The sequence below is a fragment of the Arcicella sp. GW458-12-2-14-TSB2 genome, from assembly GCF_059423785.1.
Window position 1 is genome coordinate 1 of record NZ_JBWKYN010000020.1, and the last position, 44,564, is coordinate 44,564.

The window sequence follows — 44,564 nt, forward strand, 5'->3', positions numbered from 1 at the left end:
ATTAAATTTAGCCAACCTTTACAATAATATATTATAAAACACCTATTTAAACTTTACTAGCATCGTTACAATGTTTGATGTCATCCCTGTTGTACGAGTATAATGCCCATAACGTAGTTCAAGACTGTTCCACTCTTTGATTCCCAATATACCATTGGCAGGGACAAACCTTACTCCAGAGCCAATAAATGTACTATTGAAGCCAGAAATGTCGTAGTCGCTTGTATAATAAGCACTGTTAATATCATTTTTTCCATAAGGATTAAAATATTTAACGGCTGTTTGCGTGTTATATCGATAAAAAGGACTCAGCGAAACATAAGGGTTCAATTTGACAGTGGCTTCCAGATTCATCGTATTAGCCTTCATACCCCAGTCGTCCATATAGTATCTATAGAATGCCCTCAAGATAGTACGGTCTCCTAAGAAATAACTTAATCGCATACCTACAGGCAATTTCATACGACTACCCGGCAGCCTTTCTACACTTTCAGAACCATCTTTGAAATAAATTCTATGAAAAGGGGTACTCAATAAACCTTCTTGGTAAGCTGGTTCGGCAGTCACCAATACTTGTAATCGCTTATTAATAATCTGTGAAAGCGAAAAGGCAAGATTATAAGAATTTCGCGGTCGGTAGTCAATTGGGTCACGGTCTCCGTGTGCGCCAGAACCATAATTGTTTGGACGAAGTTCTGGAGGTAAAATAATAGACCAAGTATCGAAAAATGCACCACCTTTCACACTAAACTCACGGTTGTTATCTTTTGAAGCTTTCGCAAAGCTTAGGTTAAAACCATAAGATTTATAATCATATTCAGTTGAATAAGATACACTCAGTCCTTTTGTTGTCCTGTTTACATCGTTCTTCATGCTCCAACTGATGGTAGGATAGAAGTGAGTATCTTTTCGTGATGCCGACGAAACCGTTAACGGGTCTATATTATCAGAAGACGCTGACGTATAAAAGTCTACATTTAAATCAATATTAACAGTATGCAGACGGTTTTTTGAATCATATTTTGTCAATTTTAAATCAATTGAATTGGCAAAATCTCGTAGCTTTTCTGTCCCAATTCCTCCAGTTACAGCGGAATTATTACCTTCTTGTCCATAATAGCTAGATACAAAATTTACTTCTTCAACTTTAAGTTTTCTTTTTTCATAAGAGGAGGTTTCCTCTGTGGTTTTGTCTTGTCCAAATGTATTATTCAACATTGCTGTCATTAAAACAGCAACTGAGAGAATTATTTTTTTCATCTAATAAAGGATTAAGTGGTTGTTTGTTGCGATACTGTAGGATTTAATGATTTGAGGAGTTAAAGGAGTTTTAGCAATTACGTTAACATCTAAAGTCTCCAATCAAAATTTTCAAGTCATCAAATCTTTTAGTCTTCAAGTCCTGAAGTCTCCAAGTCTATAAATTAAATCCCTTCAATTAGTTACATCCACATCCACCACCACTTTTCCCACCATTGGCACCAGAAGCACCTTCACGATACATGTAGAAACTCTGTTCAAATTTTTCAGATTTTCTTGAAGCCAATTCCATTTCAGAATCATTAATCCTACTTTTTTGATATTCCTTTACTGAAACACACGATTGACTTGATAGCCCTACTAACATCAAAAAGGCTATGATATATAACTGTTTTCTAGTTCTCATTTTATTGATAAAAGTTTAAAAAGCTTCTTTATTTGATATTAATATTTTTGGATGTAAATATTTTATTTTGGTCATCCACAATGATACAAGCGATACCCTGCATTTGATTGATTAGGTTTAGTCCAACTTTTACACCCATAACCATTACAGGAGTAGCCATTGCATCTGCAATTTCTGCATTAGGGCTTAGTATCGTAACACTCTTGATACCTGCTACTGGCAAGCCTGTTTTAGGGTCTATGGTATGCGAATACTTTTTGCCATCAATTACCACAAATTTCTCATAATTACCAGAGGTCGCCACGGCTACATTACTGATGTTTAAGGCAGAAAAGCTATGTTGTTGGGCATTTGGGTCAGCTATGCCAATAGTCCATGATTTACCATTTGGCTGTGTACCCCAAGTGGTTAAATCACCCGCCGCATTAACAATACCACTTTTTACCCCCTTTGCTATCATCAACATTTTGGCTTTTTCTGCGGCATAGCCTTTCCCGATGCCCCCAAAACCAATCCGCATACCTTGCTCTTTTAAAAAAACGCTTGAATCATGAGCATTCAGGATTACGTTTTTGTAATTGATTAATCGAACAGACTGTCGGGCTATTGCAATATCAGGCAAAGCTGTCATCGTTAAATCAAAATTCCAAAGGCTTTTATCAATAGACCCATAAGTGATATCAAAAGCCCCTTGGGTTAGTTCCGAAATTTTGAGCGAACGTTGAATCAACCCAAAAACCTCTTTATCAACTTTTACAGGCTGAATCCCTGCGTGCTGGTTAATCAAATTGGTTTGGCTATCATCTGAAAATGTAGTTAACAATTTTTCAATCCTTCTGATTTCATCAATTGCTTCATCTATTCTTTCATTCGCCCAATCAGGATCCTGATGCACAACGCTAATTTCAAAGGCGTTGCCCATTAGTCGGAGCTTTTTTTGATGAACTAAAAGAGGAGAATCACTAATGAGCATGGGTAAGTTCTTGAATTTCATGAATAAAGTTTTCAGAAGTCAACGTGTTTGGATAGCCCTCCCATTCTTTGATTTTTTTGCCATTACTGTCTATTAGAACCGTCAGTGGGAATTTACCTTGATTGTTGTATTTATCGGCTAATAATTCATTCTGAGTGGTCTGTTTAGCATCTAACTGATTTTTCTTTAATCTCGGAAAGTCAGCTTTTACTAAAACCAAATTTTCGTTAGCATATTTTTGAAAAGCTTCAGACTCGAAAATTTCTTTTTTTAATTTAATACAAGGAATGCACCAGTCAGAACCTGAAAAATTCAAAAGGATATATTTTTTAGATTGGGTTGCTTCTGACTTAGCTTTTTCAAAATCTAATGTCCAATCTGGATTTGAAAAAAACATTAAAAAGCAAAGTGATACAATGATAGATTTCATAATAATTTGATTGAGTTTAACTATAAACCACTACGGTTTTGCCGTCTGTGGCGGTTTTATATATTGTGAGCCCTCTACTTCCAAAACTGTTTTTACCCGACCCTGTTAACGAAAACCTTGCACCATGTGCCGTACAATAATATTCGTTTACATTAAAAATTACTTGTCTTTTGGGTTCGTGTGTACAAGTTTGAGTAGCAGCTACAAACACACCAGAAGAAGATTGAGCTACCACAATGCCACTTTGTGTAATGTATCCGCCTACTTTATTAAGGTTTGCTGATGAACTAGCAGATAAATCAATGGTTAATAATCGATTGGTGATAGTACTAAGGTCTGTTCCAGTAGTGGGGGTAGTAGTTCCCGTTCCTGTCCCTGTTCCTGAACCAGTACTCGAGCTTGCGGGAGAAATTGTTAGCGCAGGCAGAACAGAATCCTCAGCTTTGGTACAGGCGCTAAGAACAGCCATAAGAGCAGCACCTCTGAAACCGATTGACTTTAAAAATTCATGACGTTTCATAAGTATATTAAATAATTTATAATGGTTATTGAATCGCTTAAAATTGGCTTTGTCCCAATCTTATATAGAATACAATATTTTTTACTTAAATATTGCTTGATAGAAAGAATAAGTTTAAAAAATAATTCAGACGATTTGATGAATAGACTATTGTAGATTTGATTAAAAATTATTTCATTCAGCTATATTTGTTAAACACTAAGTATAATCCTGTAGTATCTATAATTTTTTAAATCATACAATGAAGAATAACCCTAAAACTTTAACCGCCTGGACAATGTACGACTGGGCAAATTCTGTACACTCTCTTACCATTACTTCAGCTATTTTCCCGATTTATTATCCTATTGCAGCAGTAATGTTGCCTTCAAAAAGCAGGACCTTAGATTTTTTTGGATTTCAACTCGAAAACACCGTTTTATATTCATACGCAGTTTCTGTAGGTTTTTTATTATTGGCTTTTTCTGTACCATTAGTATCTGCTATATCAGATTATACGGGCAACAAAAAAGCATTTATGCGCCTATACTGCTACCTTGGTGCTATTAGTTGTATGTTGATGTATTTTTTTGTGGAAGGCAGCTATTATTTAGGCACTTTTGCTTTCTTATTTTCAATCGTCGGTTGGGGGGGAAGTATCGTCTTCTATAATTCTTATCTGCCCGAAATCGCTACGGAAGACCAATACGATAGGCTATCGGCCAGAGGTTTTACCATGGGATACATCGGTAGTGTGATATTATTGATTCAAAACCTGACGATGGTGCTAAAACCAGAATGGTATGGTGGCATTACTGGGGGAGAGGCTTCAAGAATCTCATTCTTGACGGTGGGTATTTGGTGGATAGTCTTTGCTCAATATTCATTTCATTATTTGCCTGATAACGCTGTCGCTCAAAAACATGGAGGAAACTGGATTTTTAACGGGTTTAAGGAGTTAAAAAAAGTATTTCATGAATTAGAGAATTTAAAAAATACCAAGCGTTTCTTGAGTTCTTTCTTCTTTTATAACATGGGAGCGCAAACTGTTATGTATCTGGGGGCATTGTTTGGTAGTGAAGAGTTAAAATTGCCTTCTGATGCTTTGATTGTAACGGTGCTATTAATACAACTTGTAGCTATTGTTGGAGCATATCTTTTTGCTAAAATTTCCGAGAACATCGGTAATACTAAATCGTTATCTATCATTGTGGTTTGCTGGGTAGTTATTTGTATTGCGGCCTATTTTGTTACTACTCGCAATCAGTTTTATATTTTAGCGACAGGCATTGGTTTTGTGATGGGAGGGATTCAATCGCTTTCACGTTCAACTTATGCTAAACTAATTCCAGAAGAAACGCCAGACACGGCTTCTTACTTTAGCTTTTATGACGTTTGCGACCGTCTTTCAACTGTCATCGGTACGTTTATGTTTGGCTTGGTCAATCAGCTAACAGGAAGTATGCGTATGAGTGTCCTTTTCCTTACCGTTTTCTTTATCATTGGTTTAGTGATTTTATCAAGAGTACCATCTCAGAAGGTTTATAGGTAGCTATTAGCCTTGAGCCATAAGCTTTGAGCTATGAGTTTTTAGTATTTAACTTTGAACTTATATCTCAAGGCTCACAGCTCATCGCTCAAAGCTTAAAATGTCATTCTCCCGACAATTTGAGACAATTAATTCTTAATTATACGTTACTACGTAAACTATAATCCTCCTTTTTTCGTACTTTAAGTAAATACATTTAAACACAAAAAGGAAATGAAAATCGTCATCATAACATTAATTACTTGCATGGCAATATTAACGAATTGTACCGCACAGGAAGAGTCATCAGGAGTTACTCACCACAAATTTACTGTTGTGAAGACAGATGCTGAATGGATGAAAATTTTAACGCCAGAGCAATTTAAAGTAACCAGAAGAAAAAGCACTGAATTGGCATGTTCTGGGGCTTATTGGAAAAACCATGAAAAAGGAATTTACAAGTGTGTATGCTGTAAACTTCCTCTTTTCGACTCACAAACAAAATTTGAATCGGGTACAGGTTGGCCATCTTTTTATAAGGCTATCCACAAAGATGCAATTTTGGAAGTAGCCGATAATAGTTTTGGTATGGAAAGAGTAGAAATACTTTGTAGCCGTTGTGGCGCTCACTTAGGTCACGTTTTTGAAGATGGTCCTAAACCAACAGGGTTACGTTATTGCTTGAATTCTGTCGCGTTAGATTTTGAAAAAGATGAGAAAGTGAGTAAGAAGTAGCTTTGAGCTTTCAGTTGTGAGCTTTGAGCTTTTTTATATGAAACGAGGATAGTCTGATAAATCAAACTATCCTCGTTTTGTTTTATTATGCCATGCAACAACATCAAACAATCTTTTCCAAAAACACACTTAAACTTTCTTCATGGGGAACTTGTAATTTCTTGCGAATTTTCAACCTAGCCGTTTCCACACCGCGTGCTGAAATATTCAAAAGTGGAGATATTTGTTTATTGCTAAAATCCATTTTTACAAAGGCACAAAGCCTAAGTTCTCGCTGAGTTAATTCTGGATAAATGCTTTTTAGTTTTTTAAAAAAATCATGGTTAATCTTTTCAAAATTAACATCAAAAATTTCTATGAAATCACTTCCAATTTTCTCCGAGTTTAACTTTTTATAAATATCCAATAACTTTTTCTTCGATTCATCACTTTTTAGCAAAGTCTTGAGCTCTTGTAAATCTGTCTTTATATCTTGGAAAACTTCCGTTTTTTGACTGAGCATTAATGTATAATTGGCTAGTTCTTTGCTCTTTATAATAATGTCTCTATCCAACTCCTCCGTATATTTATCAATCTGTGCTTTATCTTCTTTTAGTTTTAGTTGTTCAAGCTCTAGTTCTATTAATTTTTTAGATTTTTCTATTTCATTTCTGGTTTTAAGATGCTCCATTTCAAGCCTTTTTTTAATGAGTGAATAAGCGTATCTCAATGCAAAAATGACTAAAAAAACATACACTAAATAAGCAAAAGTAGTTTGATACCACTTTGGTTTTATCGTAAAAATCATTTTCGCTTCTGTTGCCTCAACACCGAGGAGGTTTCGCGCTTTCAAGGTAAATACATATGTGCCGGGACTCAAATTTGTGTATTCTTTGAAAGAATTGTTTGTCCAGTTAGACCAATTTTTGTCTGTAGGATTCAATTTATAACTATACTGAACACCAATATTTGAAATTAATTGTGGCACAGCAAATTCAATTCTTACTACTTCAGCACCATTAGGAATGTCTATTTCATGGTTAGCGTGATTAATAGGCAAATCATTATCTGTTTGATCTATCAAATAACACATTCTACTAATCTGGGTAACAGGCTGTTTTTTCTGCTTGGGAATTTTTGTGTCATATAAAAAAAGCCCATTGTGTGTCCCAACAAATACTTTGTCATTATCCAAAGGCACTACTACCTCCATCCCTTTATTAAATGTTCCTTTCAAATTAAGAAAAGTGTTTTTTTCGAACACTGGATTTTTTTCTGTAAAATAGCCCAACTCATCGTCTTCGATAGCCCACGTTTTGTGTTTGGATTTGAATATTTTTCGAGTGTTCTTTTGGGGATTTAGAATCGTATTCAAGGTAGGATGTAGCACAAAAGAATTCGTATTTTCATCAAATTGATAAATTCCTGTATTAGTTGTAAAAATGGCTCTTCCTTCATAATTATGTACATTGATATTGAAAGGAGAAATAAAGCCATTGGTATTGGTGTAGTTTTCAACGGATTCTACCTGCTGATAATCGTTATCTATTCTGATTCTGAATACCCCTTTATATCCATGACAAACCCAATAAGTATTGGGGCTAGTGTCTGGAGAAATATCACGGGTAGATTCATTAAACCCTTCAATTTTGTTAGTAATAGACCATTCCTTCCCATTCTTTTTTACTAAATACAGCCCATTATAATTTGAGCCTAAATACCAATTAGGTTTATTGGCAATTGGCGTAATTTTCCAAAACCCCGTTGGCGTAGAAATTTTTTTAAAAGTATTATCCGTGATTTTTAAAATACCATTATTGTGCGAAGCAATGATGTCGTCACCAAAGTTTTGGATAGTCCATGTTTGTCCTTTTAATTGATTGATGGCTTTAAAATCATAATTATTACTCATAATATTTTCTGGAATAGTCGAGTAAAATATGCCTTGGTTGGTCGCTAAATAGATTTTCTTGTTTTTAATCAGGATATCATAAATGGAGGCTTTGTCAAAAATATTCTGATAAGATGAATTGTAGATTAAAAAATTTAAGCCGTTATTTTTTAATACCCAAATGTCACCTTTTGAAGTTACAAAGAAATTAATAATAGGATTATTTTTGGTAATGTTCTGAAATTCAGCATTGTACGACAACGTATTGTTTTTATAGTTATACCACAACAATTTTGACCCTAGCGTACCTATTAAATACAAATCATCACTTTTCCGAATCCCACAGTTGAGTTGGTCATTATCGTTTACTGAAAATATTTCTTTAATAATGGCTATCTTTTTGGTTTGTATATTTCCTAAAAAAATCTTTCCGCTGCGCGTCATTATTAATATCTCATGGGTCACTTTTGTAGGTAAAATGGCTGTAGTAACTTCATCTTTAAAATAGCTTGCAGGGAAAATGGGTTCTAATTTCTTACTTGAAAGATTTAGCGACAAAATCCCTTTTTCATAGTCTTGAATGAAATAGTTATCTTCTATTTGGCTACCATACACAAATGTTTTTGGTGCACGGATAATCGTTGCTACATTTTTATTAATGACAATCAGTTCGTTGTACGACATTAAAATAATGTAATCTCCTATACTATTGGCCCTCCATATATTCTCAAAATTTCGATTAGATAATTTCAATTGATTGACCATCGAATGGAATACATATTTTCCATAAATGTCTTTTTTTAGGATACCAAAGTCGTTGTAACCTCCTGCATAAATTTCTCCCTTTTTTGTTTTTACTAAACTATATATAGACGAATTGTTAGGTAAAAATATCTTTTTCCAATTGTTCCCATCATAACTGAGAGATCCTTCATAATTGCCAAAAAACATGGTGCCATCGTTGGCCTCACATCCGATACTGAAGTGTGAATCACTTTTGAAATCACTTTTAACAAAACTTAAAATAGCAGGCTGGGCTTTGGCAGAGTTATCTTGACTTACCTCTTGCGTGGCTTGTGCAAAAAGTGAATTACAACTAACAATTTGAAGATGGAATATTATTAAGCTCCTAATAAGGTTAGAAAGGTTTTTCATATTTTTTACTGATAAATTAAAGCAATCATCTTAAGTGTCTACAAAGATACAATTTTATATGCAAATATTTATATTAATTACACTTATTAAAGTATTGAAAATTAGATAGATATAAATATTAAAGTAGTAATAGCGTAGTAGTTTTTAAAATCAAACGTAATTGAAGTGTATACGTTTTTTTTAGTTATGCCTATGTGCGTCTTTAATATTGCTCTCGGTTTTTGAATAGCCCAAGCGTTAGCATTGAATGATTCAGCCTCTTGGGTTTCTTCAAATCAGGTATTTTATTCCAAATTTTTAATCTTAAAAAGTTTATGAAATTTAAAAACTACTTATGTTTATTATTGCTGAGTATGTGTACTCTTTCTGTCTTTGGGCAGTCTGTAGAGATACGAGGAAAAGTAATTGATGGTAATTCAAATGTGCCTATATCAGGTGTTTCTATTAAGGTAAAGAACTCTACAAAAGGTACAACTACTAATGCAACAGGAGAGTACCAAATCAACGCAACGCCCAATGATATTTTAATTTTCAGCTTTATTGGGTACAAGCCTCTTGAAAAAGCAGTGGGTAATACTACTTTGGTGAATGTAAAGTTAGAGGAAGACATCAAAGATTTGAATGAGGTGGTTGTGATTGGTTATGGTACACAAAAGAAAAGTGTTGTGACGGGTGCCATTTCTAGCGTAAAAGCAAAAGACCTTGAAAATGTTCCAAGTGGACGTATAGAAACAGCCCTTCAGGGACGAGTATCTGGGGTGACGATTGCTGCTAATGCTGGTCAGCCAGGTTCTGCTTCTACAGTTCGTGTGCGTGGACTTACTACTTTTGATACTTACGGAGGTAACAACCCTCTTTGGGTAATTGATGGCGTAATTATCGATAATGGAGGTATTGGTTTTATCAATCAATCAGACATTGAATCAATTGAAGTATTGAAAGATGCGGCTTCATTAGCAATTTATGGTGCAAGAGCGGCCTCTGGAGTAATCTTGGTTTCAACCAAGAGAGGGAAATCTGGAAAACTAAGTGTGAATTATACAGGGTTTGTAGGTTCTTCAGAGCCAGCTAAGCAGTTAAAATTATTGAATGCCTCAGAATACGGACTGATTATGAATGAAAAATCTGTCGCTGCTGGTGGAAGTGTGCTTTTCCCTAATCCCTCATCATTAGGAACTGGAACAGATTGGCAAGCTGCTATTTTTAACAACAGCGCTAAGCGTTCAAACCATGAGTTGAGTATTAGCGGTGGAAATGATGTATCAAGCTTTTTCCTTTCAGTGGGTACGCAAAGCCAAGAAGGAATTGTGTTAAAAGATATTTCTTCATACAGAAGAGATAACATTCGTCTGAATTCAAACCATAAGCTATCTAAATATATTTCGATAGGTCAAACATTGGCATACTCTCACCAAAAAACTGTTGGGTTAGGTAATACCAACAGTGAATTTGGTGGCCCTTTGAGTTCGGCAATCAATTTGGACCCTATCACTCCTTTGGTAGTAACAGACCCAACAGCGGCTGCTTCAACAATCTATACGACGAACCCAGTATTGAGAGATAGCGAAGGAAGACCTTACGGTATATCCTCAATCGTTGGACAGGAAATGACAAACCCTATTGCTTATCAGCAAGTAAGACTAGGCAATTTTGATTCATCTGATGATTTTGTAGGAAATGCTTTTCTTGAAGTTACGCCAGTTTCAAACTTGAAATTCAAAAGTACGATTGGGGCAAAACTTTCGTATTGGGGTGGTGACTTTTTTACACCAAAATATTATTTAAGTGCTACTACGAGTGCCATAAAGAATACTTTTAGCAGAGGAACGAATAATGGCTTAGGTTGGAATGTTGAAAATACAGTAATGTATAATAAAAAAGTTAGCAATCACAACATTGGAGTTTTGTTGGGTCAAGGGCTTTATATAGATAATATTACTACAGGAACAAGCATCACTTATTCTGATTTGCCAGTGAATACTTATCCTGATGCATCATTCAACTTTTCATTGCCAGCAGCCCAAAGAACGGGGAGTGCGTATACTGGAACCGAACACCGTGTAACGTCTTTATTTGGTCGTTTAACGTATGACTTCAACGAAAAATATTTGTTTACAGGTATTATTCGTAGAGACGGTTCATCAAGATTTGGAGGTAATAACAAATACGGTATATTCCCATCATTCTCGGCAGGTTGGGTAGTTTCAAACGAAAATTTCTGGAAAGAAAATGGTATCGTTAAAACGTTTAAAATCAGAAGTGGATACGGTGTAACAGGTAATGATGCCATTCTAAACTTTGGTTATTTATCTACTATTGTTGGTGGTAGAAACTATACTTATGGAACAGGCGGAGTAGATATTATCACAGGGTTTAGCCCGAGTGCTCCTTCAAACCCAGATTTAAAATGGGAAGAAACAGCCCAAACTAACATTGGTATCGATGCTACATTGTTGAATAACCTTACGTTGACATTAGAAGTTTACCGCAAAAAGACTTCTGGAATTCTACAAACGATTACTTTGCCAGGTTATGTAGGTGCGACAAGTAGCCCAGTAGGTAATGTGGCTGATATGGAAAACAAAGGTATTGAACTTGAACTTGGTTACAGAAAACGCTTTGGTGATTTCAATTTCTCTGCCAATGGTAATGTTTCTTACTTGAAAAATGAAGTGACTTTCTTAGGAAATGGTATTTCATTTATTACGTCGGGTGCTGCTGGTTTTCAATCGATGGGGTCAATTACCCGTACACAAGTTGGTCAACCATATAATTCATTTTTCGGATTCCAAACGGCTGGCATATTCCAGAACGTAGCTGAAGTGAGTGCCTACAAAAATGCAGAAGGCAACGTAATTCAGCCAAATGCAAAACCGGGTGATTTCAGATGGGTTGATACGGATGGAAACGGGACGATTAATGATGATGATAAGAAATTTCTTGGAAGTGGATTACCTAAATATACCATCGGCTTAACCGTCAATATGGATTATAAAGGCTTTGATTGTATGATTTTCGCGCAAGCTTCAGGTGGCAACAAAGTTTTCCAAGGACTTCGTCGCTTAGATATTCTTAACGCTAACTATCAAACCCAAGTTTTAAACCGCTGGACAGGAGAGGGGACATCTAATAGTTACCCAAGATTAACCAATAATGATACAAACGGAAACTTTGGAAAGCCTTCTGATTTCTATTTAGAAGATGGCGATTTTGTAAGATTCAAGATTATTCAATTGGGTTATACCCTTCCTAGCAGCATTACTAATAAAATTGGAGCACAAAAATTAAGATTGTTCTTAACAGCAGAAAACCTCCTGACAATAACAAAATATACTGGTTATGACCCAGAAATTGGAGGTAATGTTTTTGGTATCGACAGAGGGTATTATCCTCAGGCTCGCTCAATCCAATTTGGTCTTAATTTAAAATTTTAATGTAAAAATTATAAAAGATGAAAAGTAATAAATTCAAATATTCTCTTATCGCAATAGCAACATCTGTACTTGCTTCTTGTAGCTCAAGCTATCTTGAAGTACTTCCGAAAGGGAGTAGCTTGGAGGCAAGTTATTATACCAATCAATCTGAAGCATTTGCAGGCTTGGTAGCAGTATATGATGTCATGAGAAAAAACTCTGGTGGTTTTGAAAACATGATTACCATGATGAATGCTGGTTCTGATGACCACGTTGCAGGGGGTGGTAGTGCTACAGACGGACTTGGCTTACAAACATTTTCAAACTATACGCTAAGCCCAACAACTATCCCTGCTAGTTTTTGGAGTGACCATTATCAAGGTGTTTTCAGAGCTAACTTTTTGCTGTCAAAATTACCTGCCATTCCAATGGACGCCTCGTTAAAGGCTCGCTATGTAGGCGAAGCACAAGCATTGAGAGCGCTGTATTATTTCAATTTAGTGAGAATGTTTAAGAATATTCCACTTATTACAACGCCGCTCCCATCTTCTGAAATCTATAATGTTGTTCAGGCTGACCGTGCTGCTGTTTATACGCAAATTGAAAAAGATTTGAATGATGCCATTGCCGTATTGCCTAATACTGTTCCTGCAGCCGATGCTGGACGATTGACAAAAGGCGCTGCTCAAGCATTACTTGGTAAAGTGTATTTGTACGATAATAAATTGACGGAAGCCGCCGCACAGCTTGCTATCGTTAATGGAACCCCTGGAGGAGCAAATCCTTATGGATACAAGTTGCTTAGTAATTTTGCTGATTTGTGGGTTTTCGCGAATAAGTTCAATACCGAATCTATCTTAGAGGTAGCGCATACTAGTGCAAGTAATGCAGGTTGGGGAAACTGGGGCTCTGGTACTGACGAGGGAAATAGCGTAGTACAAATGGTTGGACCAAGAACCCTTACTCGTCCAGCAGGTTCTACAGCACCAGCCTATTATTCAGGTGGTTGGGCATTCAATCCTATTACCCAAGATTTATATGATGCTTTGAAAGATGACCCAAGATTTGCTGCTACTATTTTGGATGCTAAAGCCTTGAAAGCCGCTAAACAAATCAGTTATATCTCTGCTTATCAGGATACTGGCTATTTTATCAATAAGTTTATGCCGAAGCAATCTGATGTTTCGACAGGTTTGGGAAATGTTGAATTGAACTTTAGACAAAATTCATATATTATCAGGCTTGCAGATAGTTATTTAATGGAAGCGGAGGCTTTAGGCGGAACAGGTGCAAGAGCTCAAGCGTTATTAGATGCCGTTCGTTCAAGAGTTGGATTGCCTTCTATTCCAGTTTCGTTAAACGCTATTGCCAATGAACGTCGCTTAGAACTTGCTTGCGAAGGACACCGTTGGTTTGATTTAGTAAGAACTGGAAAAGCAGCAACTGTTTTAGCGAGCAGAGGTTTCAAAGCTGGTAAAAACGAAGTATTCCCCATTCCTTTTAAAGAATTAGAAAATACTAAAATCAAGCAAAATCCTAATTACTAATAATTAAGAGGTTGTCTCAAAAAAGATAAACCAAATATTCTTTATTTTAAAACCTCACCCCCAGCCCGACTACGCATCCCGCTCTTTTCAGAGAGGGGAGCTTTAAGTCCCATGGTTTGCTCCCCTTCTCTGAAGGAGAAGGGGCTGGGGGATGAGGTTTTGGGAAGACTATTATTGGGCGAACTTCCATTTGAAACATCATCAACTATCATCACTGCCAAGTCGATTCGCTTTTACAGAATCGATTTGGCAGTATATCTCTTCACTTGTCTTGTCTCAGACAATTATCCCATAAATATGCGCGCTGTTATTCAATCTATTATTTTATTCATGATTTGGGCATGCAATGGCAAATCGCTCAATCCTACTATTACGCCACAACAACCTGTGGTTACTACGCCAGTAACACAAAATAACCCAGTACTGAGTTATTGGCTTACTACCTCTGACCAATCTGTTTTGTTACAAAAACAAGACGATGTACAATTTTTAAAAAGTGTTAGCACTAACCCAACAATTGAGCTAGATACTACGCAGACGTTCCAAAGCATTGACGGGTTTGGCTTTACTTTAACAGGCGGAAGTGCAAAATTAATCGGACTTTTGAATGCCACTGATAGAAATAATTTATTAAACGAATTGTTTGGCAAGGATACTAAATCAATCGGTATTAGTTATTTAAGAATTAGCGTGGGTGCTTCAGATTTAGATGAAAAAGTATTTAGCTATAACGATTTAGCAAGCGGCGAAAAAGACGAAAGCCTTGCTAAATTCAGCTTAGCCCCTGACCAAGAATACCTTATTCCTATCTTAAAAGAGATTATCAAAATTAATCCTTCAATTAAAATTATGGGAAGTCCGTGGTCGGCACCCGTTTGGATGAAGACCAACGGGAAATCAATCGGAGGGAATTTGTCACCAGAATATTATCAAGTCTATGCAAAATATTTAGCAAAATATATTGTAGAAATGAAGAAAGAAGGCATAACGATTGATGCCTTAACGCTTCAAAATGAACCACAGCATGGAGGCAATAACCCTAGTATGGTAATGAGTTCTTCAGACCAAGCTAATTTCGTAAAGAATAATTTAGGACCCATTTTTCGTCAAGAAAATATCAAAACTAAAATTGTTGTTTGGGACCATAATTGTGATAATCCAGATTATCCAATAAATGTATTAAACGATATAGACGCTAATCAATACATCGATGGTTCGGCATTTCACCTCTATGCAGGAGACATCAGTGCACTATCAAAAGTACAGGCACTTCATCCCAATAAAAATCTGTATTTTACGGAACAATGGACATCATCAAAAGGAGCTTTTGCAGGAGATTTACAATGGCATATTAAAAATGTAATTATTGGTTCAGTAAAAAACTGGAGTAAGGTTGCCTTGGAATGGAATTTGGCGAATGATGCTAGTTTTCAGCCACATACGCCTGGAGGATGTACGGAGTGCAAAGGTGCATTAACGATTGCTGGTTCAGGCATTACCCGTAATGTAAGTTATTACATCGTAGGACACGCTTCAAAATTTGTACCTACTGGTTCAAAAAGAATTCAGAGTACTACTAATAGTAATTTACCAAATGCTGCTTTTATGACGCCTGCTGGAAAGAAAGTTGTGATTATCGAAAACGATAAAACAGTAGCTGTGGATATCAATGTTAAGCAATCAGATAAATTGGCAACGGTTTCTTTACCTGCTGGAGCCGTTGCAACGATTGTTTGGTAAGACTATCCAAAGAGTAACTAAATATATTGGTTTTAAACGAAGACAATAAATGAGGAAAATATTCATAATTGCGTTCTTTCAATTAATAAGTTTTTATACATTCTCTCAAAAGTATTTGTCTGAAATACAGGCATTTGAGAAAAAAGATTCGATTGATATGCCTCCAATAGGCAAAATCGTTTTAGCAGGAAGTTCAACGTTTCGACTTTGGACTACCTACAAAGAGGATTTAAAAGAATTTCCTGTGATTAACAGGGGTTTTGGTGGGTCGCAGATGAGTGATTTAAACTTTTTCTTTGAGAGAATCGTGACCAAATACAAACCGAAAATAGTGTTGGTTTATGAAGGAGATAATGATTTGAGTGCGGGCGAAAGTCCAGATTCTATTTTCAGGGAATTTAAGGAGTTTGTCCAGAAAGTAAAAACACAATTGCCTACTACTAAAATCGGTTTTTGCTCTGCTCGCCCTAGTTTGGCAAGGACACATCTATTAGACAAGCAGAAAGCCTTGAATGAATCAGTAAAACAATTCTGTAAGAAAAACAAGAATGTTTATTTCTTAGATATTCAAAAAGCATTTTATTTGCCCAATGGCGAACTGATGACTGATATTTTTGTAGCAGACAAACTGCACATGAATGCGAAAGGGTATGAAATTTGGGCGGAGGAAACCCGAAAGTTTTTGCGAAAGCAGTATAAGTAGAGCAGTATCCGATGCTTGTTAAACATAACTCTAGCAAGAACAGAAACCCCCTCATCAATAGCGACGGACTTAAGTCCGCCACTATTGATGAGGGGGTTAAATTATTTTGTTAAAAAAAGTTAATTCTCTCTAACATTTCTTTTCAATACATATTTAAAAGCTGTACCAGTTAAAATATAACCAGATGTAGTAGCTGTTGAAAATACTTTATAGTTTACATTCATCAGTCCGCTAGCGCCTAAGTCTTGGGCTTGTGCCACCATCCTAGCTAAGATTGCTTCTTTTTCTTGTTGATCATTTCCTCTTTTCAGCATTCTCCCTTTGTACTCCTGATTGGCTGTCAATGGAAATTCCTCCGAAATGGTCAATTTATCCATTTCTTCGTAGTTTTCTTTAGGCTTTTCATCACCCTGCAAAACGTCAATAGCGTATTTATCAGGTATTTTGAAGCCTAAACCTGTATGTTGGTCATAACCACCACTTTGGTAGTTGGGACTATAGTAAGAAGTAGGCTGAAAGGTTTTGGTTGGCTGACAATTAGTCAATAAAAATGTCAAACAAACAAAACCTAGCGTTAACTTAGTCCACTTAGATACTTTCTGAATCATAAATTAATACCTTTTCCCAAAGATGTTTACAATCATCTATAAACTTTAGATGGAGGGGATGTACTTGATATTCGTCGTGGCCAGCTGCATCATCAAAAACCGTTAGTTCGCAGAAATCATAACTACGGTCAATTACTGGACGGTCTGTAGCAGCAGGAGGCCCTACACTAAACGTTTTAATACTTTCGATATTGCCAAGCGACTTTACGCCCTCTACGAATTTTTGACGGTCAGCTTCTGACAAGTCTTTCTTTAACCAAAAATTTACTACGTGAACAAACATAAGTGATTTTAATTTTGAGTAAAAATAAGATTTAGTAACCCTAACAATGAATAAATTATAAATTATCTTTTTCAATAACGGCAATCATTCTTTCGCCTAGTTCATCAGATGCCTTCATTAATGGCAAACGAACATCTGGACCACTGATTCCTTTCAATTCAAGGATTTTTTTAACACCTACTGGATTCCCTTCTTCATATAAAAGAGGGTCAATCGCTAAGAAATGTCCTAATAGCTTACGAGCCGTCGCAAAATCGCCATCCAAAGCCGCATGAATCATCGTAGTGAATTGAGCAGGAATAGCATTTGCGATTACCGACATAACACCTACGCCTCCGCAAGCAATAATAGGTACAGCCTGTACGTCGTCACCAGAGATTAATAAAAAGTCTTCAGGTTTATCTTTATAAATTTCCATACATTGCTCGATGATACAAGATGCCTCTTTAACACCGATAATGTTTGGATGTTCGGCTAATTTCAGCGTAGTAGTCGCCGACATATTGATGCCCGAACGCCCAGGGATATTATACATAATTACTGGCACCGGCGAAGCATCAGCAATCGCTGAATAATGAGCAATTACTCCACGAGCTCCCGGTTTATTATAATATGGGCATACCGAAAGGATGGCATCAATACCAGTAAAGTCCGTAGCTTGAATCGCCTTGATTACCTCTGGCGTATTATTTCCACCAAGCCCATACACGATTGGCAAATTCTTTGAATTATGCTCCTTGATAAATTCTAATATCGCTATCTTCTCTTTTGTGCTTGTTGTAGCAGACTCTCCTGTGGTTCCTTGAACTACTAAGTAATCTACACCACCGTCGCTTACGTGTTGTACTAATCTTTTTAACCCTTCATAATCAATACTTCCATCTTCAAACATTGGGGTTACTAAAGCTGGAGCTACGCCGTGGAATTTTGGTCTCATTTTTGGATTTTTTACGATTATACCATCGTCTATATTTGAAAAATTATTGGTCTGTGTGGTAATTTGAAAATTTGAAAGTGTGTTAATTTGAAAATGAGAAAGCTTTATTAATAAATAGTCAATGGATTAATTAATAAAAAATCTCAAATCTCAAGGCTCATCGCTCAAATCTCACAGCTTGATTCTCACCATCTCTAAAAACTCATCTTCTGAAATAACTTGAACACCCAATTTCTGGGCTTTTTGCAATTTTGATGGACCAGCGTCATTACCAGCTACCAGAAAATTCAATTTTCCCGAAACGCCGCTTAATACTTTTCCACCATTTGCTTCAATTTTTACCTTCAAATCATCACGTTCGAAATTTTGAAAAGTTCCCGAAATTACAAAAGTTTTTCCTTCTAAACTGTTCCCTTCCACAACAATTTCGGTAGTTTCATGGATAAATTGTAGCTTAGCCTCTTTCAAACGAGCAATATACCGTTGATTATCCTCGTCTTGGAAGAATGCCACAACGCTTTGTGCGATTCTGTCACCAATCTCAGGAACCTGCAAAAGCTCTTCGTAACTAGCCTTAGCAATGGCATCTATGTTATTAAAATACGAAGCTAATTTTTCCGCTACTGTTGCACCTACAAAGCGGATACCGATACCAAACAATACTTGTTTGAAAGGAATCACTTTTGATTTTTCAACCCCCGAAAGAATATTATTAATAGATTTTTCCTTGAAACCCTCTAAATTGGCTAAATCCTCTTTTGTTAAATCATACAAATCGGCTGGACTTTTGATGATGCCTTTCTGATAAAACAAATCGATAGATTCTGTTCCTAAGTTTTCAATATTCAAGGCCTTCCGTTGAATAAAATGCTCTATTTTACCTTTAATCTGAGGAGGACAACCTTTTTCATTCGGACAATAATGATTAGCTTCTCCATCTTTTCTGACCAAAGGCGTATCGCATTCTGGACAAGTAGTTGGGAATTGTACTTTCTCAAAATCTAAAGCTCTTTTACTAACATCAACACCCGTGATTTTAGGAATAATTTCTCCTCCTTTTTCCACAAAAAGGGTATCTCCAATGTGTAAATCCAGTCGCTCTATTTCATTGGCATTATGAATACTCGCACGTTTTACTACTGTCCCAGCCAATAATACAGGCTTTAAATTGGCAACAGGCGTAACATTCCCTGTTCTTCCTACTTGATAACTTACTGTTTCTAAAGTAGTGGTAGCCGATTCTGATTTGTATTTATAAGCAATAGCCCAACGCGGAGATTTAGCCGTGTAGCCTAATATTTCTCGTTGAGCAAAAGAGTTTATTTTAATAACAATACCATCAGTATTGAGGGGTAAATCAAAGCGTGCTTTATCCCAACGTTCAATAAAGGCAAATACTTCTTGAATATTACTGCATTTTTTCCATGTAGGTGAAACATTGAACCCTGCACTTTTCATCCAATGCAAACTTTCTTCATGACTTTTGAAAACCTCATCATACGCCAAAAATTGATAAAGATAGCAATCCATTTTTCTTTTGGCTACTACCGAAGAATCTTGCATTTTAAATGTGCCTGAGGCCGCATTTCTTGGGTTAGCCAACAATGCCTCGCCAATATCCTCTCGTTCTTTGTTCAACGATTCAAAAGATGATAAAGGCATAAAACCTTCGCCTCGTACCTCAAAAACAGCAGGCATATTTTCAGCCTTTACGCTAAGGGGTAAAGTACGAATGGTTTTGATATTTGAAGTAATATCGTCGCCTCTTACACCGTCTCCACGGGTAACACCTCTCACTAATTTGCCATTTTCATACCAAACAGAAAGCGCTACACCATCGAATTTCAACTCACAAATATATTCATAAGGCTCATTGTCGAGTCCTTTTCTTACTCTTTCATCAAAATCAAGTAGTTCTCCTTCATTATAGGTATTTCCCAATGAAAGCATCGGGAAACGGTGAGTTACTGCTTCAAATTCTTTAGAAATAGCGCCACCCACACGGTGCGTAGGAGAGTCGTTACGAACCAAATCAGGAAAGGCTTTTTCTAAAGACTGTAATTGTTCAAGAAGTTTATCAAATTCAAAATCAGATACTTCTGAATCAGCAGTGACGTAATATCGATAGTTCAGTTCATTCAACCTGTCTGTCAATTGGTTGATTTCTTCCTGTGGGTTCATTCAAATAAGCTTTTAAAAATTTACCGAATTTACCGCCAAAATATAAGTTATTTTAAATTTTCGAACTAAAATTATCTTTTTTGTTCATCAATGTTTACAAGGCTTTTTGCTTTTGTCTTTGTGTCTGAGTAGAATAAGTGGTAATTTTACCACGAAGATTTCAAGAAATTAATAAATTTACTCTTCTGATGACAAATACTTCTAAATCGTTCTCTATTGTTCAACTATTTATTCTTATTAGTATTCTTTCGGCTGCATTAGTTTTACGAGTAATAAATCTTGATAAACACGGAATATTTTTTGATGAAAAAGCATCGCTATTAGTCAGTCAGGGAATAGCGATAGAAGGAAGCACACAAAAAAACTGTTTTGCAACACCCGGAAAAACAACTTTTACACCCAAAGAATTTTGGGCAGAAAAATCAATACAAGATTACTTTGAAGCCAACAGACGAAGTGATATTGGCAATAGCCCTGCCTATTATGTCGTGTTGCATCAGTGGACAAAGTTGTTTGGATTGAGCGATTTCTCAATTCGCTTTCTTTCCGTAGTGTGGGGACTAGCCACCATATTATTATTAGCCTTTTTTGTAAAGGAGCATTTTAAGCAAACTACCTTAGCATTGATTTGTGCCGCTTTGATGGCAATAGAACCGTTTTTTATTGCTACTAGCCAACAAGCCCGAAACTACTCAATGAGTTTTTTCTTTACCTTATTGGCTACACACATTTTTTTGAAGATTATTCAACGGGAAGAAAAAGGAGCGAGCCCTGTTAAGTTATACTTGTTTTATGGTTTACTATCAGGCATTTGCTTATTGTCCCATTTCCTCACAGCTACTGTTTTTATAGCACATGGATTGTATGTCTTAATCTATGTTAGGAGACTAAAACCTTGGCTTTTCTTGCCCTTGAGTTTATTGATTGGCTTTGCCCTTTTTGGTTATTGGATTACCTACGGCGGAGGCGATTACACGTTTAGAACACTCGCCTATCAGGCAAAGGTATATTATCAGGAAGCCAGATTAGTCCCTAATCCACATGCAGGAACGATTGACCCTGCTACGCCCAAGAATGTATTTAAGAAAGCATTACCCATTTTTACAGATTTGTTCATTATCAGCAATGGTTTGACGAGTAAATTTGTGGGTTTCAAAAATATATTAATAGCCATTCTGATAGCTGGTTTTTCAATATTTTCAATCAGAAAATTCAATTTGAATGGAGACAAAAGATGGTTATGGTTTGTTATTATAGCAAACATCGTTTCGTTTTTTGTTTTTACCATTGCCAAGTTTCAATATTTAGAACTAATCAATTGTTTTATAATAGCATACCTGTTCTTTTATAATTTGAATAGTAAAACAGAAGAATATTCTAAGCAACTATTGGTGTTTTTAGCAATCTTGGGTTTTTTCCCAAGTATCTTTTTAGTGCTTGTTTCCTTTAAAAATGGACATACTTTTGGGTTAACCCAACGTTATTCTGGCTTCTCGTTTCCATATACCATTATATTTGTAGGCATAGCGCTTTCACAAGTAAAATGGCGTTTAAAGCCCTTGAATATTTTTATTGGTGTAGTACTGTTATCACATTTATTTTTTGTGGGTCAAACCATCAAAGATTTACTGAACGATGTATCTATTAAATATAATTATAGAGTAGTAGCAAGAGATAAAAATCCTTATTCTGTGATAGCAAAATCAATAGAAGAACGTTATCAAACAGGTGATACTATTTTGTATCCCTCTTTTATCGAAACTGTGTATGTGGCTGATACCATTGGAAAAGTAGAAGGACAGTCTAACGCAGATGCCCAATATGTGAATATGTATTTGCCAAAAGATGCGGAATACATCCAAAAAATTAATACTAAAGAACGGAATAAAATAATCTTAAAGAAAAAAGACGGACGTTTGATTGAGATTTTTGATTTAAAAGAAAAAACGTACCGCTATTAATGCATGAATAATATTTTAATTGCCCCTTCGTTGCTTGCAGCAGACTTTGCAAATCTCCAGAGAGATATTGAAATGGTAAATGCCTCTGAGGCTGACTGGTTTCACGTTGATGTAATGGACGGACATTTTGTGCCGAACATATCTTTTGGAATGCCTGTTATCGAAGCCATCAATCGCCATGCTACCAAGCCATTGGACGTACATTTGATGATTGAAAAACCAGAGCGTTATCTGGCTGAATTCAAACGATTAGGCGCTGCAAACATTACAGTTCATTATGAAGCTTGTACACATTTGCATCGAACTATTCAACAAATCAAAGACTTAGGGTGCTTGGCGGGTGTAGTGTTGAACCCTGCTACGCCAGTATCAGTATTAGAAGAAATCTTGCCAGATTGCGAGATGGTACTATTGATGTCGGTAAACCCTGGTTATGGTGGTCAAAAATTTATTGAAGCTACCTACGATAAAGTACGTAAACTTCGTAGAATGATTGAAGAAAAAGGCTTAAAAACTATCATTGAAATTGACGGAGGTGTAAACCAAGAAACGGGACAAAAATTGGTAGATGCAGGAGCCGATGCGCTAGTGGCAGGTAGTTATGTTTTTGGTGCTCAAGACCCACTTCAAACAATTGCTAATCTTAAAAAAATCAAATAATAGGTTGGTTTAAAGTGGAAATTTTAGAAAGAGTAATAATAAAAAACAATTTTCGTTTAAATTTATCAGTTAAAATCATAATCGCTTTATTAAACCATTGATAATGAGAATATTCTTTTTGTTATTATTCTTTCTCATTTCCTTTATTGCTACAGCCCAAAAAACCTTTTGGGCTAGTAAAGTAGTTGCTTTTTCTTCTGAGTATTCAGATGCAAAAACTACTAAAGAGAATCGTGCTATACAAGTTTTAGGAAAGCCCAGCAAATTGCCTCAAGTAGGGATTTCGGCCTGTGCTTGGCAACCGCTGACACAAAATAATACCCAAGAAGAGTTCCTGATTGTAAGTTTTGATACCCTTATGCCCATTCAGCAAGTGGCAATTGCTGAGAATTACGGACAAGGAAGTATTGTTCGGGTTGAAGCATTTGATGAATTTGATAACCTAAAAACTTTATGGATCAATAGAAGTGCACCAAGTAATGAAATTGGCAAAATGCTGAATTTGGTATTATCAAAACCTACTCCTTATAAAGTCAGAAGTATTAAAATAGTCCTGAATACTACCCGCACAAAAGGGTGGACTCAAATAGATGCAATTGGGATTTCGCAAGCAACTACTCCTATTAAGGCGGTTGTGAATGTGGCTAAAAACTTACCTGCTGCCGTTCTCAAAGAAAATCTGGGTAGTAATATAAATTCAGCTTATCGCGAAATTGCCCCTGTGATTTCGCCAGATGGTAAAACGCTATATTATACCCGATGGGAACATCCCGAAAACTTAGGGAAAGATAAAAACCAAGATATTTGGTATTCAGAATTACAGAACGATAGAAAATGGAGCATGGCTCGCCCGATGGCTGCGCCAATTAATAATACTGAACACAATGCTATTTGCGCCATTTCGCCTGATGGCAAAACCATTCTATTGAATAATGTTTACTTGAAGGATGGTTCGATGTTGAAAGGCGTATCAATGTCTACTAAAAATGACAGAGGTTGGGATTTCCCGAAAGCCTTGGCTATCAAAAATTTTAATAATAAATCTGATTACGCAGAATATAGCTTTTCACCCAATGGTAGGGTCTTGATTCTGACAGGGCAATTCAAAGAAACCAACGGAGGGAAAGACATCTATTTGTCGTTTCAACAACCAGATGGTACTTGGTCTGAGCCCGTTAATGCAGGAAAAGTAATTAATACGGCCGAAGATGAAGGCACACCTTTTATTGCTGCTGATGGCAAAACGCTATATTATTCAACAAGGGGTTTGAGTGGCTATGGAAGCAGTGATATTTTTGTAACACGCCGTTTGGATGACACTTGGCTGAAATGGTCGGAGCCAGAAAATTTAGGTGCGGGCATTAATACGCCCGAATGGGATGGCTATTTTTCAGTTTCAGCCTTAGGAGATTATGCCTATTATAGTTCTCAAGAAAATTCTATTGGCGATGAAGATATTTTTAAATTTAAAGTGCCTGAGTCGATTAAGCCCGAAACTGTTATTCAATTAACGGGCGGTGTGTTTAATTTTGCAGATAAAAAACTCATCGATGCCAAAATAAAGGTTCAGTCGTTGACAGATGCTGATACTGTTTGTGTAACGTTTGACCCACAAACGGGTGATTATAAATTGATGTTGCCAGCCAAAAAAACTTATTCTATTTCTGCCTCCAAAAAAGGCTTTATGCCGTTTTCTGAAATACTAGATTTTTCGAAGGAGAATAACTTTAAAGAAATAAAAAAGAATATTTTCTTATTACCAATTGAGGCTGGACAAAGAATGACATTGAATAGTGTATTTTTTGAACAGAGTAAATTTGACATTTTGCCTAACTCATATCCTGAACTTGATAGAATAGTAGTAGTAATGAAAGAGAACCCGACGATGGAAATCATGCTGGAAGGCCATACCGACAACCAAGGGGATTGGAATGCCAACCTAACGTTATCCAAACAAAGGGTAGAAGAAGTAAAAAAATACTTGGCAGACAAGGGCGTAGATATGAAACGTATCCAGACACAAGGATATGGGTCTACTCGTCCTGTGGCAAGTAATAACTCTGAAGAAAAAAGGAAATTTAATAGAAGAGTAGAGTTTATGATTGTTAAAAACTAAGCAATCTCTACACGTTTGAATAAAATCTCTTTTCATTAGTAATCGCTAATGAAAAGAGATTTTATACTTTCCAATGGTTTTACAAAGCCTTTTTTGCTCAGAAGTGTTTTATATTGCTAGACTATTTTAACAAATTGAAATTGTTTTTGTTTTTTGGAAGAGAATAAATAAGGTTTTCATGAGAGGTAAAGGTTTGACCATATTTTTGTTTTTATATTCTTTTTCATTTAGTATTAATGCCCAACAAGTGTTCTGGGCTAGTAAAGTATTGGCGTTTTCATCAGAGAATACTATCCCTTTTCAGCCTTCTGCCAATAAGGCGATTCAAGTATTAGGTAAACCCAATGTTTTGCCTCAGTTTGTGTCAAGTGGCTTAGCTTGGCAACCTGCTAAAAAACCACAGGTTGGTCAAGAATATATCAAAGTAGGTTTTGATACATTGATGGCTGTTCAACAGATATGTATTGCAAGAAGTTTTGGAGATGCCCCCATTTTGAAAATAATGGCCTTTGATTCTTTGATGAAAGAACACTTATTGTATGTATATAACGGTACGGCAGTAGCCCATGAAAAAGGTCAGATTTTGAATATTCTTTTGCCTGAGAAAACTTCATTTAAAGTACATGCCATCAGTGTTTTTGTAGAGAGTAAAGACATTAACGACCAACCACAATTAGATGCCATTGGCATTTCTGAGTCTGATAATCCCATTCAGGTAAAAATTAACATTGCTGAAGATGCTCCTAAGGAGATAGTAAGGTCCAACCTTGGAAAAGGAGTAAATTCAAGACATCAGGAATTTGCTCCAGTGATTTCAAGTGATGGCAAAACGCTGTATTTTACCCGAAACTATGTCAGCCTTTTGGGAAAACCCAAAGACCAAGATGTATATTTTAGTAATATTGATAAAAATGACAAATGGACGAAAGCCCAGAATATAGGCTTACCCATCAATACAAAAGACAAAAATGCTATTTTGGCTATTTCGACTGATGGCACAGAAATTTTGTTGATGAATAAATACCATGAAAATGGGAAGCTTTCTTCAGGAATATCTCGTTCGTTGAAAACGGCTGAAGGGTGGGCTTTCCCAGAAGAAGTAAAAATAGATAATTTCTACAACCAAAGTCCCAATGCCGAATTTACAGTATCTTCCGACGGAAGAATAATGGTGATGTCTATTCAACGAAAGAATACAGTTGGGAAAAGAGATTTGTATGTTTCGTTCAAGAAAGCCAATGAGACATGGACAGAGCCCAAGAGCTTAGGGAAAACCATCAATAGCATCGAACATGAAATGACGCCCTTTATTGCGGCAGATACCAAGACCTTGTATTTTTCTACACGTGGATTACCGGGATATGGCGATAACGATATTTTTAAAAGTAAGCGATTGGATGATACTTGGACGAACTGGACAGAACCAGAAAATCTGGGTGCAGGCGTGAACACTCCTTACTGGGACGGGTATTTCACCTTACCTGCATCAGGTGAATATGCTTATGTATGTTCCTTTAATGGGAGTAACAAGGAAGATATTTTTAAATTGACCCTCCCCAAAACAGTACAGCCAGACCCCGTAGCGCTATTTACAGGCAGGGTGCTGACAAGTACCGACAAACAGCCTGTAACAGCAAAAATTATGATGATTCCGAGGAATAAGTTGCTGAAAAAAGAAGAGAAAGTATATGAACCAGCCAATGGAAATTTCAAATTTGTGTTGCCTTTGAACGAAATAATAGATTTTATACCCAATGCGAGTGGTTATTTAGCCATTAATGAAACAATAGATTTGACAAAGGCAAATTCTTACCAAGAAATCAAAAAAGACTTGTACTTATTGCCTTTGGAAGTGGGAAACAAAGGAGTATTAAATAGCCTGACGTTTGAACAAGGTGAGGCTAAATTATTACCTATGGCGATGAAAGAATTAGATAAAATTGTTCAGGCAATGATAGAAATACCGACCCTAGAAGTACTATTTGAAGGGCATACCGACAATCAGGGAGACTTTCAATTGAACCTTCAGTTATCAGAAAGCAGAGTGGCAGAAGTAAAGAAATACATTACTAGCAAAGGTATTTCGGCCAACAGAATTACTACGAAAGGATGGGGGCAAACGCGCCCAATAGCTAGCAATGCTACAGAAGAACGGCGTCGTTTAAATAGGAGAGTAGAATTTACGATAACCAAGAAATAATGTATTTCTTTGGGTATGCTTAAAAAACCAACTATTTTTGTGTAAACTTAGTCTGACTTTTTTAGATTAAAGTTTATACAGCTAAATACTCAAAAGGTTCTAATGACAACTATCATCAATAATAGCGTTGAATTATTACAAGACTTCAAGAAAATGCAGGGGAGTCTTCGGCTTAAAATTTTAAAAATGTATTTCAATGCGAATGCTGGTCATATTGGTTGTTCGCTTTCTTGTATAGACTTAATGATTGCGTCATTATTGTCTCATAAAGAAGAAAATGAAACATTTATTCTTTCAAAAGGCCACGCAGCGGCTGCTCTTTATGCCTGTTTGCATGAAATCGGTGATATTTCAGACGAGAAGCTTGAGAGTTATTATAAAAACGGTACTGATCTCCCAGCACATCCAGCCCCTAATAAAGTAAAAGGAATCCCTTTTGCTACAGGCTCTTTAGGGCATGGCTTTCCCATAGCTACAGGAATAGCACAAGCGAATAAAATATTAGAAAACAATGACTTTACCTATGTGTTGATGTCGGATGGTGAAACCAATGAAGGCACAACTTGGGAAGCAGGACATTATGCTGTGGCCAATCAGTTGGATAATCTAATAGTAATGATTGACAAAAATGGGCTACAAGGGTTTGGCAATGCCAATGCGATTTTAGGCGTTTCGGCTGATGCTGAAAAGTGGAAATCGATAGGTTTTGATGTCATAGATTGCGACGGGCATGATGTTGAATTACTTTATCAACAGATTGAATATTTAAAGAATCGAAAAAATGGGCTTCCCAAAGTGATAATAGCCAATACTGTGAAAGGAAAGGGCGTATCGTATATGGAAAACAAATTAGAGTGGCATTATTTACCCATGAATGTAGAACAATACGAAAGGGCGCAAGTGGATATTCAAACAAAGTATTTTGATTAACATCATATTACCAAATAATATACATACAAACTTACCATTTCAAAGAAGCTTCTTGGAAATTGAAAATTATTAATAATGACCTACTCAGTAAAAGAAAAAATTTTAGCCCTCAAAGGACCAATTTTTGTTTATGGTGCAAGTGGATTTATTGGAGCTAATCTCTTCAACGAAATTTTTAAACTTAGAAACGATTGTTATGCCTTAACGCATGGTGCACAAAAAGCTTGGCGTTTGAAATTATTGAATGTGCCAGCAGCAAATATTGTTCATTGTGATATTGTTTCTAATTATTCCATTCAAGAAGTATTTAATATCTATAAACCTAAAACAATATTCAATTTAGCTGCTTACGGGGCTTACTCTAAACAAAATAACGTAGGACTTACCTATGAAACCAATGTAATCGGTACGGTTAATTTATTGGAGAATTTAACTCCCGACATGGTGTATGTTCATGCGGGGAGTAGCTCGGAATATGGTTTTAATTGTACTGCACCCAAAGAAAGTGACGCTTTAGAACCCAACAGCCATTATTCTGTATCAAAAATTTCTGCGGCGTATGCTATTCAGTTTTATGCAAATGTTTTTCAGAAAAATGCTATCAATTTAAGGCTATACTCTATTTACGGAGATTGGGAAGAGCCCGATAGACTCGTGCCAAAATTGATTGAACAAATCAGGTTTGGGAAACTCCCTAATTTTGTTTCACCAGAAATTTCTAGAGACTTTGTTTATATCACCGACTGTTTGGAGGCTTTTCTAGACGGAGCATTGAAAATGTCTGATGCTATCAGAGGCAAATCATACAATATAGCTAGTAGTATAAAAACAACCATTGGAGATTTAGTGGAAATCTCAAGAAAAGAGTTTGACATCCTTGAAGAGCCATCATGGGGAAGCATGGAAAAACGCCAGTGGGATTTAGCAGAGTGGTATGGCGACCCTACGGAAGCTGAAAAAGATTTAGGCTGGACTGCCAAAACGCCTTTAAATGTAGGCTTGCGTAAATACTTTGAATGGCAAGAGATGGTCAGGTATGAAGAGAAAGTATTACCAGCCTTTCAAAACCCATATTTGAATCCTGTCATTACGGCGATTATTGCTTGTTATAGAGATGCTCAAGCTATTCCGTTTATGTATGAGCGATTGGTGAAAACCTTTAATGATATGAAGGTTCGTTATGAAATAATCTTTGTAAACGACTGTTCGCCTGATAATACAGAAGAAGTATTGGAGGGCATCTGTAATAAAGACCCTAATGTAATCGGTATTACCCATTCAAGAAACTTTGGGTCACAAGCAGCATTTTTGTCGGGCATGGAAATATCAACGGGTGATGCTGTAGTGCTGATGGATGGCGATTTGCAAGACCCACCTGAGGTAATTCCAAGCTTTTATGAAAAATGGATTAAAGGGTATGAAGTAACCTATGGAGTAAGGGTACAGCGTGAAATGCCAGATTGGTTACATTTCTTTTATAAGACCTTCTACAGAATCTTCAAAAATATGTCTTACATCAACATTCCAAATGATGCTGGCGATTTTTCAATGATTGACCGTAAAGTGGTAAAAGAATTAGTCAACTTGCCTGAAACCGAACAATTCCTGAGAGGTTTGAGGGCATGGGTAGGCTTTAAACAAATAGGTGTTGACTATATACGTCCCGAAAGAATGTTTGGTGTATCCACCAACAATTGGCGTAAGAATATCTGGTGGGCCAAAAAAGCGATTTTCTCTTTTAGCTTTGTGCCATTAGAAATCATGTCTTACGGAGGTGTAATCATGACGTTACTATCCATCTTAGGAATTATTTGGCAGATATTAGCCAAGTATGTATTCTTTCCAGATACCCCTTCAGGTATTTCTACCGTTATTGTGTTAGTGATGTTTTTCGGAGGAATCAACCTGCTTGGTATAAGCTTTTTAGGGGAATATATTGCGAAGATTTTTGAAGAGACCAAAAAGAGACCAAAATTCATCAGAACGCGTGTGCGTAAAGGCGTAAAAAGGTATAATACCTCAGAAGAAATAAAGAGACTAGTAGAAGAACAAAGAAAATAATTAAGCGATTGAACAAATTGCTTTATCAATAATGAGAAGAGAATTTTCAGATGCCATAGAAAAGATAGCTCTCGAAGACGAGAAAGTGGTGTTTATTACAGGTGATTTAGGGTATAATGCTTTAGAAAACCTACAAAAAAAGATGGGCAAACGTTTTATCAATGCTGGAGTAGCCGAACAAAATATGGTTGGTCTGGCAGCGGGAATGGCTTACAAAGGCTTCAAAGTTTTTTGTTATTCAATCGCCCCTTTTGTGGTATACCGTTGTTGGGAGCAATTTAGGAATGACGTTTGTTTGCATAATTTACCTGTATTTTTAGTAGGCAATGGCGGAGGCTACGGCTACGGAATTATGGGAAGTAGCCACCATGCGATTGAGGATTTGGCAGGACTAAGTAGCTTGCAAAATGTAAAATGTTGGATTCCTGCATTTTCTGATGAAGTAGAACCTTTTGTGAATCAGATTATTTCCGAAGGTCGCCCTGCTTATTTACGTTTAGGTGCTGGGAAACAGACGCCTTCACTCGAGAAAGACTTTGATTCAATAAAATTATTGGCAAAGCCAAACAATGCCAAGGCAAGTATTATTGCATTAGGACCAGTTGTAGGGAATGTCATCAAGGTGTTAGAGAACGAAGAATTTAAAGATAAATTCAACTTATTTACTGCCTATCAATTGCCTTTGAAAGTAGAATCGGAAGCTTTTGCAATTATTCAACAAGCTAAAAATGTACTTGTAGTAGAAGAACACGTAAGTATCGGTGGATTAGCACAACAGCTTTCTATTCAGTTGTTAGAAAACGGGATTTCGTTAAATAAATTTATTAGCCTACGGGCACAAGGATACCCCGATGGTTTATATGGAGACCAAGGTTTTCATCAGGCGCAATCTGGACTAGACGAAAAAAATATTGCTGAAAAGCTGAGATTGCTCTTAGCTTAATTGCATGATGCTTGCATGTGAGTCGTCACTCACAAGTCAGAACTCTTACTTAATATGTCAGAAATAAAAAAAGAAACATATTTTTCTCAACTCGATGGTATTCGTTTTTTGGCAGTTATGTTGGTGTTGATTGACCATTGGATGGCAGAAAGAAATCCCCTTCCATTAGGGCATCTTGGTGTAACAATGTTTTTTGTATTAAGTGGGTTTTTAATTACCAGAATTTTAATACAAAGTAAATTAAAAGATGACCGAACAGGGCGAAGCCATTGGTTTTCGGTAAAACAATTTATTGTTAGACGAAGCATCAGAATTTTCCCTATTTACTTTCTCTCAATTTTTGCTTTATATTATTTTAATATTCCCCCTGTTCGTGAAACCCTGATTTGGTGCTTAACCTACAGCACGAATTTATACATTGCTATTAATCAACATTGGATGGGTACGATAGACCACCTGTGGTCGTTGGCTGTGGAAGAGCAGTATTATTTAGTATTCCCTTATCTGATACTTTTTCTACCTACCCGCCACTACCTGAAATTATTGGGTGCAATGATTGTCATTTCTATTGCTACACGGCTGTGGCTGTACTTCAACGGAACGCCTTGGTTAGTGCAATATGTACTGATGCCTACTGCTCTTGATTGTTTTGGTTTAGGGGGATTGATGGCATACTATTTTACCTTCAAAAAGAATGAGGTGTTTGATAAATTAGCCAATACTAAATTTATCGTATTTAGCTTTACTGCTTATGCTATCTGTGTAAGCTTAATTATCATGCAACAAAAGGAAACAGGCGAAGTAGAGAATTTTGGAAAGCTAGTAGTCGAACGTTTTTTAGGGGCAACTTTCTGTTTTTTCCTAATTGCCAAAGCCATTGCTGAATACAAAGGCCTTTTGAAATGGTTTTTTGAGCAACCTATCATTCAATATTTGGGACGCATAAGTTATGGTATTTATTTGTATCACAACTTTGTTTACAATTTTTATCATACCCCTCAGACAAGTATTGTGTTGAGAGGGCTTCATAAAATCCAAAGAATGTTTCCATTGTTTACCCTCAATATAGGTTTTGAATTTCTATATTTTTTAGGGATAACAGTCTTTATTGCAACACTGTCTTGGTTCATTATCGAGAAGCCCATTAACCATTTAAAGAAATATTTTACCTATTAAGCACAAAATATTAAGTTGTTAACGATAAAGTATTATGCTAAAATCGGTTTTGTACCGATGTTTCGATATTTTTGTAGTTTGAACGCTAGCCCTAATTTTCAATCCTATGCTTTTTTTGCTATTATAAATCAATTTATTAAATCTATTTTTACCGAAATACTGAATGAGTATCAAATTAGCCATCGTCATGCCTGCCTACAATGAACAAGATTGTATGGCTGAAGTAGTTAAAATCTGGTCGGATTTTTTAGATAGTGAATTCACTTTAGAAGAAACTAGGCTTATCGTGGTAAATGACGGTTCAAAAGATAATACTGGTGCAATTTTAGATGGATTGCAACCACTATATCCTAAACTTATTGTTGTTCATCAAAAAAATGGAGGGCATGGTAATGCCGTAGTGCATGCCTATCAAAAAGCAGTTGAACTGAATGCCGAATATGTATTTCAAACTGATTCGGATGATCAATTCATTCCACAAGATTTGAAATTACTTTGGGAAAAACGCAATCAGTCTGATTTTATTTTAGGGCATAGAGAAGTAAGACACGACGACCCTTTCAGATTATTTATTACCCGTATCTTGAGATATAGTATGTTTTTTGTGTATGGTACTTTTATCATGGACTCTAACATTCCTTTTAGATTAATCAAAGGTGATTTTCTTAAAAAATTGTTGTCTCAATTGCCTAATCCTGTACCTTTTGCTCCAAATATTTTTCTGGCAATTATGGCAAAAAAGGCTGGGCAAGAGTTGTTCAATATTCCGATAGTCCATAAAGAGAGAGCTACAGGGGAAGTATCTATCCGAAAAATGAAGTTATTAAAAGTATGTTGGCAATCATTCAATGAATTATTGAATTTCAGAATTACTTTAAATAATAATATCAAAAATTTGAAATAGAACCAACAGAAGAATTATGAAACAATACGATTTTGTGATAGTTGGTGCTGGATTGTTTGGTGCGGTGTTTGCTCATGAAGCTAACAAAAGAGGTAAGAAATGTCTTGTAATAGATAAAAGGCCACATTTAGGAGGTAATATATATTGTGAAGAAGTAGAAGGTATTAATGTTCATAAATATGGAGCCCATATTTTCCATACCAACGACAAAGCTATTTGGGACTATGTAAACTCATTTGTTGAATTTAACAGGTACACCAATTCCCCATTGGCCAATTTTGAAGGTGAATTATTTAATTTACCCTTCAATATGAATACTTTTTATCAATTATGGAAAGTAAAAACCCCTGAGGAAGCACAGAATAAAATCAATGAACAGGTAAAAGCTTCGGGCATTACTGACCCACAAAATCTTGAAGAACAAGCAATCTCTTTGGTAGGAACCGATATTTATCATAAATTGATTAAAGGTTATACCGAAAAACAATGGGGCAGAAAGGCAACTGAATTGCCTGCTTTTATCATTAAAAGATTGCCACTTAGATTTACCTTTGATAATAATTATTTCAACGATAAATATCAGGGTATCCCGATTGGTGGGTATAACAAACTTACAGAGGGGTTATTGAAAGATATTGAAGTAAGAACTTCAACAGATTATTTCGCAGACCGTGAGGCTTTTAAGGCAATTGCTGATAAAATTGTTTTTACAGGGCATATCGACGAGTATTATGATTATTGTTTTGGTAAGTTAGAATATCGCAGCCTGCGTTTTGATAATGAGGTAATTAATCAAGAAAATTATCAGGGTAATGCCGTTGTAAATTATACCGAAGCCCATATCCCTTATACAAGGATTATAGAACACAAGCATTTTGAGTTTGGGAAACAGCCCAAAACAGTTATTACTAAAGAATATCCATGTGAATGGACTTCGGGCATGGAGGCTTATTATCCAATTAATGATGATAAGAATACAGAGATGTTCAAACGTTATCGTACATTAGCCTCTGAGGAAAAAGATGTAATTTTTGGTGGTCGCTTGGCTGAATATAAATATTATGATATGCACCAAGTGGTGGCGTCTGCATTAGTGAGAGTAAAAACAGTTTTTGGATAAATCTTTTTATCCATTAAAATGACAACATTATGAAAAATAAGGTAATACTTTTCCTTGCAATAGCCATTTTAGGAATTGGTAGCTATCTTTTTTTTCAAAAGAAAAATCCTTATTTAAGTACCCTAAAACGTTTTGTTCCTGATAATACATTGCTATTATTGGAAACCAATGAACTTTCGGGCTATCCTGAGTCAATCGTTTTTGCTGAAATACCTTTGCTTTCTAGGGTTGAAAACCAGTTTAGCTTATTGAAGAAAATGGGACTTTCAACAGAAGAAGTAAAAGACTTGTTGAAAGGTAAAATGCTATATTTTGCCTTATTACCAGAAGTAAAAGCAGACTTGAATTATATTACTTATCTGCCTCTTACCCAAAATGATGCTGTTTTAGTCAATAAAATCTCTAAGCTTCAAGAAAATATTTCTGGCAGTAGAATCATTTATCATACCACCCGTGGCTACAGAATAGCAGAAGTAATAGATTCTACCACAAAATCAGTCCTGTCGTTTATCATCCAAAATGATATTTTGATTTTTAGTTCGTCAAGTATCTTGATTGAAGAATCTATCTTGCCTAGCGAAAATACTTGGATTAAAGAAATATCAAATGTGCTAAGCATTAATAATGAGGTAGCAACCACGGCTACACATTTGAATAAGAATGCGATAAGTAAATTTATCAATAAAATATCTATCCATAAAGATAAAGGTGCATCACAGTTTACGCAGTTATTCTCTGATTATTTCTCTGGTTTTGAATCTGATAAATCTAGGATTAGTGCAATAGGTATCAATCCCAATGATATTTTTTTTGAAGGACAAACTCCTAAGAAGATAGAGACCTTGAGCATGATTCCCAATACTTCATCATTTTTGTTGCATATCCCGATAGACAATCAAACAAATTTTGAAGAAAACCTCAAAAAATATTTTAGCGACCACAAAGAATTAAATACTTTAAGGAATACCGTTAAGGCTGCATTCAAGGTTAATTATAGTGATATTTATCAAAATTTAGAAACTGAAATTGTGTTTACTGGTTTTGATGAAGGCGATGAAAAATTCAACGGAAAAGCATTAATCCTAAGAAATAATAAGCTGCTAGACATCTTAAAAAACACCTCTATTGAAGTATCCAAAGAGAAAAATGCCAATGTAGTCAGTGTTGAATACGGTGGTTATTCCATAAAATCTTTGGGAATCAGAGAATTCCCAAGCATGCTTTTTGGGGAATATTTTGCCGGTTTTGAGGAATGCTACTTTACTGAATACAAAAGCAATGTCATCCTGACTAATAGTTTGTCGGCCATGCAAAGCTATTTACTTACTTTGAGCAAAGGCGATGTTTGGAGTAATTCATCCAAGAATCAAGCCCTGATTAAAAAGTGTAAACCTGCCAACTTGACGCTTATTACAGAAACTAATAAAGCATTGCTAGGCTTTAATAAATCATTGGTAAATGCATGGGCTAGTAAATTTGCTGAGAATGAAAGTGTTTTAAATCGTATTCAAGTATGTATTTTTGAAGTCAATCAGCAAAAAACTTCGCTCAGTTTTTTCAAAAATTTATCTTTATCACAGCCATCCAAGAAATATTCCAATAAATGGTTGAAACTATCAAGCATTAAGATAGATTCAGCAGCAAAACCATTTTATATTATCAATCCTTCCACTAAAAAACAAGAGGTTTTCGTACAGGATGATGATAATCAAATTCATTATATTAAAGGAGGAAAGCCAGTTTGGTCGTATCAGTTGGCTGGTAAATTAGTAGGAGAAATAAAAAACGTAAAAATATTGCCAGCTGCTCAACAGCAATTATTGTTGGCTTGCCCTACAAAAATCTATATACTTACTAAAAACGAAGGAGGTTTTGAGGTACACCCTATTACCAATAATACTGGTACGAGAATAAGCGATTTTATTCTTTTTGATAAAGAAACGGATAGAAAGTTTAATACAACACTTTTTACTGCCAATGCGGCGTCCTTTAAAATAGATAAATCTTCGCTGAGCTTAAAACTTCATTATAAGCCTGCAAGCGGATTACAATATATTTTACCCATCTCTACGGTTATCCTAAGAGGCATTGAATATGCTATTTTATTAGATAAAAAAGGCAAACTTACCTTGCAAGATGCAGATGGCAATGTACCTAATGGTTTTCCGCTTGCCCTAAACCGTACGTTCAATGGGCCAGCGATATTAGAAGGTTCTGGAGAGAAGATTTCAGTAAAGGCTTTGAGCGAAAATGGAGAATTATTTAGCGTGAGTTTGTCTGGAAAAATTATGGAGAAAAAACAGTTGTTAAGACCGAGCATTGAGATTAAATTCTTTTTATGTGCCGACCAACGCAATGCCGATTGGGTCATTATGAAAACGGATGGCAAAGATGTGGTAGTGCTTGATAAAACAGAAAGCGAAATATTTACCATTAAAGAAGAAACTTACGGTGTAAAACGGTTGAAATATTATAATCTGGGCATAGGAGGAAAGTACTTTGCTTTGACTAACAGCTATACAAATTATCGTTTTTTTGATGAAAATGGGAGTTACGTAGGAGGGATGCCGCTGGTTTCTACGTCCTACCCAGTACTTACTTATTCAGAATCGTATCAAAAATTAATCATTGATATCACAACGCCTACTGCTTTTGAAAATTGGTCGGTGAAACTTCGTTAATATGCTTTTTAATTCTATTCATTTTTTAATTTTCTTTATCATCGTTACGCTTGGCTACTGGTCTTTGGGTTGGAATGGGCGTTGGAGATTACTGCTTTTTGCAAGTTGTTATTTCTACATGGTTTTTCAGCCTATCTATATTTTAATCCTGTTTTTTACCATCATTATCGATTATCTCGCGGGTATTTATATAGAACAATCAAAAGGACATAGCAGGAAACTCCTCCTTATTATCAGTTTGATTTCCAACATTGGCATCTTGGCCATTTTCAAATATTACAACTTTTTTAATACCAATATTACCCATCTCTTACATTTTATTCATGTCAGAAACCCTGCGCCTTATCTGAAAATTCTGTTACCTATTGGGCTATCTTTCCATACTTTTCAGGCAATGAGCTATACGATAGAGGTGTATAGAGGTAATCAAAAGGCTGAAAGACATTTTGGGATTTATGCCCTATATGTGATGTTTTATCCACAGTTGGTAGCTGGCCCCATCGAAAGACCCCAGAATGTGATTCATCAATTTTATGAAAAGCATCAGTATAATTGGGAGAAAGTAAAAAGTGGGCTCATGATGATGGCTTGGGGATTGTTTAAAAAAGTAGTAATTGCCGACCGACTCGCAATGGTAGTAGATGCTGCGTATGGCAATCCTGCTGAAAAAAATGGACTATCGCTTTTGGTCGCCACTTTCTTTTATACCTTTCAGATTTATTGCGATTTCTCGGGCTATTCAGAAATTGCCTTGGGTTCTGCCAGAGTAATGGGCTTTGAATTGATGGAGAACTTTAAAAGTCCCTATTTTTCAAAATCTATTTCAGAATTTTGGCGTAGATGGCATATTTCTCTTTCTACTTGGTTTCGTGACTACCTCTATATCCCTTTAGGTGGGAATCGTGTAGCCGAATGGCGAAAATATTTCAATCAGTTTGTGGTTTTTATGGTGAGTGGTTTGTGGCACGGTGCTCAGTGGACGTTTGTTATTTGGGGTTCTCTACATGGACTATACTTGGTGATAGCTGCTTTTAGAAATAAATATTTCCCTAAATTAACTTTGCCCCAAAATACGTTAGGGAAAGGCATTAACTTGATTACAACCTTTATATTAGTGATGTTGGCATGGGTTTTCTTTAGAGCAAAAAATACGAAGGATGCCTTGTTGATTCTGAAAAAAATAGTCTTTTCTTCTCCAAACGATTTATTAGAAACGCCTCTGAATGGTGTTGAAATGCTATTTTCTTTGGGGTTAATTATATTATTATTATGGAAAGAATTGAGGTGTTTTTATATCAATACACAAAGTAATATCAAGTTTTACAGTTTGGTGTCGGTCATAATGATATTGGTGTATTACTTTGGGGTCTTCAATACCAACAATTTTATCTATTTTCAATTTTGATATGGCTTTCGGTCGTCGGCTATCAGATGTCAGCTTTTATGAGTCCGATAACTGAACTCTGAAGCCCGAAATCCAAAAGCTGAAATCCGACGACTGACAGCCGAAAGCTTCATTCCTATGTTAAAAAGTATTTTAAAATATACAGTACTCATTTTGGCCATATTTCTATGGCTACAAGCTTACTTTCCAGCCATTTACATGAGTACCAAACTGTTTCCCGACGATTATCGGTTTGGTGATTTGTACCGACTTTCGTATCTGCCTGAGTTTAAACAAAAAGCAGAAAATTGTCATGAAAATTCAAAACCTTTAAATAGCGATACCTCTAATGTACATTTATACATCATTGGAGATAGCTTTTCAGAGGAAGCAAGAGTCAATAAAACAGATTTTAACGCTGGGAAATACACTTATATCCACTGGGCAAAAGATGCCTATATTCAACTAGATAGCACTAAAAGGAATATATTGATTTTGGAATCAGTAGAAAGGTCAGCGAAAGAACATCTTTCAAAAGATGTAGATAATTTCCGTTGTGAAAAACCTGTAGGAAAAGTGGAAGAACCACACTTAAGTTTCCGTCAAAAAGTAATAAGAGGATGGGATAAAGTATCCCCTGTAATATTCCCTCCTGGTACAGAAGAACGCCTTGAGCATACCTTATTCAATTATGATATATTTCTCTGGTTCAGAGAATTGAAAGCTAAAATGACGTTGGTTTTCTTTGATAGAATAGAGCCTAAAGTAATATTATCGCAAGATAAACAGCATTTATTTTATATGGAGGAGGCCGATAGTACACATGGGCGTTCTGCATTTTTTCCAGTAACCGATGCTCAGATTGATACCTTCGTTACTCATGCTAATAACAGTAAAGAAAAATATTTAAAGGCGGGTTTTGATGAAGTGTATCTATCCATTATTCCCAACAAAGTAAGTGTACAATCTCCCGATTTAGGAAAATATAATCATTTAATAGAGCGTATTCAAAGCAATCCAGCTTTGAGTGTTCCAGTTATCGATACGTATGGAATATTCAGAAAATCCCCTGAAAAGTATTACCTGAAAAGTGATACCCATTGGAATTGCACGGGCAGAAATGTTTGGTTAGGCATTATCAATAAACAGATTATAGGAGAAGGCAAAAAATAAAGAGCCAGCTTGCGCTGACCCTCATCTAGCGGGATAATTAAAAGTGGTATTGCTCAATTACAACAAAGTAATAAAGCTTTTGATAACAGCACCTAAACGAACGGCATCAAATATACGCTGTTCTGTAGCACCGTGAGATTTTACGGATGCTTCGTGCGAAGTAACACACATTTCACAACCATTGATTGCTGAAATTACTAAGCTCAATAATTCAAAGAATTCTTTACCAAGCACAGGGTTCATCATGATTGACATTCTGACACCTGCGGGAATATTATTGTACGTTTCTTTATCCATAAAATGGCGGAAACGATACAATACATTGTTAGCATTCATTAAAGATACGCAAGCAGCAACCTCTAAAAGTTCTTTTTCTTCTGCTCCTTTGCTTTTTGCAAGCTCCTCCAAAGCAGTAATCAAAGTACCTGATTTCTCGTTGATAGCTACTGATAGTGCCAACAAAACAGCTTCTTTCTCTTTCAAAGTTTGTGCTTTCAAAGCGTTAGAAACATTGATTTTAAGGTCTTTGATATAACGGTGGTCGGCTGTGTTTAAGCGATCAAGGAAAAGGCTTTCAAATGTTGAAGGAAGGTTTACTTCTGCCAACAGATTATTTTTAGTTTCACTAACTGTTCCGAACATGATTTTAATTTGAAGAGGTGAAAATTAAGAGGCTTTATGTATTTAAAGCCTCTTAATTAGGAAATTAAACTGATAAAGTTTCTTCGCCTTGTTTCCAGTTACAAGGACAAAGTTCGTCTGTCTGAAGTGCATCTAAAACTCTTAATACTTCGTCAACGTTACGGCCAACAGATAAATCGTTAGCACATACCCAACGGATAATTCCTTGTGGGTCAACGATATAAGTAACACGGTAAGCGATTTTTTCGTTAGCTTCTAAAATACCTAATTCTTCAGCTAAAGATTTAGAAGTATCAGCTAACATTGGGAATTTTAATCCACGAAGATCATCATGATTGTTTCTCCAAGCTAAGTGAACGAATTCTGAATCTGTAGAAGCACCGATTAAGATAGCATCACGATCGGAGAAATCGTCATATTTTGCATTGAAAGCAGCAATTTCAGTAGGACAAACAAAAGTGAAATCTTTTGGCCACCAGAACATTACTAACCACTTGTCAGCATTCTTGTGATCTTCTGAAGTAATATCGTAAAATTCTTTTCCTTTTTCAAGAGAAACTACTGCTGTTTTTTGGAATTTTGGGAATGTTGAGCCTAATGATAACATGATTTTTTTGTTTTCTGTTTAATTAAAATATTGAAATTGTACAATTTTTAGTTCTTTTAGAAAGAAATTAAGTATTACTGCATTTAAAAAGTAATATTTCTTTTTCTTTTACAAAGTTGCTCACTAATCTCTTTGTAAACAAATTGATAATATTGATATTTACATAGATATTCCTTATAACTTCTTTTAATAACATGACTATTACACAATTAGAATATGTAATTGCCGTTGAAAATCATAGAAATTTTGTGCAAGCTGCGGATAGTTGTTTTGTAACTCAACCAACTTTGAGTATGCAAATTCAGAAACTGGAAGATGAATTGGGTGTGAAAATTTTTGATAGGAGCCGTCAACCAGTAGTAACTACCCAAATTGGATTAGAAATTATTCAACAAGCACGTATTACTATTGCTGAATTTTATAAAATCAAAGATGCTGTCAATTCTGGGAAACACGATGTAACTGGTGAAGTCCGTTTAGGGGTTATTCCTACCATTGCACCCTATTTGTTACCGCTTTTTCTAGCTAATTTTCTTGAAAAATATCCGAATGTTGAACTAAAGATTAAAGAACTTACTACGGATAGAATTGTGCATGGCTTAAAGAATGATGATTTTGATTTGGGGTTAATTGCGACGCCTCTCCAACAGCCCAATATTGTAGAATATCCTATCTTTTATGAAGAGTTGGTTTTATATGTATCAAAAGAAAATGCGATTTATCAGAAAAAATATGCACTTTCAGAAGATATTAACCCCAAGGAATTATGGCTTTTGGAAGAAGGACACTGTTTGCGTTCGCAGATTGAGAATTTATGTGAATTAAAGCGTAAATCTATCGGCAGAAATCAATTTGAATATCAGGCTGGTAGCTTAGAAACCCTCCGCAAGATGGTAGAAAGAAACCAAGGTATTACTATCTTACCCGAATTGGCAACCATGGATTTTGATGATGAAAGATTAAAATTAATACGTCATTTTAAATCACCCGCACCTGTCAGAGAAGTAAGTTTGGTAGCTCACAAAAATTTTGCAAAATTAGGCATCCTAAAAGCCTTAAAAGAATGTATCTTAGCAGCCCTCCCCAAAGAATTGACTGTGGAAAAGAAAAGGAATATAGTGGAGGTAGCTTAGATAGAGAGAAATTAGATTTTAGACACTAGATTTAAGACCAAAAAAAGTTTATATTAAATCCCAAACTAGCTTCTTGTATCTAATGTCTAGATTCTTAAATCTAGCGTCTAAAATCTAATGTCTTACTACTTAATAATCAACAAACAACAATGAAATTCATTATCACTTTATGCTTCTGTACCCTAAGCTTTTTAGGATTTTCGCAGTTATTCCAACCTAAAAAAGCATATACTCGACAAGACTCACTTAGAGGAAGCATTACCCCCGAAAGAGCTTGGTGGAATCTTCAATACTATCATCTTAGTGTAAAAGTTCAACCCAATGATAGTACGATCTCTGGGAATAATTTGATTACTTATAAGGTATTAAAGCCCGCGCAGGTAATACAAATTGATTTACAAAATCCAATGCAAATCACGAAGGTGATTCAGGATGGACAGTCATTGCATTACAAAAGAGAAGGAAATGCTTTCTTTGTGGAATTACAAAAAAAGCAGGTGACAGGTAAAACAGAATCTATCACAGTGTTTTATGAAGGTAAGCCTAGAGTAGCTCGTCGTCCACCTTGGGATGGAGGTTTTTCTTGGAAGAAAGATGCAGAGGGAAAATGGTTCATTACTACCTCGTGTCAAGGCTTAGGTGCAAGCGTTTGGTGGCCATGCAAAGACCACATGTATGATGAAGCCGACAGTATGCTGATTTCTATCACAGTACCTAAAGGATTAGAGGATATTTCAAACGGAAGATTATTGAAAGTTGTGGATAATCCTGACGAAACACGTACTTTCGATTGGTTCGTTTCAAATCCAATCAACAATTATGGCGTAAATATCAACATCGGAAATTACGTACATTTCTCGGAAAAATATAAAGGACTAAAAGGCGATTTAGACTGCAATTATTATGTGCTACCGGCAGACTTAGAAAAAGCCAAAGTTCAATTCAAACAAGTGCCTATGATGCTCAAGGCCTTTGAACATTGGTTTGGGCCTTATCCATTTTATGAAGATGGTTATAAATTAGTACAAGTATCCTATTTAGGCATGGAACACCAAAGTTCTGTTACCTATGGTAATCATTTCGCGAATGGCTATTTAGGGAGAGATTTATCGGGAACAGGCTGGGGGCTGAAATGGGATTTTATCATTATTCATGAGTCTGGACATGAATGGTTTGCTAACAATATTACGGATAAAGACATTGCTGATATGTGGATTCATGAAAGCTTTACTAATTATTCAGAAAACCTTTTTACAGAATATTATTACGGCAAAGAAGCTGGAGCGGCTTATGTGAAGGGATGTAGGAAACTAATTGGCAACAAAGAGACAATTATTGGTGACTATGAAGTAAATCAGGGAGGTTCTGGAGATATGTATTACAAAGGAGGAAACATGTTACATACTATCAGACAGGTTATTGATAATGATGAAAAATGGAGGCAAATTTTGATAGGTCTGAACAAAGATTTTTATCACCAAACTGTAGATACCAAGCAAATAGAGACCTACATTTCCAAAAAATCAGGGATTAATTTAAGTAAAGTTTTTGATCAATACCTTAGAAATACCGAAATCCCGACTTTGGAATATAAAGTAGAGAATGGAGCAGTATCCTACCGCTGGACTACCTGCATTGATGGCTTTAATATGCCCGTCAAGATAGAAAATGCCACAGGTAAGTATCAATTTATTCAGCCAACTACAACGTGGAAAAGCATAAAAGGAATTAAAGACATAAAAATTGATGATAACTTTTATGTGAATTTGAAGAAGGTATAAGCTATTATTTCCCCATCTTTCCTATTAGTAGGTGACTTAAGTCACCTACTAATAGGAATAATTCACGTTAAAAGGTCTTATTATTTCTAATAAACATCTTTTTCAAAGAATTTGTAAATCTTTTGTCGGTCGGATATTTTCTATTAGGGGTAATATTATTAAAAATAATAGCCACTAGAAAGAGAATAAGACAGCCTGAAAGCACAGGCGATAAAACATAAAAATAGCCTAAACTTTTAATCTTATCAGACCCAATCACAGCTAATAATGCCGTTGCTCCGCCCGGAGGATGAAGCGTTTTGGTGATTTGCATCATCACGATAGCACTAGAAACAGCCAAAGGAGCTGTTAGCCAAAGAATATTAGGAAGCAGTTGATAAATAGTTACTCCGATAATAGCTGAAATCAAATGTCCACCAATCAGATTGCGTGGTTGTGCGAGGGGACTCTGAATAGCACCAAAAATCAACACACTTGATGCACCGAATGAACCTATCAGAAAAATATTGTCATCTGAGGTAAGTTGGAAGGTTTGTAAAAATGAGATGAGTCCAATACCAATAAAAGCACCAATAAATGACCAGAAATTTTCTTTGTAATCGACTAACGTTTCTTTGTAGATAATGTACCTTGAAATTCTTAAATTTCGTTTTAATTTTTGTCTAACCATTCGTCCATTCTTAATTCTTAGCCTAAGATAGCTTGATAGTTGTGAATTGTTTTGTGAGTTTTGTTTCTTATTTGTAAATCAAAATTAGTATATAAAAATGATTTTACTATGAGTTTAATAAGTATTTATACTTATTAAACTCTAAATACTAGAC

General features: G+C 35.8%; 34 protein-coding genes. 21 read left to right on the top strand and 13 right to left on the bottom strand.

Annotated features, from left to right (window positions below):
- Positions 1–42 precede the first annotated feature (42 nt).
- The 5 genes from AC07XN_RS04715 to AC07XN_RS04735 all read right to left on the bottom strand — a co-directional run bounded on the left by AC07XN_RS04715 (position 43) and on the right by AC07XN_RS04735 (position 3,589).
- Entirely contained in the window at positions 43–1,260 is a 1,218-nt protein-coding gene (locus AC07XN_RS04715) for a DUF3570 domain-containing protein (RefSeq protein WP_309922867.1), read from the bottom strand.
- A 178-nt stretch (positions 1,261–1,438) separates the two neighbouring features.
- Positions 1,439–1,627 carry a DUF4266 domain-containing protein gene (locus tag AC07XN_RS04720; protein WP_323250278.1) on the bottom strand — a complete coding sequence of 63 codons (189 nt, stop codon included), beginning with the start codon at positions 1,625–1,627 and terminating at the stop codon, positions 1,439–1,441.
- A gap of 67 nt (positions 1,628–1,694) precedes the next feature.
- Positions 1,695–2,660, bottom strand: coding sequence for an FAD:protein FMN transferase (locus AC07XN_RS04725; protein ID WP_494742203.1), 966 nt, complete (start codon positions 2,658–2,660; stop codon positions 1,695–1,697).
- Positions 2,629–3,069, bottom strand: coding sequence for a thioredoxin family protein (locus AC07XN_RS04730; protein WP_494742204.1), 441 nt, complete (start codon positions 3,067–3,069; stop codon positions 2,629–2,631). Before AC07XN_RS04730 ends, AC07XN_RS04725 begins: the two co-directional genes overlap by 32 nt.
- Positions 3,070–3,085: 16 nt before the next feature.
- Positions 3,086–3,589: a Rieske 2Fe-2S domain-containing protein gene (locus AC07XN_RS04735; protein ID WP_494742205.1), complete on the bottom strand. Its 504-nt coding sequence runs from the start codon at positions 3,587–3,589 to the stop codon at positions 3,086–3,088.
- Between the two features lie 241 nt (positions 3,590–3,830).
- Between AC07XN_RS04735 and AC07XN_RS04740 the strand changes: the two genes are divergently transcribed.
- Together AC07XN_RS04740 and msrB are read left to right on the top strand one after the other, a co-directional pair.
- A complete protein-coding gene (locus AC07XN_RS04740; protein ID WP_309922859.1) occupies positions 3,831–5,120 on the top strand; it encodes an MFS transporter in 1,290 nt (429 codons plus the stop codon).
- Between the two features lie 210 nt (positions 5,121–5,330).
- Entirely contained in the window at positions 5,331–5,831 is a 501-nt protein-coding gene (gene msrB / locus AC07XN_RS04745) for a peptide-methionine (R)-S-oxide reductase MsrB (RefSeq protein WP_309922857.1), read from the top strand.
- Between the two features lie 103 nt (positions 5,832–5,934).
- On the opposite strand, the gene AC07XN_RS04750 is transcribed toward msrB, so the two are convergent.
- On the bottom strand, positions 5,935–8,856 hold the full coding sequence (locus AC07XN_RS04750; RefSeq protein ID WP_494742206.1) for a triple tyrosine motif-containing protein: 2,922 nt from the start codon (positions 8,854–8,856) through the stop codon (positions 5,935–5,937).
- A gap of 314 nt (positions 8,857–9,170) precedes the next feature.
- On the opposite strand from AC07XN_RS04750, the gene AC07XN_RS04755 reads away from it, so the two are divergent.
- The 4 genes from AC07XN_RS04755 (at position 9,171) to AC07XN_RS04770 (ending at position 16,259) form a co-directional block, all read left to right on the top strand.
- Positions 9,171–12,290, top strand: coding sequence for a SusC/RagA family TonB-linked outer membrane protein (locus AC07XN_RS04755; RefSeq protein WP_494742207.1), 3,120 nt, complete (start codon positions 9,171–9,173; stop codon positions 12,288–12,290).
- A 17-nt stretch (positions 12,291–12,307) separates the two neighbouring features.
- Positions 12,308–13,816: a RagB/SusD family nutrient uptake outer membrane protein gene (locus AC07XN_RS04760; protein WP_494742208.1), complete on the top strand. Its 1,509-nt coding sequence runs from the start codon at positions 12,308–12,310 to the stop codon at positions 13,814–13,816.
- Between the two features lie 159 nt (positions 13,817–13,975).
- Entirely contained in the window at positions 13,976–15,556 is a 1,581-nt protein-coding gene (locus AC07XN_RS04765; RefSeq protein WP_494742209.1) for a glycoside hydrolase family 30 protein, read from the top strand.
- A 49-nt stretch (positions 15,557–15,605) separates the two neighbouring features.
- A complete protein-coding gene (locus AC07XN_RS04770) occupies positions 15,606–16,259 on the top strand; it encodes a GDSL-type esterase/lipase family protein (RefSeq protein ID WP_494742210.1) in 654 nt (217 codons plus the stop codon).
- A gap of 119 nt (positions 16,260–16,378) precedes the next feature.
- Here AC07XN_RS04770 and AC07XN_RS04775 read toward each other — a convergent pair whose 3' ends face one another.
- The 4 genes from AC07XN_RS04775 to ligA all read right to left on the bottom strand — a co-directional run bounded on the left by AC07XN_RS04775 (position 16,379) and on the right by ligA (position 20,268).
- The gene (locus AC07XN_RS04775; protein ID WP_309922846.1) at positions 16,379–16,867 is read right to left on the bottom strand and encodes a hypothetical protein; all 489 of its coding nucleotides are present in this window, start codon (positions 16,865–16,867) and stop codon (positions 16,379–16,381) included.
- Complete coding sequence (locus tag AC07XN_RS04780; protein WP_309922844.1) at positions 16,848–17,150, bottom strand: Dabb family protein; 303 nt, start codon at positions 17,148–17,150, stop codon at positions 16,848–16,850. Before AC07XN_RS04780 ends, AC07XN_RS04775 begins: the two co-directional genes overlap by 20 nt.
- Before the next feature lie 55 nt (positions 17,151–17,205).
- A complete protein-coding gene (gene dapA / locus AC07XN_RS04785; protein WP_309922841.1) occupies positions 17,206–18,087 on the bottom strand; it encodes a 4-hydroxy-tetrahydrodipicolinate synthase in 882 nt (293 codons plus the stop codon).
- Between the two features lie 171 nt (positions 18,088–18,258).
- Complete coding sequence (gene ligA / locus AC07XN_RS04790; protein ID WP_494742211.1) at positions 18,259–20,268, bottom strand: NAD-dependent DNA ligase LigA; 2,010 nt, start codon at positions 20,266–20,268, stop codon at positions 18,259–18,261.
- Between the two features lie 188 nt (positions 20,269–20,456).
- On the opposite strand from ligA, the gene AC07XN_RS04795 reads away from it, so the two are divergent.
- The 13 genes from AC07XN_RS04795 (at position 20,457) to AC07XN_RS04855 (ending at position 39,577) form a co-directional block, all read left to right on the top strand.
- Positions 20,457–22,229: a glycosyltransferase family 39 protein gene (locus tag AC07XN_RS04795; RefSeq protein WP_494742212.1), complete on the top strand. Its 1,773-nt coding sequence runs from the start codon at positions 20,457–20,459 to the stop codon at positions 22,227–22,229.
- 3 nt (positions 22,230–22,232) lie between these two features.
- The gene (gene rpe / locus AC07XN_RS04800; RefSeq protein ID WP_309922834.1) at positions 22,233–22,889 is read left to right on the top strand and encodes a ribulose-phosphate 3-epimerase; all 657 of its coding nucleotides are present in this window, start codon (positions 22,233–22,235) and stop codon (positions 22,887–22,889) included.
- A gap of 103 nt (positions 22,890–22,992) precedes the next feature.
- Positions 22,993–25,005 (top strand): OmpA family protein, encoded by a 2,013-nt coding sequence (locus AC07XN_RS04805; protein WP_494742213.1) that lies wholly within the window; start codon positions 22,993–22,995, stop codon positions 25,003–25,005.
- Positions 25,006–25,183: 178 nt separating this feature from the next.
- A complete protein-coding gene (locus AC07XN_RS04810; protein ID WP_494742214.1) occupies positions 25,184–27,205 on the top strand; it encodes an OmpA family protein in 2,022 nt (673 codons plus the stop codon).
- Between the two features lie 102 nt (positions 27,206–27,307).
- Complete coding sequence (locus AC07XN_RS04815; RefSeq protein ID WP_494742215.1) at positions 27,308–28,135, top strand: transketolase; 828 nt, start codon at positions 27,308–27,310, stop codon at positions 28,133–28,135.
- A 75-nt stretch (positions 28,136–28,210) separates the two neighbouring features.
- Complete coding sequence (locus AC07XN_RS04820; RefSeq protein ID WP_309922827.1) at positions 28,211–30,196, top strand: NAD-dependent epimerase/dehydratase family protein; 1,986 nt, start codon at positions 28,211–28,213, stop codon at positions 30,194–30,196.
- 31 nt (positions 30,197–30,227) lie between these two features.
- Positions 30,228–31,139, top strand: a complete 912-nt coding sequence (locus AC07XN_RS04825) for a transketolase family protein (protein WP_494742216.1) — start codon at positions 30,228–30,230, stop codon at positions 31,137–31,139.
- A 54-nt stretch (positions 31,140–31,193) separates the two neighbouring features.
- Positions 31,194–32,315, top strand: coding sequence for an acyltransferase family protein (locus AC07XN_RS04830; RefSeq protein WP_494742217.1), 1,122 nt, complete (start codon positions 31,194–31,196; stop codon positions 32,313–32,315).
- Positions 32,316–32,478: 163 nt separating this feature from the next.
- Positions 32,479–33,219 (top strand): glycosyltransferase family 2 protein, encoded by a 741-nt coding sequence (locus tag AC07XN_RS04835; RefSeq protein ID WP_309922821.1) that lies wholly within the window; start codon positions 32,479–32,481, stop codon positions 33,217–33,219.
- Positions 33,220–33,235: 16 nt separating this feature from the next.
- Complete coding sequence (glf, locus tag AC07XN_RS04840; protein ID WP_494742218.1) at positions 33,236–34,339, top strand: UDP-galactopyranose mutase; 1,104 nt, start codon at positions 33,236–33,238, stop codon at positions 34,337–34,339.
- 29 nt (positions 34,340–34,368) lie between these two features.
- Positions 34,369–37,020 (top strand): hypothetical protein, encoded by a 2,652-nt coding sequence (locus tag AC07XN_RS04845; protein ID WP_494742219.1) that lies wholly within the window; start codon positions 34,369–34,371, stop codon positions 37,018–37,020.
- Position 37,021: 1 nt separating this feature from the next.
- Entirely contained in the window at positions 37,022–38,425 is a 1,404-nt protein-coding gene (locus AC07XN_RS04850; RefSeq protein ID WP_494742220.1) for an MBOAT family O-acyltransferase, read from the top strand.
- 117 nt (positions 38,426–38,542) lie between these two features.
- On the top strand, positions 38,543–39,577 hold the full coding sequence (locus AC07XN_RS04855; protein WP_494742221.1) for a hypothetical protein: 1,035 nt from the start codon (positions 38,543–38,545) through the stop codon (positions 39,575–39,577).
- A gap of 57 nt (positions 39,578–39,634) precedes the next feature.
- On the opposite strand, the gene AC07XN_RS04860 is transcribed toward AC07XN_RS04855, so the two are convergent.
- Positions 39,635–40,219, bottom strand: coding sequence for a carboxymuconolactone decarboxylase family protein (locus AC07XN_RS04860; RefSeq protein WP_309922810.1), 585 nt, complete (start codon positions 40,217–40,219; stop codon positions 39,635–39,637).
- 64 nt (positions 40,220–40,283) lie between these two features.
- Positions 40,284–40,826, bottom strand: coding sequence for a peroxiredoxin (locus AC07XN_RS04865; protein ID WP_309922808.1), 543 nt, complete (start codon positions 40,824–40,826; stop codon positions 40,284–40,286).
- Between the two features lie 194 nt (positions 40,827–41,020).
- On the opposite strand from AC07XN_RS04865, the gene AC07XN_RS04870 reads away from it, so the two are divergent.
- Both AC07XN_RS04870 and AC07XN_RS04875 read left to right on the top strand, forming a co-directional pair.
- Positions 41,021–41,959, top strand: coding sequence for a hydrogen peroxide-inducible genes activator (locus tag AC07XN_RS04870; RefSeq protein ID WP_309922806.1), 939 nt, complete (start codon positions 41,021–41,023; stop codon positions 41,957–41,959).
- 149 nt (positions 41,960–42,108) lie between these two features.
- The gene (locus AC07XN_RS04875; RefSeq protein WP_494742222.1) at positions 42,109–43,740 is read left to right on the top strand and encodes a M1 family metallopeptidase; all 1,632 of its coding nucleotides are present in this window, start codon (positions 42,109–42,111) and stop codon (positions 43,738–43,740) included.
- A 67-nt stretch (positions 43,741–43,807) separates the two neighbouring features.
- Here the strand turns inward: AC07XN_RS04875 and AC07XN_RS04880 are convergent, their stop codons facing one another.
- Complete coding sequence (locus AC07XN_RS04880) at positions 43,808–44,410, bottom strand: HPP family protein (protein ID WP_494742223.1); 603 nt, start codon at positions 44,408–44,410, stop codon at positions 43,808–43,810.
- Positions 44,411–44,564: the final 154 nt, after the last annotated feature.

Coding starts and splice junctions, on each gene's coding strand:
- AC07XN_RS04715 (WP_309922867.1), bottom strand. CDS start 1,260: ATGAAAAAAATAATTCTCTCAGTTGCTGTTTTAATGACAGCAATGTTG.
- AC07XN_RS04720 (WP_323250278.1), bottom strand. CDS start 1,627: ATGTTAGTAGGGCTATCAAGTCAATCGTGTGTTTCAGTAAAGGAATAT.
- AC07XN_RS04725 (WP_494742203.1), bottom strand. CDS start 2,660: ATGAAATTCAAGAACTTACCCATGCTCATTAGTGATTCTCCTCTTTTA.
- AC07XN_RS04730 (WP_494742204.1), bottom strand. CDS start 3,069: ATGAAATCTATCATTGTATCACTTTGCTTTTTAATGTTTTTTTCAAAT.
- AC07XN_RS04735 (WP_494742205.1), bottom strand. CDS start 3,589: ATGAAACGTCATGAATTTTTAAAGTCAATCGGTTTCAGAGGTGCTGCT.
- AC07XN_RS04740 (WP_309922859.1), top strand. CDS start 3,831: ATGAAGAATAACCCTAAAACTTTAACCGCCTGGACAATGTACGACTGG.
- msrB (WP_309922857.1), top strand. CDS start 5,331: ATGAAAATCGTCATCATAACATTAATTACTTGCATGGCAATATTAACG.
- AC07XN_RS04750 (WP_494742206.1), bottom strand. CDS start 8,856: ATGAAAAACCTTTCTAACCTTATTAGGAGCTTAATAATATTCCATCTT.
- AC07XN_RS04755 (WP_494742207.1), top strand. CDS start 9,171: ATGAAATTTAAAAACTACTTATGTTTATTATTGCTGAGTATGTGTACT.
- AC07XN_RS04760 (WP_494742208.1), top strand. CDS start 12,308: ATGAAAAGTAATAAATTCAAATATTCTCTTATCGCAATAGCAACATCT.
- AC07XN_RS04770 (WP_494742210.1), top strand. CDS start 15,606: ATGAGGAAAATATTCATAATTGCGTTCTTTCAATTAATAAGTTTTTAT.
- AC07XN_RS04775 (WP_309922846.1), bottom strand. CDS start 16,867: ATGATTCAGAAAGTATCTAAGTGGACTAAGTTAACGCTAGGTTTTGTT.
- AC07XN_RS04780 (WP_309922844.1), bottom strand. CDS start 17,150: ATGTTTGTTCACGTAGTAAATTTTTGGTTAAAGAAAGACTTGTCAGAA.
- dapA (WP_309922841.1), bottom strand. CDS start 18,087: ATGAGACCAAAATTCCACGGCGTAGCTCCAGCTTTAGTAACCCCAATG.
- ligA (WP_494742211.1), bottom strand. CDS start 20,268: ATGAACCCACAGGAAGAAATCAACCAATTGACAGACAGGTTGAATGAA.
- AC07XN_RS04795 (WP_494742212.1), top strand. CDS start 20,457: ATGACAAATACTTCTAAATCGTTCTCTATTGTTCAACTATTTATTCTT.
- rpe (WP_309922834.1), top strand. CDS start 22,233: ATGAATAATATTTTAATTGCCCCTTCGTTGCTTGCAGCAGACTTTGCA.
- AC07XN_RS04805 (WP_494742213.1), top strand. CDS start 22,993: ATGAGAATATTCTTTTTGTTATTATTCTTTCTCATTTCCTTTATTGCT.
- AC07XN_RS04810 (WP_494742214.1), top strand. CDS start 25,184: ATGAGAGGTAAAGGTTTGACCATATTTTTGTTTTTATATTCTTTTTCA.
- AC07XN_RS04815 (WP_494742215.1), top strand. CDS start 27,308: ATGACAACTATCATCAATAATAGCGTTGAATTATTACAAGACTTCAAG.
- AC07XN_RS04820 (WP_309922827.1), top strand. CDS start 28,211: ATGACCTACTCAGTAAAAGAAAAAATTTTAGCCCTCAAAGGACCAATT.
- AC07XN_RS04825 (WP_494742216.1), top strand. CDS start 30,228: ATGAGAAGAGAATTTTCAGATGCCATAGAAAAGATAGCTCTCGAAGAC.
- AC07XN_RS04830 (WP_494742217.1), top strand. CDS start 31,194: ATGTCAGAAATAAAAAAAGAAACATATTTTTCTCAACTCGATGGTATT.
- AC07XN_RS04835 (WP_309922821.1), top strand. CDS start 32,479: ATGAGTATCAAATTAGCCATCGTCATGCCTGCCTACAATGAACAAGAT.
- glf (WP_494742218.1), top strand. CDS start 33,236: ATGAAACAATACGATTTTGTGATAGTTGGTGCTGGATTGTTTGGTGCG.
- AC07XN_RS04845 (WP_494742219.1), top strand. CDS start 34,369: ATGAAAAATAAGGTAATACTTTTCCTTGCAATAGCCATTTTAGGAATT.
- AC07XN_RS04850 (WP_494742220.1), top strand. CDS start 37,022: ATGCTTTTTAATTCTATTCATTTTTTAATTTTCTTTATCATCGTTACG.
- AC07XN_RS04855 (WP_494742221.1), top strand. CDS start 38,543: ATGTTAAAAAGTATTTTAAAATATACAGTACTCATTTTGGCCATATTT.
- AC07XN_RS04860 (WP_309922810.1), bottom strand. CDS start 40,219: ATGTTCGGAACAGTTAGTGAAACTAAAAATAATCTGTTGGCAGAAGTA.
- AC07XN_RS04865 (WP_309922808.1), bottom strand. CDS start 40,826: ATGTTATCATTAGGCTCAACATTCCCAAAATTCCAAAAAACAGCAGTA.
- AC07XN_RS04870 (WP_309922806.1), top strand. CDS start 41,021: ATGACTATTACACAATTAGAATATGTAATTGCCGTTGAAAATCATAGA.
- AC07XN_RS04875 (WP_494742222.1), top strand. CDS start 42,109: ATGAAATTCATTATCACTTTATGCTTCTGTACCCTAAGCTTTTTAGGA.
- AC07XN_RS04880 (WP_494742223.1), bottom strand. CDS start 44,410: ATGGTTAGACAAAAATTAAAACGAAATTTAAGAATTTCAAGGTACATT.